The sequence below is a fragment of the Butyrivibrio sp. LB2008 genome, assembly GCF_000621565.1.
Lineage (GTDB): Bacteria > Bacillota > Clostridia > Lachnospirales > Lachnospiraceae > Butyrivibrio.
The window spans coordinates 1-57671 of sequence record NZ_JHXZ01000021.1; the positions used below are offsets into that span (position 1 = coordinate 1).

Here is a 57671-nt window from a genome sequence, read left to right on the forward strand (position 1 = left end):
CTTATTATCCCAGTGTTAATGGACAAAAGCCCTACAATTTGTTGCATTTAAATGCACTCTATAATCTAGAAAATCATTTATATACTGATGTAGTACTTCAAGGAAAGCATGATGCAAATGAGCACTCTGCATTGCAAGAGATGGTAGATAGATCGCCTATTCCCAAAGCATTAGTAATTGCTGATAGAGGATACGAATCTTATCACAGTATGGCACATATCCAAGAAAAAGGTTGGTATTATCTCATAAGGATTAAGGATGGTACACGAGGAATTAAGAATGGATTAGACCTACCTGATGAAGAAGAATTTGATGTAAATATTGATTTAAAACTTACGCGTAAACAAACAAAGGAAATGAAGGAATTATTTTTGAAGGACAAGAATCACTACAAATTGATTGCACATTCACATCCGTTTGATTATCTCCCAACAAAGCTAAGGAAAAAGGATTCAGTAGCCTTTTATGAGCTTAAATTTAGAATCGTACGATTCAAGATTACTGAAGACACATATGAAACCGTAATTACTAACTTGGACGCTAAGGAATATACGCCAACAAATTTAAAAAAGTTATATGCAGCCAGATGGGGGATAGAAACTTCATTTAGAGATTTAAAATATACTATTGGAATGCTAGATTTTCATTCAAAAAAGGTGATGTGTATTCAGCAAGAAATATACGCACATCTGATAATGTATAACTTTGCGGAAATGATTACCTCGCACGTAGTCATTGAAAAAAAGCAAAGAAAATATACATACAAAGCGAACTTTACCGTTGCTGCTCATGTCTGCAGACTATTCTTGCGTGAAAAAACGACATCACCTAATTTAGAAACTATAATAGCTAGAAATATAATTCCAGTTAGACCTAATAGGCATCGTAAACGAATACTGACAGGAAAAGTATTTCATAGTTTCTTATATAGAGTAGCATAAATAATCAAAATAAAACATGATTAGTAGGTGGATTTTAGATCCGCCTGTTTGTTATGCCTAAAAAGGAAGAAACGGGGCTGTCGCACTAAGTAATTAGTGCTCAGCTCCCTTTTTATGCCCAAAACACAAAAACCAGGCTTCGAAAAGCCTGGTTTTTGCTGTAAAATATGTTTATGCGACTAAACCAAATCTTACAAGGAGATTATACAGTATCTTCCTTGTATCATCAAATCAAACTTCCGCTAGACATAGAAATATCTATTCCATCTGATGATCCGGTACGCCTGGTTAGTGCATTTGTGGAGGAGATGAATCTTTCTGATCTTTATGAGACTTATGACAGAATCAGAAAGAGTCAGGCCTCACCGCGTCAGATGCTTAAGATTGTTATCTATGCAGCAATGAACAGAATCTATTCCAGTCGTGATATTGAATCATCCTGCAAAAGAGATATCAATTTCATGTATCTTCTTGATGGTGCACCTGCACCTGATCATTCCACAGTAGCAAGATTTATTTCCATCCATCTCTCGCAGTGTGCAAAGTCAATAATGGCACAGGTAGGAACCATACTGCTTGATCTTGGTGAAATATCCGGAGAAAACATTTTTATTGACGGAACAAAGATTGAGTCCGTTGCTAATAAATATACTTTTGTATGGAAAAAAGCCGTGACCAAGAACATGGCTAAACTTGCAGAGAAAATCTGTATGTTCTGTGCGGAATGCGAAGAACTCTATGATTTTAAGGTTGTATATAAAGACCAGATATCACTTCGCACTTTGAAACGATTAAGAAAGAAGCTTTACAAGATCAAAAAAGATGAGGCTATCGAGTTTGTACATGGCATTGGTAAAAGGAAAACAATGCTTCAACGCTCAATCGAAAAACTTGAAGAATATACAGAAAAGCTTAAAGAATACACAAACAAGCTTTATAAATGTGGTAATCGAAATAGCTACTCTAAAACGGATATCGATGCGACTTTCATGAGAATGAAAGAAGACGCTATGCTTAATGGTCAGCTTAAGCCTGCATACAACCTGCAGCATGGTGTTGATGCAGAATATGTAACCTGGCTCGGCATTTACCCGAATCCAACAGATACTCTTACTCTGATACCTTTCCTAAAAGATATGGAAGAACATCTTCCCTTCAAATATAAAAACATAGTTGCTGATGCCGGTTATGAAAGTGAAGAGAATTATGTTTTCATTGAAAACAACGATCAGACCGGATATATAAAACCACAGAATTATGAACTGTCAAAAACAAGAAAGTTCAAAAAAGATATCAGTAAACGAGAAAACATGGACTATGATTCTGAAACTGACAGTTATACTTGCAAGAATGGAAAAAAGCTCTTAGCTGTATCCAAAAGAAAACAAAAGACAGCGACCGGTTACCAACGTGAAGTAACAATATATGAGTGTGAAAGTTGCCATGAATGCCCATTCAAGAAAGATTGCATAAAAGGCAATAACTGTAAAACTCCATTTGAAGATAGGAAAAAGGTTCTTTCTGTATCAAGAAAAATGGAAGAAAAACGTGCAGAATGTCTTGAACGAATAACTAGTGATTATGGAACACAGCTACGAATGAACCGTAGCATACAAGCAGAAGGTTCGTTTGCAAACGTGAAAGAAGATATGAATTTCAGACGATACCTTTATAAAGGAAGTGAGAATGTTCTGGCACAGAGTACACTTTTGGCAATAGCTTTTGACATCAACAAACTCCACCATAAGATTATGTCTGAGCGAACCGGAACACATCTATTTGAACTGAAAAAAGTGTCATAAATTTTGAATTTTAAAATAAAAAATTTGTATCAGCGTCGATAATTCAATCGGCTTATTAAAGTACGCCCAATGATAGAGTATATAAAAAATATATAGTAAAAAAGCCGTTTTTAAGGCATGAAAAGGGGCCTCGCCCAGATGATCAAATCATCTAGTGCGACAGCCCCGTTTCTCTCATCCAAAGCATTATCCCAATGTTAACTTAATGACATTGTCATTATTAAACGGCTGTCTTATTTTTTGTATTATATGAATCAGGCACATGTTTTACATAGCTTCTTTTCCAAAAAAAGCTTTAAGCTTTGAAATGTTACTCGCGCATATATCATAGTTTTCCATAACTGCCCCTTTTTCCAGATGAACCACTCTGTCGCAACAAGACAGTATCAGCTCCAAATCGTGAGTTACAACAAAAACTGTTTTGCCTAATTTCCGCAGCTTGATCAATTCGTCTGATACCTGTTTCATGTGAGAAAGATCAAGTCCGCTTGTTGGCTCATCGAATATCATGACCCCTTTTTCGGAGGCTAAACCGGAAGCGATAGCCACTCTTTGCTTCTCCCCTCCGGAAAGAGCCATAGGATGAATGTCAGCATATTCATACAAATCAAGCTGAGACAAAATATCAAGTGCTTTTTTTTCTTTTTCTTCCTCACTAAGAGAGGCGTCTGTTATGCTAAGCACCGCTTCATCTTTTACGCTTTCTGTAAATAACTGATGATTTACATCTTGCATAATCATATAGCAGTTATGCAACCTCTCTTTATTTTTCATAGTCTTCTTGCCATATCGCATTACGCCTTTGAACTTCTTTTCAAGGCCACAAATATTTCTTACGAGGGTGCTCTTTCCCGCGCCATTATGCCCAATGACTGCAATAACACTATTGGAAGGCACCTCTAATTTAGGTATGTCTATACCGTGTTCACCATCACTATATGAAAAGCAAAAATTCTCAAGAGTTATTGTTATATCTGATTGCTCTCTATGCTGGAAATCTGTCTGCAGATCGTCCAGCCTCAATGGTCTGATTCCAAGCTTTTCAGTCTCAGCACTGCTAATGGTAGAAATCCTTTCTTTATTCAGTTCATGGATAATTTCTCCATTTTGCATTATCAGCAATCTGTCAGCCAACTCTCTCAAGAAGAAAAGTCTATGCTCGGCAACAATAATCGTTTTGCCCTGAGCCTTCCAGTCCTGCAGAATTTCCTTTAGCCTTTCTATGGCATAAAAATCCAAATTAGAAGAGGGCTCATCAAGAACAACTATATCCGGTGATAGCACGTTAATCCCTGCACAAGCAATTATTTGCTTTTCGCCTCCGGAAAGCTCAAATATATTTCTGTTTAACAATCTTTCTATAGACATTGAAGATGCAGTTTCTCTTATTGAGCTTTTTATCTCCAACGGAACTCTCCTCTGATTTTCTGATGCAAAAGCAATCTCATCAGTGGTATTTACATTAAAGAACTGGGATCGTGGATTCTGAAATACACTGCCGACATTTTTTGCTATTTCATATATCGGCGTTTCAGAGATATCCTTGCCATCTAGTTCTACCGTTCCGTCCATAGTACCTTTGTAGTATTGGGGAATAAGTCCGTTTATCATTCTTGTTATTGTTGTCTTGCCGCATCCCGAACCACCGGTTAAAACAACAAACTCTCCATCTGCTATGGTAAGGTTTATATTGGAAACTCCACCTTTATCAACAGCATTGCCATCTGCATCAACTACATTGTACGAGTACGAAACATTTTTGAATTCTATCATCTTCTCACCTAATAAACTAAAAATAAAACAAACATCGTTATAGAGCCAATGATAGCCACTATGTCAATCGGTCCTATACCTATTTCGCAGATATGCGTGCGTTTTCCTCCTGCACTAAGACCTTTAGACAATGAAGCCGCTGATAATTCGTCTGCTATTCTGACCGTAGACATCATAAGTGGCACTAATATGTATTCAACATAAGTCAAAGGCTGCTTTAATGGGTGCCCCAACTCTCGCATCCTTTTCGCGTCATTTATTGATTTGTATTCTTCTGATAAAGTTGGAAAATAGCGAAACATAACTGATATAGGAATGCTTATGAATGAAGGACAATGCATGTGCTCCATAGCCGTTATAAATTCACTTACAGATGTGGATTTAACTGTGTACCACCCCATCATATAACCGGCAACAAATCTGGTAATCAAACCGCAAATCATCATGAGGATAATATTACACATCCCATGAGTATAGGGCGCCACTTGCTTTTCACAAAATAGTGCCGTTCCTAAAAGCAGTAAATATATGGTTGCCGCCTTGTATTGCCTTATACTTAGTAGCAACAAGCAAGGGATTGCCGCACAAATAATACGCAGCACCCCCTCTATCCCTACTGTGGTTCCGCCTATCATAATAATAGATATCGCCATAAGAAGGAGCAGTTTGCTTCGCGGATCCAACCTTATAAAAGCTTTGGACTTATCGCTACATACTCCAAATTCCATTACGCCATACCCGCCTTACGAAAATGCTTTTTAAGTACCTTAGCTCCCAAGAGTCCACCGATTGTACCACCAACAAGACACATAATAATCATTGCAAAGAATACCCATGTAGGAGTGTAACTCTTCATAGCTTCAACATATTCCTGTCCATATCCGTCAACAATGCTGGCAAAATAAGCTTCACGGAAACTAAAGAAAAATGCTATAACCATGCCAAGGAACCACAAGCTGAAAACAGCCGAACCTGCCACACAATGCTTAATGCTCTGATAGTTCCCCATCTTTAAAATAACTTCTGTTAAAAGACCTGCACCTATACAGAAAAGAAGGATTGGATAAGGATGTCCGATAACGAACATGATAATTCCAATTAATGTACCGGTGATAGTTATCATTCCAAAATGCTTAATTTTTGAAAAATAAAGCATAAGCGGAATTCCTGCCACAAGCGGGCAAAGAAGCGGCGTGAAAACCATAAGAATGGGAATAAAGCCAAAACAAGCTACCGCAAACATGACTACAAAGTAAAGAGCCGAAAATACTCCTACTGTAATAAGATCTTTGATTTCAAATTTTTTTTCCATACATTTTACTCCTCCTTCAGTTAGCAAAGGCTAACTATCGTTTTATATCACTTGCCAAGCTCCTTGTCAATAAAACTATGAGGATTATTTCCCTACTTGATAAAAAAAGCCATTTAGCGTTTAAACTTATAACAAAGTCTGCATGATAGCCACAGCGTAATACACAATAAAAATGAAATTAGTATACCCTCCGCATATGACCATATGAAGTCCCTTGGGGAGTTTCCTTGATAATGGCTTTAAAAGAAAAAGAACTCCGGGAGATATCAGTGCCATCCACTGCGGGAACACTGTCTTTCCTAAAGCTATCAGAACTATCAAAATCAGAAGTCCCAAGCCTTCACCTGCATACAATATAAGTGCAAGCTTCTGAAAATACTTCATGGCTATATCTAAACCGTCTCGATGCTCATCTGCTCCAAGAAGTCCAAGATAAGCACAGTGACTGTGATATGCACCTCCTGCAATAATACCGAAACAACTTAGCAAAAATGCCGCAAACGCAGCATTATGAAATGCCTCATCCGTAATCAGTACAATGTGATAAAAGCCTATACAATAAAGAAACGCCGCTACAGGCCCTATCAAGCCGCCAAGCATAACACGCTTTGGAGGAAGCTTTTTCATAATATCAATAATAGGATTTATTGTTCCGTCTTGCACATAATCATCCTTATCAAAGTATAAGGTCATGTCTCCACAGAACATAAGAAGCGCTCCTATAAGGCCTACTGTAATTACTGTTGTCATACCTGCTCCTTTTTATATTTATATTTTATGCAAAATACTTCTTCGCAAGCATCTGCAAATTCCCCTTATTCACATCAAGCATCTTCTCTGCATCCAGATCAAACATCCTTGTGCATGTGTGCGTAATAAACTCAAAGTCATGCGATACCAGAAAAATAATCGCTCCGCCGCCTGAAAGCTCTTTTATAAGTTCACTTACCCTTATCATAGAATCATAGTCAAGTCCGCTTGTCGGTTCATCAAAATAAAGCACTTCACTGTTTTTTATAAGAGATGCGCCGATAGTAACACGCTGTTTCTGCCCTCCCGAAAGAGCTGCCGGATGTTTATCTTTATATTCTGAAAGCGCAAGCTTATCAAGCGTACCTGAAACAAGGTCACTGTCAACATCTGATATTCCAAGCGTAAGCTATCGTTCATATCAGAATATACTGAATTCATGTATTTACTGTTATTAACCATTGATTTTTCCTCAAACTATATAACAGGTTACTTTTTATTTATCAAAAAGAACTCTTGAATTCTATTAAGTCCTACCACATCAAGCTCATACTGCTCTTTCAGTCCGCCGTTTTCTATATGAACTACTGCATCGCAACATGACAATATAAATTCATAATCATGCGTAACCACAAAAATATAAACATCATCATTACTTATGCTCTTTAGAAGCTCTGAGACCTTGATCATATGATAAAAATCAAGTCCGCTTGTGGGTTCATCAAAAAACAGATACCTCTTATTACTGTATCTGGCTGATGCTATGATAACTCGCTGCTTCTGCCCTCCCGACAGAGTCATTGGGTGTCTTTCCTCCAAGCCTGCAAGATCAAGCTCGGAAAGAAGATTTGAAAGAGCCCCGTCATCGATATCTCTTTTCCCCGTTGTGATCTCATCAAGGACTGAATCCATGAAAAGCTGATGATTAACTTCCTGCATTACGATGTAGCCGTTTTTAAGCCTTTTTCTTCTGCCCAATACATCGTTATTCTCCAAAACAAAGCCTTCTGTCTTCTTCATTACTCCGGAGAACGCGGAAAGGAATGTGGATTTTCCTGCTCCGTTATTACCGATAACAGCATATATTTTCCCCGTTTCAAATCTTGCATGGGCTATCTCAAGATACTTTTTCTTTCCGTAGAAGCCACTGAAATACGTAAGGAAACACTCACCTTCATTATTTCTTTTGTGTCCTCCTGTATAATTCATTTCTGAAAGCTCAAGCATACGTATTCCGGTCTTTTCATGCTCTTCGTAAGACATCTTATCAAGATTGGAAACACTGTACTCACGTATTATCCGCCCATCTTCCAGGTACAATGCCCTGTCAAGAATATCTCGCAGATAATAAATCCTATGTTCAGCGATTATAATGGTCTTTCCCTTCTCTTTAAGAAGCTTAAGGATCTTGCGCACCTTCTCAATTGCTGTGAAATCCAGGTTAGCAGAGGGTTCATCCAAAAGATATACATCTGGATTCATTGCGTATACGGATGCAAAAGCAATGATCTGCTTTTCACCTCCAGATAGTTCGAAGATGCTCCTATCCATGAGATATTCAATCTCAAGTTCTTTTGCAGTCTCAGCCACTCTTCTTAGGATTTCTTCTCTCGCAACGCCCATATTCTCCAGGCCGAATGCAATCTCACTTGTGGTATTAACAGTATAGAACTGAGTCCTCGGATTCTGGAATACAGTTCCGAATTTCCTTGCGATCTTGTATAGCGGCATGTTGATCAGTTCTTCGCCGTTACAGCTTACGGAACCTCCCAATTCTCCTTCATGAAAATTCGGTATCATCCCATTAAAAAGGCGAATGATCGAACTTTTTCCGCATCCGCTCTTTCCGCAAAAAAGCACGCACTCTCCCGGAGCAATCTTGAGATTTATATCATTTAAAGAACCGATATCCGATCCACTGTATTTAAAATTTACATTCTTTATCTCTATCATTTCAGATGATACCCATTCCTTTAAGTATGAAAGCAGCTATTGTGATGCTTACAAATAGTGCAAGAAACAAATAGTCAATATATGACATTTTGATTTCTACCAATGAAGTGTGTTCTCCCGGCGCATCCAAGCCTCTGCAAAGCGCTGCCGCCGACAATTCTTCGCTGACGTTTACAGCAGAAAAGATTAGCGGAACAAATACATGCTCCACAGAAAAGCTTATACCTCTGATTTTCATTGCTGCTCTTATGGATTCCCATTCCTCTTTTATTGTCGGAAAATACCTAAATACAACAGATAACGGAATAATAACCGTCAAAGGAAGCTTTATCTTCCACATGGTCGCCACAAAATCGGAAACCGCCGTCGTATCCAATATCCACTTACCCAGAATCAAGCAGGGCATAAAACGTCTCAGTGCATATACAATGAAATTAATGATGGTAAAATAAAACCCGGTAAAGCATCCGCTAAGAAAGCGGTCTATAAATAACATCAACAAGAATGCAATCAAATATATGACTGCATTCTTGTACCTTTTATCAACCAACAATATGAATATGCAAAACAAGAAAAGCGCCAACTCCAAAAAGAGTGAACGACTGAGTAAAAGAAGCATGTTCACTCCCAAAAGGAGTATAAACTTGGTTCTGGGATCAAATCTGATCCCGTTTTTCATATTAAGCTATACCTGCCTTCTTAAAGTGCTTGGCAAACATCTTGTTTCCAATCTGAATTCCGATAAAGCCGCAGATTACCGTAGCAACAATTATCGCAATAAGAACCCAGCCGGGAGTGATTGCTCTGAGTTTATCCACGAAGTCCTGACTCATTCCTCTGTCGAGCGTACTCTTGAAGTATTCTTCACGCATAACCCAGATAGGAAGAAATCCTCCCAAGAGGTTCAGTGAAAAAACAAAATAACTGATCATATTTGATGACGCGCTCTTAAACTCGCCCATCCCCGCAATGATTTCGGCAAAAACTCCCGCAATGATTCCTGTCAGAACTACGATCCATATATTGCCCATCATGAGAAGGAACAAACATGGAAGCATAGCTGCGATAAAGATAGGCCCATGCATAGGTGCTTTCGTGATAAGCATCTGATAAACAGGTGATGCAAACAATGCAATCAATGGAAGCATACAAAGATATAAAGGCGGAATAGGCATGCATATCGTTCCGACTATCACAAACACAACAAAGTAAAGAGCAATGAATACTCCCGCTGATACCAGGTTTCTTGATTTTTTAACGTTTTCCTTGTTACTACTCATTTTCTTTTTCCTCCAACATTAAGCAATCTGCCACTTTTTACTATCTTCCTGCAAGTTATAAAGCTTTGCATAAAGGCCGTTCTTATTCATAAGCTCATCATGTGTGCCCTGTTCCTCGACGGTTCCGTTATTTAGAACAAGGATATTGTCAACATCCTCTATAGTACTGAGCTTGTGTGCTATGACAATAACCGTCTTATTCTCTGTCATTCTTGTTATAGCTTCCTGTACCTGAATCTCATTTTCAGGATCAAGAGAAGCTGTAGCTTCATCAAGAAGTATGATCGGTGCATCCTTAAGTATTGCTCTGGCGATAGAAATCCTCTGACGCTCACCTCCGGAAAGAGTGCTGCCATTTTCTCCAAGAACCGTGTTGTAACCATCCGGCATCCTGTTAATGAATTCATCGCACTGAGCCGCCTTGGCTGCTGCCATTACCATCTCATCCGTGGCGTCCATATTTCCAATCCTGATATTGTTCATGACCGTATCGTTAAACAGTGTCACATCCTGGAATACAATGGAGAACATACTCATAAGGCTTTCGGGTTCAACCGAAGATACGTCAATTCCTCCAATAGTAATCTTTCCGGAATCGACATCCCAGAATCTGGTCATTAGTTTGGCCATGGTACTCTTTCCGCTTCCGGAAGGTCCCACAAGAGCTGTAACCTTGTTCATGGGAATAACTGCGTTCATACCGTTTATTACCTTTTCATCTTCGTAGCCGAATGATACATTCTCAAATCTTATCTCGCAGTTATCAGTACTTATCTCATCTCCTTCCATCACCTTTATGGATAAAAGATTCTTGATACGTTTGGTGGATATAAGTGTATGCTCCAGCATAGGAAGCAGAGTAAGTATAGAAAGAATAGGTCCGTAAACTCTGCAAACAACCGCAAGCGAAAGAAGCAAAGGAAGAAGCCTGATATCACCTTTTGTGAACAGCATTGTTCCTACATAAACCGCTATTCCTGTTCCTGCCTGAAGCACAAACTGTGCAACAGAAATAATAACTCCCGTCTTCATCTCAAGTGCAATCGATGAATCCTTGAGATCTCTGAGTGCTTTTTCCAGTTCAACGGACTTGGTACCACCGAGATTACATGCCTTTATCACCTTGATTCCTTCGAGATATTCCTGGATTTTCTCAGAAGCTTTCAATTTGTCTTCGAGCTGCCTTTTGGATACTTTTCTCTGAAGCTTCTTACTTCCAAGTATTATAAGGAATGAAAGAGGAAGCGTGCAGAAAATAGAAAGAGCCATTCTCCAGTCAAAGAAAAGGATGCAAATACAAACTATCGTCGCTGAGATAATATCCGCAATAAGTGGCGGAACAATGTGGCTCAAGGTATGCTCTATGCTCGCGCAATCCCCCATCATATTTGTGGTTATTTCCGCAAGAGATTTGGAATTAAACACACTCATGGGAAACTTTCTTACCGTCTCCGCAATCTTGATACGGCTGTCTTTTGCCGCCGTATAGCACGATACATATGTCTTTCTGTAATCATTTTTGGATGCAAAGAACAAGAGCACCGCAAGCACAATACCGACGCCCAACATGATCCACATGAATGAAAAAGAAATCTCTTTTCCCTCAAGAGGATTGATAAGCTGCGTAAAGAGATTTACAACCACCACAACAGAGAGAAGTGTCACGAGATTTGTGATGGTTACGGCTATGATTCCCGATTTAAGATTTTGGGTAGCGTCATCGGATAATTGAAATAATTCTTTTAATGTCTTCATCATTAACCCCTTCCCTTCAGTTTCCATACATTGGCAGTTGTATAGTTCTTCCACAATTCCTCGAAGCGTCCTTTTGCATTCAAAAGATCTTCAAACTTACCCTGTTCGGCAATCTTACCCTCTTCCATAACGATGATGTTATCTGCATCCTTAATGGTAGAAAGTCTATGCGCAATCATGATTACTGTCTTATTCTTCATCAGCTCACTAAGTGCCTGCTGAATAAGATACTCATTTTCGGCATCGGAAAAAGAAGTTGCTTCATCAAGAATAAGTACCGGTGAATTCTTGACAATGGCTCTGGCTATAGCTATTCTCTGAATCTGGCCGCCGGACAGATTCACTCCCGCACTTCCGTATATGGTGTCATACCCTGATGGAAGCTTTTCTATAAACTCATCACATCTTGCCGCTTTGGCTGCAGCCTTGACTTCATCTATAGATGCATCTTTTCTTCCCATTCTGATATTTTTAAGAATGGATACTCCAAACAGGAAATTGTCCTGGAAAACAAAGCTCACTTCATTCATAAGCTCTTTTATTTCCATATCTCTTATGTCAACTCCGCCAATCTTTACAGCGCCTTCATTGACATCATAGAAACGGGGTATCAAAGAAGCTATTGTACTCTTTCCGCCTCCGGAAGAACCCACGATAGCTGTCGTCTTTCCTTCCGCAGCTTTAAAGCTTACGGTATCAAGCGCCTTTACTTCGCCGTCATAAGAAAAACTTACATTTTCAAATTCAATATCGTGGCCAGATGGTACAAGATTCTTTCCGTTTTCAGGTATCACTTTTTCTCTTAAGATATTGTCCATATGATCTACACTTCCCGCGATATTGGAAGCATTGGCCATGGCATATATGATCTTCATAAGAATATTTCCGATGGCGGGAACAAATATCAGATAGAAAATAAATGTGGCAACATAACCTCTGTAATCCGACGTGCGGCTTCCTATAAATACTCCGACAGGGATAAGAACTAGGTACATAGATGCAAACATCGTTGTAAGCATGGCAGTCATGTTCTCCTGACTGAGCGAATACGGAATGACCGTAGCCATGTATCTCTTAATGGAATCATTTAGACGGTTAAAGGAAAAAGCTGTCTGCTTAAATGCTTTGACTACCGATATACCTCTTATATACTCAGTCGCAGCATTTCCCATATCTTCAAGGGCAACCTGATAGTTGTCCATAAGTTTTTTGACAGTATCACCACCGGATGTCATACCATAGCCCACAAAGGCAAGGATGATACCCACAAAGGAGGCAATACCAAAACGCCAATCCACCACAAAGATCACTACCAGCATCAGGAACGGCGCCGTCATGGCGGATACCATATTGGTAAGATCATGAGCTATAAAGCCTTCGATACTCTCAATGTTGTTATCCATGATCTCACGAAGCTTACCGCTTCCTGTGTTATAAAAGAATCCCAGGGGCAGCTTGGTAATATGATTAACAAAGTCGATCTTAAGCTGGTACAAAGTTCCATATGCGGCTATATGTGCAAATGCAACAGATAAGGTATAAAAGATAAGATTGATAAGCACACACGCAACTGCTGAAACAGCATATAAACTCATCTTGCCGGCATTCAGATTGCCTATTTCGGGATATACCAGAATAATCTCTTTTATTACCAGGTAAATAGCAACATATGGAATAAATGAAGCAACGGTCGATAACACGGACATGATTATTGCCGCTATCATCACACCCTTCTTCATCATTGCAAGTTCCATTAAACGTGACATACCTTTTTTATCGTTCTCCATTTTTACCCTCTTTTCGCCTCCACAAGCTTTGCTATGTTGATTGGCTTCTCAAAATCCTCAAGATTCAGCTCATCAAGCTCAATATTGATTGAGAAAATCTTTTCCAGTTTTTCCAGAATCATAACCACTTCGTATGAATCCATGTAACCTGAAGCTATAAGTGATGTATCTTCTTTAAGATCAACATCCTCAAGCTCCACTACATTTTCTTTCAGCAGTTTAAAAACCTCTTCAAGCATTGGTATAACCTCCCATTATGTCTTCATATTTTAGTCCAAGCTTATCAAGTGAATCCCGTACAGCCGATTCATAGATCGGACTTTCGGAAATTTCCAGCGCTCTTTCTCTTGTCATTTCACCGGCCCTTACCAGTTCGCTGAGCTCAACCTCATGCTGGGCATAGCCGAAGTCTTTTTCTACCATGTACTGTGCAACATGATTAAAAAGACAGTTCGAAGAATTGATAGGCCAGCTCATTGCAGACCTCTTAAACTTAAGCTCGGTAGTCAGTATTCTTAGGATCTCATCCTCGTTCCATTCGATGTATTTAAACGGCGAGATCTGAGCTATTGTCGGAAAGTGCTTTCTAAAGTATCCTGTCTGATTCTTATAAAGCTCCAACACATAGTCATATTTGGGATGATCTTTTAAGACATCAACCGTATTTTTGTCAGATTCCTCATATATCCAAAACAGTTCCGACTTCTGGATATACTGCTGCCCTTTTGTATATCCGCCCAAGATAAGATTGACACCGTATCTTTTGGCTATGTCATGTATTTTCAGATCGAGCAGCGCGTGACACAATCTGCAATAATAGATTCTTTTCCCCGACTGAAGAAACAGCCTGAATATATCCTTTATGTCAAACATTTTAAAAATGATACTGTCTATCCCAAGAATATCCGTTGCATTGGCAAGATTCTCGGGCATTTCTTTCAAAGCAAAGCCGCTGTCTATCATAACAGCAAGTGGATTTAGTCCAAGTATCTTCTTGGCTATATACAGCGTCATGATACTGTCTTTACCACCCGAAACGCTGCAGACACAGTCATACTGCCCGCCTGTCTTGAATCTATCAACCTTCTTTTGCAGTATTGAAAGCTTTTTTTGAGGATCAAGCTTATCAAAGGTATCCTCAGATTTTTCTACTGTCCCAACACCGCGCTCCTTACATATGTTACATATGCCATCATCTCCGATTTCTATAAATCCCGGGGTTTCCGGCATGACACAGCATTTGCATTTCCTTCTCTTTGGTCTTATAACTATTCTTTCCGTTTCCATTTCAACCTTCTTTATAAATCCACATATTTAGATATTTCATCGAAAGTTGATGCATCCCACTTTGAAATATCAAGTCCCTTTTGTGATAACAATGCATAAGCAAGTCTCTCGATACCGAAGGCAAAGCACGCTGTATAACAGAGCTCATCGTTCTCATTCTTTATAGCGTATGGCTTTGAAAAATGTGTTCTGTGGAAATTGATGGAACCGCACGAAATATATGTATCATGTCCCGGAATATTCCATTTAAACTCTCTCTTCGAATCGCCGATAACCTGGAAGAACTGGAGCTTCTTGTAATTGGATGCAAAGAAAGAATCATTGGCAGTATCAAGTTTGGTATTGGCCTTAAACACCTTCTGCCAATAGCTCCAAAGCTCTTTGGCTTTTTCTATAAGTTCCTTGCACTGATCCGGAGTTCCGACGAACACGTACTCTTTCATGAAAAACTCATTGAGTCTTGATAACTCAAAAGTATTCTTACCTTCATTCCTAAAGCACGTTCCGGATACGAGGAATTTCTCGGGATTGTCTTTGCTTATGGTTTTACCCTCAAGCATTTCATAAACCGGAACACAGGCTGCATGGCGCAGCACAAGAGAAGGCGCTTTCATCTCTTCAAGAATGGATTCATCATTAAGTCCGTTCTTCGAAAAACGCTCAAGTATCTCAAGGTCGTTTTTCATTGAAGTTCCGAACATGATGTAATGAGGGAAGTTCTCAAAGTATCCGCCCTTCTCATATCTTTTGATTGGGTGCAGGACAGGAAACTTATACTCTCTTATCCCGTCAAAAGTTTCTTTTCCGTACGCTTCAATCTTGTTGTTAAAGTACTGAAATACCTTTAGGAAAAGATTGCTGTAGGAATAAACTCCGGGAGAAACCTCTACCACATCACCGTCTTCACACAGCTTTTCATAGATGTTCTCCTTATTTACGGGAACTTCATCAGTGTGATCTTCAAGTGTTGTAATGGGCACTTCCTTCCCTGATATCGAACCGGATTCGATCATCTTATAAAGAGACTCAACCTTCTCCTCAATGAATTCTTTGTCTGCCTCGTTTATATCAAGTATGATATCTTCACCGTTTCTCTTAACGTCCTGTATCTTTGGAGATACGTAGCTCAGCATGTCTACAAAGAATTGCTCGTTTTCTTTTCCGACTCTTTTTTCATCAAATCTGATAACCATGTTTTTCCTCCTTTAAACACCCTCAAGCAGTCTTTCCCAGTGGTCTATCCAAGGAAGTGACAGAACCTGAAAATCAGACAGTCCTATAAGTTTACTGAATTCATGGAGATTGCTTTCATTTCCTCCCATTTCAGTAAAACTCATGTCATCTGTAATCTTCTCGTTGCCAAAAAACTCCCTGCATATTGTAAGAAGGCTCTTTGAATGGTTTTCTATTTCATTTATTTTTTCTTTTATGATAGGAATCCAATCAGCAATTGCGGGACTTCCCAAAATATCATAGATATCAATCTCAACATGAAACTTGTGATAAAGCTTGGAGATAAGCTGCATTGCACTTACGGAATCTCCTCCGAGATAATAGAAATTATCCTCGATGGAAGCTGCTCCGATTCCCAATATTTCTTTTAAGAACGTCAGAACCGCTCCCTCTAGAGAAGAATCGTCATCAGCTACTTTGTTTTCCGCAAACTTGTATTTCTTTAAAAGCTTTCTGTCTGCCTTCCCATTGTGATTAAGAGGTATCTTATCCAGCTTAACCATATGTGAAGGAAGCATATATGAAACAAGCTTTTCTTCCAGCTGCTTGCGTACATAATCCTCAGTCGCAGTTCCCTCATAAAAAAGAGAAATCCTCTTATTACTGTCATTAAGGACGCAGCAGTTGAGTGATACTCCATCTATCTCATTTGCTTTTCTTTCAATTCCGCCAAGCTCTATTCTTTTCCCGTTGATCTTGACCTGATTGTCCTCACGGCCAAGGAACTTAATGCTTCCGTCCTCAAGTCGGACACCTTTATCCCCCGATCTGAACATCTTCCTGTCATCAACCGTAAGATAGTGCTCTGCGTTTTCATCATCAGCTTTGGCATAACCTTCGGTAACGCCTATTCCTTCAACATACATTGTTCCGGGAATTCCCACCGGACATTCGCGTTCATATTTATCAAAAATATGGTAACCGGTATTAGCAAGTGGCTTTCCGTATGGAATAAAACCACCTGTCAGATCCATATCCGTCACCTTATGATATATATTCCATATGGTCGTCTCCGTAGGCCCGCCTACGCTGAATACCAAAGCATCCTCGGAATAGCCTTTTATGTTTTGGACCGTATTACATCTAACCCAGTCTCCGCCAAGAACAACTCTCTTTAAGAATCCGATATTGTAAAGTAGTTCTTTGTTATCAACAAGAAGGAGCATCTCTATTATTGCGGGAACACTGTTCCAGAAATTAACTCCATAACGTCCTATCAGTTCAAGCAGATACTTAGGGTCTTTGACCATGGAATCCTCGGGAATGACCACGCTTCCGCCAAGATGCAGAACTCCCAGATAGTCGTACAAAGCCATATCGTGGCAAAAATTGGTAACGGCAATAGCCCTAAGACTTTTCCCGTCTGTTATTTCAAATCTATTGGGAGAATCCACAATGCAGTTTACAAGTCCCTTTTCCTTTATAAGAACGCTCTTCGGTCTTCCTGTTGTTCCGGAAGTGTTTATGATTATGGCAATATCATCCTTGTAGCAGGATTCGGAACAGCTGGGTTCCATGCATAAGCTGTCTCTTTTTAATTCATCAAAAGAAACAACGGCACAACCTAAATCTTTTACATTTTCGCAAAGAGCCTCGGATGCTATGATGAGCTTTATGTCCGATTTTTCAATGCACCAGCTTATATCTTCCAATGGAAGTGTTGTTTCAAGCGGCATGTATGTTACTTTTGCATACACGGCTGCAAGCGCTGTAATGATCTGTTCAGGGCTCTTTTCCATAAAGATTGCGATTCTGTCTGTACCCTGTTTTTTCCTTGCGGATAGAACATTTGCAAGCCTTGTTACTTCGCTGTCCAGTTCCTTGTAGGTATAAGTGACATTATCGGCTATGATTGCTGTCGCACCGGGGTTTTTATCTATTCCCTTTTTAATTGCCTCCGATAATGACAGCCCTTCATACACATTCAATTCATCAGTTGAATTTGCTGATTGAATTGCCTCTTCGTCAGCACTGTAAAGCGGTATGTATGCCTCTGTCAGCTTTAGCTTTTCACAGGCAATATCATCCAATAGTTCAACATAATGCTTTATGATTTTTGAACCGATACGGACATTTACCTCTCCGGGACGAATAACAAATATGAGTTCCGTCCCCTCTTCTGAATCCATCAGAAGCATTTCCGCATCAGCTGTTCCCGTTTCAACTTTGGAACCTTTACGTTCAAAAAGTGTTGAATTGACTTCAGCTTCGGATACAAGCGTGAACGTCCACTTAAGACTCATCTGTATTTGGAGATTGGCCTGCAATATGCGAAGTGCATCAACACCACTTGATTCACCAAGGTCAAATATCTGCCACAGATAATCCTGGACATAGGATGCGGTATCCAGTAACGTATCGCCTTCCCCTATATTTGCGATCATCGGAATGAAATCCGTCAGCATACCTATAGTGTTCTCTATTCCGTCATGCTCATAATCACGTATGGATCTTGGCGTAGATATGGCAAAACTCTTTTGATCCGTATATCTGTCAAGCACTCTTAAATAAAGCGAAAGAAGCAGCGAATAAAAAGAAATATGATTATCCCCCGCAAGCTTATTAAGCCTGTCTGTTGTTTCTTTCGGAAGATACTCACGAAGCGTTATGATATCTGAAGTACCTTCCTCTTCTTCACAGGATGGTCTGTACCCTTCAGGCTTACTCAACGCTTTTTCATTCCAAAAGACTTTTGCCGCCTCTTCATTGGAGGTGAGCCTTTCAACATAATCCTTGGCAAAATCAGAGAAATCATATTCGGGAGAAATATCTTTTCCCTCATACAGGTCAATCAGATCGCGGATCATTATCTCCTGACTCTCGCCGTCAATCCCTATACCGTCGGTAAGAGTCAGGATTGTTGCGGAACCATCCTGATATAACACGGCAACAACCTTTTCCAAAATACGATTGGCTGAAAGCGCATTGTTAAAGAGTTCATCCTTTATGCTTTCAAGCTCCGCTCCGGCTTCTACATATCTCCGATCCGGCTCAATATAATCCGGCTTGATGTCCTCTCCGAAATCGATTATCTGAAAGCCCTCATGGATATCAGTCTTGGCAAGCAACATAGGATGAGCGGTGCAAAGCTTTTTAAGCGCTTTCTCAAAAACCTCTTTATCAAACTTCCTGCAGTAGATCTCATACATTTCTTTATCCTGAGATGCACCTTCACCGTTTGTTCTTGCTACCGAATATGCTTTTTGTATAGGAAGAAATTCGACCCTGTGTTCCATTGTCTATTCTCCTAGCCTATCTGTTCGCATATGTATTCGCTTATGGCATTTACAGATCCAAGGGAATACAAGGTTCTGAAATCCATCTTTATGCCGAACTGTTTTTTCAATTCGATCTGCAGCTTCATAACGTCAATGGATTTTGCTCCAAGCTCGGTAAAATGCATCTCTTCAGATGGTTTTTCAAGCTTGAATATCTTTTCAAACAATCCTAAAACCGTGTTTTTAGTTTCCATCTTCCAAACTCTCCTTTATAAGATCAATATATCTGTCAAACCATTCCTTTATCTTCTTTACTCCCTCAAGTTCCTTGGGATAAACAAAGCTGATAAGAATGCCGTCAAGCATATTAAAAAGCTGAACATCAAGACATACATTTGGCGTCTGCGATATCATAAATGTCATCTTTCCGATGCTGTTTATAAAATCATCATTAAGGAATACTCCGTTCTGATTGTAGGAATAGACGACAGGCACGATACCGTCAGCCTTCTTATAGGCCCTGTCTTCCTGTGAAAGCTTTGTTTCTATCCTCTTTTGAAGCTCATCAAGTCTAAGATTCTCTTTCTCGACATTCATCCAAAAAATCTTAGTATTGTCGCTCACCGGATCTTCACTTAACAAAGACTTTTTGAAATACGGCACATTCACACAAAGCTTTTGATCTGCACATGTCTTGGACAAAAGAAAAAGCATTCCGGAAAAAAGATCTCCCTCTTTTTCTTTAAACATTTCTCCAAGTTTCTCTACTTCTTTGGTAGTGAGCTTATGGTCAAAGGAATCATAATTGCATCCGCTTAGTTCTCCGGCGTTTTGACCATATGAACTGCTCCCGCATTCTTCCACGATTTCCTGCTTCCTGACTGTAACTTCACAGCTTCGGGACGCAAATTCTTCAAGAGTAAAACTATGACCTTGATATCTTGTTCCGAGCTCATTCAAAAGTTCCTGAATCCCGTTAACGTCACACACCGCAAGGTCAATATCAAAGCAAAAGCGATGTTTGTTTCCGGGTAAAAGAAACAGCTCTCCACCTACACCCTGTCCTCTTGAAAGTTCCATCTTTCGGTGGGAAAGGTTTTTACGACAATCTTTTAATGACGTATCAATTGAAGATTTATCCTCTTTTGAAAGATCAAAGATAAACAGTCTCTTGGGAAGCTTCTCATCGGAAAGATAAGCCTTGCCGTCTTCTTTTATCTTGGCACTGGTCATAAAATGGCTCTTTAAAGTTGCTTTCCAAGCCTTCTTGAAAGTATCAACATCAAGTTCCTCGCCTTCAAACTCAAAGTACGCATGGCAAGCAACGCCTCCCAGATTACTCTTCATCTTTCGGCCTACCAGATATGATCTTTGCAATTCGGAAATATTGATGCTTTTAATCTCATTCATCTGAAATCATTTCCCTTAATCTGTTTTTATCTGTTTTTCCAACAGGGGTCAGCGGAAGATCCATAACTCTGATTATCCGGTCGGGAATACAACAATCCTCTATCTGTTTTTCTCTAAAAAGCTTGGATACCTCCGAAGTTGTATACTCATCATCGCCCTCGTAGAAAACGCATATCGCCTCTCCCAAAAGTTCATCCTTTATTCCGAGTGCCGCGCAGTTCTTGACACCGCAAAGGTCGGCAAAAAACTTCTCCACCTCTGAGGGCATTATCTTTTCTCCGGCTCTGTTTATCATCTCTTTGGATCTTCCGGTTACGATAATATTCCCCGTCTTATCCTTGATCCCTTTATCTCCGGGTCTGTAATAACCATCCTTAAAGCTGCTTTGGGCGGATTTAGATGCTCTGTAGTATTCATGTATGGTGTAAGGTCCCTTTACTACAATCTCGCCTTCGGTTCCGTCAGGAACAGGGTTGAAATCTTCATCCACTATCTTGAATTCATCCTCCCCGGCACATGGCTTTCCTTGTGTGTTAAATCTCACATAGTCATCGGCTTTGGTATCGGTGAGAAATGTCATTCCCTCAGACATTCCGTAAACTTGGATCAGTATTCCTCCGAGAATCTCTTCACACTTCTTTGCCATCTCGGAAGTGAACATCGCTCCACCCACGAGAATGTATTTGATCGATGAAAGATCATAACTTTCATCAATCTCGCGATATTGTATGCATAGGCTAACAACAGAGGGCACAAAACTCATCATTGTTACCTTGTGAGTTTCTATCATGTCAAATATTTCCAACGGACTTGGATACTCGCACATCACGTTGAGCCCTCCGCAGTAAACCGTACCTATCATTCCGGGCGTTCCGAATGCAAAATTGTGTGCCGCCGGTATTGCTGTAAGATTCACCGTAGACTCATCCATCTTGCAATGCCCGGCAGTGCAGATCGCATTGTAGCAATACTCACCGTTATATCTTGGTATGAGCTTGGGAATACCGGTTGTTCCTCCGGATAAGGAAAGAAAAGCGAGATTCCTTGGTGATACAGGTTCTGTATCTGCTCTTTCTACATTCTCTTTTTCAATAATCTCTTCAAGTTCCGAAACTGTCAGAATATGTTTGATAAAGCTATATTTATCCTTTAGCTTTATCGCTGCCTTTCTGTAATCCGTTCCGTAGAAATCTTCCATTGTGATATATGCAACAGGCTCAGCTCTTTGGCATATTGCATCCACCACATGTTCTTTATGAGCAGGGAGTATGAGTATCGGAACCGCCCCGATCTTAAAAAGTGAAAAGATCACTATCTCAAACATGGCCGAATTGGCTATCTGAACGATCACTCTATCTTTTTTCCTGAATCCGAGATAGTACAGATAATCCGAAAGCTTACATACCTTTTCCAATAACTGCTCATATGTATATTCATGATTTGAATCGACTACCGCAAGTCTCTCTCCGTGCTTTTTTACTGTATCTTCCAACAACCCAAATAAAGTCTTTTCTTCCCACGGTTTCATTCTCAGCTTGCCCTTTCTTCGAGCTTTTTACATATAAGATCTGTCAGTATATTCACCGATACAGGCTCCATAAGATTAAGCTCATCCGCAAGAAGAACATCGAATTTTTCCTGACATGTCAAAAATGCCTGAACGATAACAATACTGTCCGCACCAAGATCCTCATAGAAAAGATCGTCATCGTTTATTACAAGATCATTTTTGTTCATCATATCTTTAAGTGTTTTTTTGATAGTATCTTTAATTTCCTGTCTGTCCATTTCGTATATACCTCTCTGAATTTTATGATCAACTGACTTTTTTGCCTATCTGACGTAAGTTATATTTTCTTACACTGTCCGCGTCCTCACTCATACGAAGAGAAATGGTTTCTTCCAGTGCTTTCCTGTCCACCTCGTTTTTGGAAGTAACAGGGAGTTTTGCCGATAAAACATACGCATTTTCAATTCTCTTGTAGTGCGGAAGCGTCTTGTTTACTTTGGCAATTTTCTCGACGAGCTTCTCTTCATCATCGTCATGTCCGTAAAGGACCAGAATAGGTCTGTTATTTACTCCGACCGCTGCGTATTGTTTGGTTTCTTCTTTGAGGAATGCAAAGTCTTCTTCAAGCTCCTCAACGTAGATATTTTCACCGGCGTCATTGATGATCATGTTGTCAGCTCTTCCTATACAATAGAAATCAACTCCATCTATAAGGAACATGTCTCCTGTATGCTGAAGCTCGCCATACTCTTCTTCTCTGCTGATGAACTGTCCGCCCCTCAATATTCCGTCGTAGATATCAAGTCCTTTTACGGCAAGTTCACCTTTTCCGTTGGGAACCCATTCACCCTCACTGTTGATTATTCCTGCCCTGTGGCCATTAAAGAGCTGTCCGGAATATCCGGGTATTCCGTTCATTGACTTCTCTTCAGTGAGGTATCCAAGGCTTATCGCTCCGCCTGTTTCAGTCTGCCCATAAGTGTTGGCCATCTGGAAGCCCACGGACTTAAGGAAAGGCTTGAGATCTTCGTCAATCTTGGCTCCACCGATCAGACCGTTCTTAAATTGCTTTCCGAAGAATTCTTCAAAAGTCTCCTGATTGATATCTGATGTACGGCTCTTATACACGTTGAAGATAGCCTTCCAAAGTGCCGGAACACCGTAAGTACTCCATATACCGTCTTCTTTGATAACTCTTACAAGTTCAAGTACTCCCTGATTCTTAGGGAAAACGAATGTGCAACCAAATCCCCAATAGATTGAAGGAACTTCAAATCCAAAGATATGTCTCATGGGGAGCGTTGCAAGGACCTTCATCTTATCAATATCCAGATCATAACAGCTCTCCAGATTATAAGGATGACCCAAAAGAGTCGCTCTCAAAACTCTGTGTATTCTTGTGATGGTTTTTGCTTTGAATACTACTGTCTTAGCTATTCCTGTAGTTCCGGATGTGCAAAGGCATATCATCTCTCCCCACTTTTTGTTCTCGGGTTCTCCTTCGCTTGCTGAAACTATCTCATCAAAATCAAGGCAAAGAACCTCTTTGCTGTCATCTTTCTTTCCAATAATCGCGCCTAGATTACCCATATCAATGCAATTATGAAGAATGATATCGTTGGCGTTTTCATCCAAAAACATCACGTTGTAGCCGCACATTCCAAGTCCGTAAAGAACGCAGAACCAAAAAGGATGTGTCTCATGCTTGATTCCTATAAACCTTCCTTTTTCGATTCCGGCAAGCTTTTTCTCAAGAAGAGCCGCTACCGCTTTTGTCTTTTTCTGAAAATCTTTCCTGTAATAAATCTTCTTTTCATCGCCCTCGTAAAACTCCATAAAAGGATAATCCGATGAAAACCCTCCAACAACGTCCTGATATAAACTTTCCAGTGTTATCATCACATCACTACAGACATAACTCCCATATTGGCGCCTACCGCTCCGCCAAGGATCAATGTCTTGCTCCTTTCCTTTAATATGCCCATTCTTCTTGCTTCGCATGCCATGATCGGTATATTTGCTGCCCCGATATTGCCCATTGTTTCTACTATTTCAGGCATTATCTCCTTCTCTACACCGATGATATTTCTGATATTTTTTGTGATCCATTTTGCGACCTGACTTACAAGAACACAGTCAATATCCTGCTTGTCCCAGCCGCTCTTTTTCATTACAGGGGGAATATAATTCCTTGATACATCCTGATGCATATCTATAAGCGCTTTGGTGGTTCCGGGAATATAAAGAAGGCTCGCATCCTTGGGATAAACTACACCGCCGCCCCAGATTACATTGTTGTTCCATACTTCGGGCATGGTGTGGAAGCGTGAATTAACTATGCCTCTTCCCTCTTCATTTTCGGTCGCTTTACTTACAACAAAAGCTCCTCCTCCGTCACCTACGCTAAGAGCAGCAGGTGCTCTTTGAAGGAGTTCGTCTCTGTCGTCATAATCAAACTTGGTCCATCTTGAAAGAGCTTCTCCGGACACCACAAGTACGTTCTCCGCTTTACCTGATTTTATAAGGGAATCCGCTACATCCAATCCACTTATAAAGGCGTTACAAGCATTCTTTATATCAAAAGAATATGCGTTTCTGATATCAAGCTTGTCCATTACAACGTTGACAGTTGCAGGCTCTGCAAAATCCTGTGTTATGGAGCAGAATAAAACCGCATCAATGTCTGAAGGCTCTATTCCTGCATCTTCCAGTGCATTTCTTCCTGCATTCGCAGCAAGATCTGAACTGTGTTCCCCGTCTTTTACGTAATGTCTGCTTTCGCAACCTGTAAGCATCTTTACAAGCCCCTTTTTAATTCCGAATTTGTCATATCCGGCTCTTTCTTCTATCTCTATGCTTGTATATGTTGTCTCGGGCACATACATGCCCATTCCTCTTATATAGCTTCTGTCCATCACTTACTCTCTTTCTGTCATTGTGCTTTTAGTAGTTCCCGGTTCATAAAATTTATCAGTTCGTCTTTTTTCTCGTTGAGATAAAAATGATTTCCGTGAACAACATGTATTTCCGGCTCTGTATCAAAGTATTCTTTCCAATCATCAAGCTCTTCAACTGCCACCTCCGCGTCATCATCGCCGCAGATAACGCTTCCCTTCTTGGGGCGGTTATCCGCCGTAGCCTCATGCGGGACATAGCTTTGAAGAACTCTCAGATCTTTCATGCAGATATCCATGAAAAAATCCGCTACTTCTTTGTTGTTCTGAATTACTTCCGGAACTCCGCCGAGCTTTTTGAGAAAATCAAATACGCGCTCTTCGCAGTTTCTGTAATGCTCTGGTATAACCCTTACCGGGGGCTTCTGCCCCGATATAAATACGTGATACGGATAAAGATTGTATTCTTTTTGAAGTCTGCAGGCCGTCTCGTAGGCGACAAACGCTCCCATGCTGTGACCAAAGAGAATGAAATCATTGCTCTTCACACCTGATGCAGCTATCTGCTCACAGGCATCGGAAATACACTCCGCAAAGCTTTTATACCCCTGCTTCTTACAATTCCTGCCTCTACCCGGATATTCAAATAAAACCACTTCATCTACATACGCCAGCTCTGCTTTTTTTAGGAACGAATAATATCCTGCAAGCCCTCCGGCGTGGCAAAAACAAAACATTTTCATCTTTTTATTTCAGCCAGCTTTCTCATATTTTTGTACAATTTCATTGATGATTGGGAGGCAGTTCTGATATCCGTCGATCAGAATCAGATGGCCTCCGTCAATTACTTCAAGGTCAAATACACCTCCGGCAACTCGTTCCCAACCTTTTACGGCATCCAGAGTCGTCATGGTATCCCTGTTTCCGGCAAATACAGTAACATCAGACTTGATCTTGAAATAATCATTATCACCGTTTTGATAGTGCTGAACTATCTTTTGGTCTATATCAAGAAGATCCATGGTGTGATTGGCAAACTCAAGTGCCTTACACCTGTCGTAATACTCCTCTTTATGCTCTTCGTAATCCTCGAACAATTCAGTCGGTTCAACAGGGATTACCTTTCCAAGCGCTTCATAGTTTCTGTAACACAGACTCGTATACTTACAAACGAAATCATTTAGTTCCTCGTTATTTCTAAAAAGCGCAGGGTGAAAATATCTCTTAAGCGTTTCCTGTAGTTCCTCCTCACGGTTTCGATCCGTGAATATGGATGTCTTATAAGTATTTCCATCCGGTGGATCACTGGCGCAGAAGAACACCCTGAATGGCAATTTCATACCTGATGAAAGGATCCTACGATATAGCTCATATCCTGCTACCGCTCCAAAGCAGTATCCAAGGATCATATAGTCATCATCTTCTTTTAACTGGCTTTTGAGATTTTCAAAAAGATCATCTGCCACCGCATCCATGGTTTCCAGAGATTTTTCGTTTCTCCTAAGTCCCCTCCCCGGAACCTCCAAAAGGCACAGCCTTATACTCCTGTCGAGGACCTTGGTCCAGGGAAGATACGCTGTAGCCGATGCGGCGCCTCCCGGTATACAAAACAATTTGATCATTATCCCTTCTTTCCTCCTATAAAAAGCTTGAAACAGACATCCCTCCGTCAACAGCGAGACACTGTCCCGTAATATATGAACTGTTTTTACTTACAAGGAACATTATCGCGTCCACAACCTCTTCAAGGTGTCCCGCTCTTCCTATGGGAACCTGCTTGTTGAATGTCGCCATCACAAACTTGTTTGCAAAAATCTCTTCCGTCATCTCGGATTCAAACAATCCCGGACATATTGCATTGACGGTGATTCCGCTTCCTGCATATGTTGAAGACAGTCCTCTCGTAAGTCCGCATACTCCCGCTTTTGAAGCATTGTATGCATGTCTTTCAAGAGTCTTTGACGTAATAAAAGCATTAACAGAAGCAATATTAACTATTCTTCCATAACCGGCTTCTTTCATCTGCTCTAAAACCCCTGCACACATATACGCTGTTCCATTTAGGTTTATATCTATCTGAGTTTTCCATGCATCGGACATTGCTTTGGTGACCGAAAGCGGTGTGCTCACTCCGGCAGCGTTTATCAAAATGTCTGTATTGCCAAAGCATTCCGCCATACCTTTATAAACTCTTTTTACATCTTCTTTGCTTGAAATATCTGCAGATATATAACTTGCATTTCCGCCTTCACTACAGATAAAATCGCATACTTCAGCCAGTTTTTTATCTCTCCTACCAACAAGAAACACATTGGCACCGTTTTTTGCCATACGAATTGCCGTCTGTCTTCCTATACCGGTTCCCGCTCCGGTAATGATCGCATTACTGTCGGTAAAATCAAATTTAATATTCACTTCTTATGCTGTCCCTCGCCTTACATTTTTCATCATAATTTTTTCATTGACTCTTTTTCTGAATAATCCCGGTACCTCCCCCACGCAAACATATCCGCATTTTTCATACATCTTGATTGCAATATTGTTATTGCTGTTCACCAAAAGAAAAGCCTTTGTTGCCAAAAGCCTGTTTCCATCTGTACTGCTAAGGCAAATATCTTCAAAAAGGTCCATGGCCGTACGTCCATACCCCTGCCCCTGACAGTTTTCTTTAATTGCGATCACGTGTAAAAATGGGAATGAATGGAAAGCTCCTCGTCTATTGATCCAAAGTCCCCCTACAAGTTCCTTCGAATCACCATCCGTGAGCAATAACATTTCATCATCATCCGACGCTTTTTCAATCTCCTTCTTTAAAAAAGCATCGCTTGGATAGTAAGTTCTTCCAAGCTCGGTAGACATGATGATATCGATGAACAATTGCAGATTTGATTGATTTACCCTAGTGGAAGTAAGTTTCATCATTCAGCCTTCTTGTTAGCAAACACTAACCCTCTTAGTCACGGCTAACAGAATAGCATCGCCTCATCTATGTGTCAATTGCCAAACAATATTTGATAATTAACCATCTTGGAATTTTTCAGTTATTTCAAGCCCTACGAAAATCTTTGATAATTTTTCTCGCTAAATCTCGATAAAACTTTTATGGCTTTTTTGTCTCTTACATATCTATCATAAAACATAAGTGCACTTTTCCCTTTTAGATACGACATATTAAATAAGGAGCCTTTCGGCTCCTTTAACTGTCTAACATTATTTCAACCAAGCCCTACATCAAGAGCCATCATCAAAATGAATCCTGCCGCAAAACAGATTGTCCCAATATTTGAGTGCTCTCCTTCCGACATCTCGGGAATAAGTTCTTCCACTACAACATAGATCATCGCTCCTGCCGCAAAACTGAGAAGATACGGCATCATAGGTATAAGTACCCCCGATGCAACGATAACAAGAACAGCTCCGATTGGCTCAACTATTCCGGACAGTACACCGTACAAAAAAGTCCTTCCCTTCGGCACTCCCTCGCCAAGAAGCGGCATTGAAACTATCGCACCCTCAGGAAAGTTCTGTATCGCAATACCAAGTGCCAAAGCAAGTGCTCCTGCATAAGTAATAGCACTGTTTCCATACATCCATCCCGCACAAACTATTCCAACCGCCATTCCTTCGGGAATATTGTGCAGAGTTACGGCAAGAACAAGCTTTGTAGTTCTCTTAAGTCCGCTTCTCGGGCCTTCCTCAAGTTTATCAAGATGCATATGCGGTGTTACAACATCAAGTACAAGAAGGAACAACATTCCTATGCCAAAACCTATAGATACGGGAACAAATCCCATTTTTCCCATATCTGTCGTTTGATCAAGCGCCGGCAATAACAAACTAAAAAAAGAAGCCGCAACCATCACACCTGATGCAAATCCGGTAAGAGCACGCTGCATCTTTTCTCCTATTGCTTTTTTAAAAAAGAATACTGTCGCAGCTCCGAGCGCAGTTCCCAAAAACGGAATCAAAATAATCTGAAACATAGAACCTTCTTTCTTAAATCTCTCCAAATTCGTAGGCTGTTACATTTTCTTTCTTACAGATAATGGCAGAAGTACCATTATCAATATTAATTATATCATCTATTTGAAGTTAAGTTTTTTCATCATCCCAGTCATGCAAAACTCTGGAAATGACAAATATATCTCCCGTAACCTGCATACGGAAAAGCTACAAGCACTTTCTTGTCACTTGTAACCTTTTCCAAACCTTTTATCAGCTTTGTATCTTCCATATAAATTTCTCCCCTACACTTAAAAATTCTGCTTTAGGCATATTCTGTATTCTGAATGCACCTAAAGCAAAAAATGCTAACTAATCCAGTTTAAAAAAAGATTGAACAAACCGAATGTTTTCCTTATTCCATGAGCCGGAAAGCTCTATTTTTCCATCGACCATATAGATAAAATAGTTACAGCACTCCTGAACCAATTCAGGATCATGTGTGATGATAAACTGCGTCTTTCCCATATCGTTCAATTTTTTGATACTCTCCGACACTTCTTTCATGTGCCTGTAGTCCAAACCGGATGTAGGCTCATCATAAAAGATCACATCTTTATTGCAGGCCAACGCACCAGCAATGGCAACTCGCTGCTTCTGCCCTCCCGAAAGAGACATAGGATGTGCCTCTTTATATTTGCTTATATCCATCTCTTCCAATATCTTAGAGAGTTTTTGCTCTTTTTCTTCCTCAGACAGATCCGTAACGCCAAGCATTACTTCTTCTTCAACGCTACTTGTAAACAATTGATGATTTACGTCCTGCATAACCATGTAGCTCTTTTTTATACGCTCTTTGGGCGTTATTTTTCTGCCCGAAACTTTGACCGTACCTTCCGCTTTTTTCTCCAATCCGCAAAGGCACCTTGCAAATGTGGACTTTCCCGCGCCGCAATTTCCTACTATTGCAACTACCGATCCTTTGGGAATCTCTAAATTGTCAACATCCAAAATGGTTTCTTTATTTTTGGTAAGCTTCATCTTAGAAATGCTTATGCTCTCCGCATCATCTTGAACCCGGCTATACTTTGGCTCAAATTTTTCCGGAGCTCTAAGACCGAATTCATGCATTTTTTCCACAGGATAATCAAAGAATTCTTTGGCGGTCGTATCAAATTTTATTTTTCCGTCCTCAAAGCATATAACTCTGTCAGCAACATCTTTTAGCCAATTCAACCTGTGCTCCGCTATGAGAATGGTTTTGCCGTTCTTTTTCCATATTTCTATAATGTCTCTTAATTCGTGAATAGACTTTATATCAAGATTTGATGAAGGTTCGTCCAAAACAAATACCTTTGGCATAAGTGCACCCACCGATGCACACGCTACCTTTTGCTTTTCTCCACCGGAAAGGTTATAAAGATTTTTTCCAAGGAGATCTTCTATTTTGAACGCTTTGACCACCTTGTCGAATCTCTTTAAGATGTCATCATGCTTAAATCCCATATTCTCGCAACCAAACACAATCTCAGTATCAGTCATCAGTGTATAAAACTGCGATTTCGGATTTTGAAAAACAGATCCGACATCCCGGGCCAGCTCATACAAATGAACTTTGCTGATATCCTTTCCGGATACCATAATCTCTCCGCCCATATTGCCTTCGTAATAATGAGAAAGTAGACCGTTTATAGCTTTAATATAGGTAGTTTTTCCACTGCCGGATTCACCGCACAAAAGTACTACCTGGCCTTCTGCTATATCTGTTGTTACGCCCGTAAGCGCCGCTCCTTCTATAGTGTTTTCATACGTGTAATTGACATTGTGTGTTGTTATCAATTTCTTTCACCTTCCTATATACCAAAAGCCATAGATAAGGCCGCCAATATCAGTATTACTACCGAAACAGCGATAGCTATGTAATCTTGCACATTAAATCCGATTGCGCACATATTGCTTCTTTTATTTGGTGCATCCAAGCCTCTTGTAAGTGCCGATATCGAAAGATCATTTCCTATTGCAGTCAACGAGATCATAAGCGGCACCAGTCTATACTCAAGCATATCCACAGGATTCCTGAAACTTCCGACATTTCTCAACCTCATCGCATCAGTTATTCCGTGATACTCCTCAACAATCGTAGGAAAGAACCTGAACATAACAGAAACAGGTACCGTCATCACCTTGGGAATATGCATTCTCTCCATGGCTGCTATAAACTCGCTCACAGAAGTTGTTGCTATCAAAAAATAGAACATTGACATTCCGGGTATCAAACGTGTCATAGTTGCCAGTACACCTGTAAACAATAGATTGACTGCCTGCGGCAGATACGCGACTATCATCTTTGGAACAAAGAATGCCACCAAATAGAGAATGCCATAATATACCGCCGTCATAGGACTCTTTATTATTGCAAGAAATATAAGCGGAACAATCGTCATTACAGGAATTATGTAGACAAATATTCCGGTATTATCCATTGCCAGCATTACAGTAGAAACTGTAATGCATAGCAGGATCTTTGTTCTCGGATCAAGATATAACTGTCTTGAACTTGCTTTTGTATTTCTTAAAATAGTATCCATTTAAATCAATCCACTCTTAACAAAATGCTTTTTAAGCACGGTCTTTCCGAAAAATCCACCAATAAGACCGGCAACAACAGTAACAACACATAATATAGGAAATACCCATCCGGCCGAAAATGCTCCCGATACTCCTTCAACAAAAGCATCACCGTAATTTGATCTCTGGCCTTCGAGCCACTCTTCACTGGCATATAACCAATGGATGTAATTTGTTACAGCAATAAGACCAAATACCGCATAAGCAAGTATTGCTTTGAAAGCACTCTTGTACTTGCCCCAGTACATGATAAGTTCACACAAAAGTCCTATGAAGAATCCGTATCTGAGCGCATCAGGCCCCATTCCGGTAAGAATCATTATGACTCCGTTTATAACTACAGTTATAAGTATCATTCCAAACTTCTTAACACGGATAAAATAAAGCATCATGGGAATTCCGAGAATAATTGCTTCTACGACAGAGATGAGAAGGAATCCCATCGGAAAAACTCCGAGCACACATGCCACAATTATTTCTATAACCAAAAAAACCGCCGTAAAAATACCTACATTCATTAAATCCTTACCGTTTAATCTGTTGCTTGTTTCTTTTGAACTCATTTTTTTACTCTCTTTCTTTAATTATTTTCATATTCCCCTTTCGTTAGCATTAGCTAACCCTTGTGTATTAATAAAGTGCTTCGCATTGAAGCACTTATTTACCAAACAACCAAGTCGTTAGACAGAACTAACAGTATTCAAGATACACTCTCACGTCCCAAATATCAACAGAAAAATTTTTTCATCTTTTTTTCGCAATAAAAAAAGATCTTCAAACCGTAACTTGGTGTGAAGATCTTTTTATTAAAATTTAAACTTTTATACCGATTGCCTTCTGCCAGTTAAACAAGTCTCCGACTACCTTACAGTGATGTTCAATCTCTTTATCAGACATACCATGAACAATCGGTTCCGTGTACAACTTCCACAATGCCGAGACAAGCACGTGAAGCTCCTTGCGAGAAATTTTCTTATCTGCAAGATTCCTTTCCTGCAAGGCTTTTAAATAGTCATAGTCTATATCTGACATTTTTTCAAGCCACTGTTCGTGGTAGCGACTGTACTTTGATCCTTCCGAACACTTAAGAAGCAGTTCCAGTCCGTCTTTCATATCCATGAGACGTTCATTCCAAAGTCTTGTATTCTCCTCGGTATTAACCCAAACTCCTATAAGTTCATCATCCGAAAGCTTATATGGATCAACATTCTTTGCTTCCTCCAAGATTCCGTTCATACTTTCTACCGTATCTTTTACAACGGCTTCAAACAGTTCTTCTTTTCCTTTATATCTATTATAAATTGCTCCTGTGGTAATTCCTGCATCCTTACAAATATCTGAAAGCTGCGCGCCCAAAAAACCTTTTTCCCGAAATTGCTTCCTTGCACTTTCAAGTAATCTAGGATCTATGCTTGTATCTCTAACTGCCATAATCAGCCAATCTTTCTTTTGCACCATCCGGAATCGGAATTCTTGATCTGTACGAAGTTCTTATAGATTCCGTCTTTTTCCATAAGTGCATCATGTTTTCCTTTTTCAACAATCTTACCATTGTTTACAACAAGGATGCAATCAGAGTCCTTAATGGTCTTAAGTCTGTGTGCGATTATAATGAGCGTCTTACCATTGCAGAGTTCTGAAATTGCCTGCTGGATAGCAGCTTCATTATCGGCATCGATGCTTGCTGTCGCTTCATCAAGGATAACGATGGGCGAATCCTTAAGAATACATCTTGCAATTGATATTCTCTGTTTTTCACCACCTGAAAGTGATGCTCCGCCTTCACCTACCATTGTTTCAAAACCATCGGGAAGGCTCATGATAAAGTCGTAACATCTTGCCTTCTTGGCTGCCTCGATAACCTCTTCTCTTGTAGCATCAGGTCTTCCCATGATGATATTGTTGTAAATGGTATCTTTGAAAAGATATACATTCTGAAATACCATACTGATCTGTTCAAGAAGGTTCTTAAGCGGTACATCTTTTATACTGGTTCCGTTTACCAAAATATCACCCTCATCAATATCCCAGAATCTCGCCATAAGATTTGCAAGTGTACTCTTTCCGCTTCCGGAAGGGCCCACAAGCGCTATTGTTTCGCCCTCATTAACCTTGAACGAAACATTGCTGATCGTCTCTTTTGCATCATATGAGAATCTTACATTCTTAAACTCAACGGCAGGCACGCCTTCTTTTGCAGTTGTTATCTTCTTATTTCCCGAATCAGAGAGTTCCTGCTCATTCATAACTTCTTCGATTCTGTCAAGGCACTTATCCATGATTGTAAGCTTCTCAGATTCCATATATGCAACTCTCAAAGGAATAAATACATTAAGCATGAAAAGAGTTACTCCAAGAAATGCCGTTATATCTATCGTTCCGTTTAAAAATAGGATTGAAGCCACAAAACCAAGCGCTACAGAACAGATCTCAAAAATGATATTTATGGCAATTCCCAAAGGAATCATCTTACCTTCAAATCGTAAACTTTCTTCACATGACTTCTCGAAATTATCACTCATTTCTTTTGACTTATCTCCGAGAAGATTGTAAGTCTTGGTGATTCCGATTCCTTCTATGTAATCAAGAACTGCTTTTGTAAGTCTTTCGCTCTGCTCCTGTCTTTCACCCGAAAGAGTTATGCCTCTTCTGTATTTCACTTCACCGGCCAAGACCAAAACCAATGATCCTATAAGTGCAACTGCGCCGAGCGCCGGATTAAAAACAAGCATGAATACTGTAAAGATTGCAGCTGAGAAAAGATAGCTCATTGTATCCGCAAGTGTCATCATTGAGTTTTCCTCAATAAATACCATATCTGTTGAAAGAACCGAGCTGATCTTACCGATGTTTCCAGCTGTAAAATATCCCATCGGAAGCTTTCTTAAATGCTCACCAAGCTTTATTCTCATATCAGCCATGAGCATAAATCCCGCAGCTGACTGAAGTCTGTCTGAGGCGTGGATGAAGATTGCCTGCGCAATAACACATCCAAGCAGCATAAATCCATATTTTACAAAACTTCCCGCTACAAGCGTTCCCTTAAAGAACTCGTCAACCATAAGAACCGTCAATATGATTACCGCATTCTGAAGAACTGATTTCAAAAAGGAAAAAATAAAAGCAATCTGTATCCTTCCTTTATATTTTCCCGAACAGTCTATAATTCTTTTTATTGCCCCGATCATGCAAATGCCTCCTTCATTGTTACCTTACTGCCTTTACCTGCAGCAGACCACTCCTTTGCGCCTTCAGACAATTCCCAAAGGTTTTTGTACATTTCAGAAGTCTTAAGAAGTTCATCATGAGTTCCCTGCGCCTGAATCTTGCCGTTTTTCATAACTACGATCTTGTCTGAATTCTTGATTGAATACAATCTGTGAGCTATTACTATTACAGTCTTGTTTGAAATAAGCTCTGCTATCGCATTGTTCATCTTCTCTTCATTTTCGGGATCCATAAATGCAGTAGCTTCATCAAGAACAATAATCGGTGCATCTTTTAATATAGCTCTTGCAAGCGCGATTCTCTGTCTCTCACCACCTGATAACATCTTTCCTGCAGCACCTGACGTTGAATATATTCCATTCTCAAGTCTCTTGAGGAATTCTCCGCACTGCGCTTTGTTTGCAGCTTCAATTACTTCCGCATCGGAAGCTCCGGGCTTTCCAAGTCTGATATTCTCAAGGATACTCATGTTAAAAAGGAACTGTTCCTGTGATACATAAGATATCTCGCGGTTCAGAGCTTCCAACGTCATACCTGTGATATCCTGTCCGCCAATCTTTACACTTCCTCCGGTAACATCATAGAAATGTACCAGAATCTTTGCCAAAGTTGACTTTCCGCTTCCTGACTCACCTACAAGTGCCGTTACGGTATTTTCCGGAATTGTAAGGCTTACATCTTCTATTACATCCACTTTTTTGTCATAAGAGAATTTTACATTCTTAAATTCAATCGAATGATCTTTTCCCTCAAAAGACTTAGTTCCCTGCTTAAGAGGCTCTGCCGAAAGAATATTTTCCAAAGCAGTGATCTTAAAGTTAAGCTGAGGAAGAACACTCATAAATGTGAGCGCTCTTAAAATAGTAGGTCCTATTGAGAAAGTCATGCACATAACAAGCAGGAAATTTGAAAGAGTTGAACTTCCCGTATATACAAAATATCCTCCGATAGGAAGTGTCAAAAGAGCTACACAAGGAAGGAAACTTCCGTATAAAGCCATCCATGGCCAACAGATCTTGTACCATGCAAGAGTGAAATCCCTGTAACTCATGACATCCCCTGAAAATCTCTTGTAGCTGTCACCGTCACGTCCAAAGATCTTTACAACTTCCATGCCGTTTACATACTCAACGATGGTATCATTCATTTTCTGAGCAGAAGCATAATAATCACCCATCTTGCTTGTTCCCGCACCATACATGGCAAACATTGCCACCATTCCGATGGGAAGAGACGCAAGTGAAAGAAGCGCAAGCTTCCAGTCAATAAAGAACATACTGACAATTACAAGAACCGGAACCACAATATTGGAAAAACCTTCCGGAAGTGCATGTGCGATAAGAAGTTCCATATTATCGATATCATCAATAAATACTTTCTTAAGCGATCCCACGCCAAGCTCCTGAATAACTCCAAGCGGAAGATTCTCCATCTTTTTCTGGAGAGATATTCTCAGGTTCTTAAGTGTCTGATAAGCACTGAAATGTGATCTATCCAATCCGTAAATATATAATGCAACGTATATAAAACCACAGATCAACATTATAACTGCCCATTTAGCATAGAAAGAAATACTCGTCTCTCCTCCCGTCGCACCATCTATCATTTTATAGATAGCCACGAACTGCAAAACATTAAATGCCAGTCCTACAACCAGCATGAACATTGCCAGAAAAGTATATTTCTTATACTTCCCCGTGTACTCCAAAACCTTTTTAAACATTGCTCCCTCCTGTTTTTATCGTTAGGCATTGCTAACAGAATAATAAAAAATCGTAGATGATAATAATCAAATTATTAATAATTCAATTATTATCATCTACGATTTTTAATACTACCTCATATAACTGTAAAGTCAATACAGTTCAGATTTTGGTATTGATAAGTTTTCTCAGCAGACAACAGTAAGTTGCTCCAAAGGTACTCCGTTTCTGTGCGCTGTGCTGTAGATTTCTGTAACCTTCTTGTATTTATCAAATGTCTCAAGCGCTGACTTGGTGTCGCCGTAAACTTTCCAGAAGCCTGTGTATTTCACGCCCTCATCAGGGCTTTTCATGAATCCCAAAACATCTGCCACGGGATATCCGAGAAAAAGACCTATCTCATGCGGAAACTTTGCATCCTGTCTCAAATGCTTCGCAAGTTCCGCAACGCACAGATCTGCGTTAGTGTATGAGTAGCCTTTTTCTTTGAGGACTTTGCATACTTCTTTATTCGCAAAATCTCTTTTTAAAAAATCAGGTCTGTAAACATAGATAAGGACTCGCTTTTCGTAATACTTTACGGGTATCATTCGCAGTCCTTTCTTCGCAAACCTGTAATTAAAGTCTCTCACTTCTTTGTTAAAACTCTCCCTGTCATCGATATCGACAGTAAAAAGATTTCCTGTTTTGAGCCCCGCCAAAGTCGGTGAACAAAGGCTTATAAGTAATTGATCTCCCATTACTCCTCCAAATCATTTTTTCTAATTTGATAATTGGCATCATACGTTGTGTTAGCTGCACCTAACGCATATGCAGAATACTCTCTTTTCCTGCATGTTTATGGCACTTTCTCAATCAGTAAAATATTGAAAAATATTATCATGTTTTTTTATTGATATTTATGTTAGCATTTGCTAACGTATTTTTCAAGAGCATGACTCGCGAAATTGCTCAGAAAGGATGATCATTTTTATGAGTAAAGTTAAAGTAGTTTTTTGGAGTGGAACAGGAAATACTCAGGCAATGGCCGATGCAGTGGCAAACGGAATCACAAGTGCAGGCGGCGAAGCTGAGGTAACAACATTTGACGCTATCAGCGCAGCTGATGCAGCAAAAGATACTGTTATCGCATTCGGTTGCCCCGCTATGGGAGCAGAAGTACTCGAAGAGACAACAGTTGAGCCTTTCATGGCTGATTATGAAGGTTTTGCAAGTGGCAAGAAGATTGCGCTCTTTGGTTCATACGGCTGGGGAGACGGCCAGTGGATGCGTGACTGGCAGGACAGACTTACATCTGCAGGCGCAACTATCGTTGGCGGCGAAGGAGTGATGGCTAATGGAGCACCCGATGCAGATGCCATTTCAGCCCTTGAAGACCTCGGAAGACAGCTTGCGCAGGCATAAGCAATTTGTGTAACTGCCTTTCCTTACGCCCAGCCGCAAGGTATATATTCGGAAATGCGTTGTGTACGTCTTCGTTGTGTTTTTCTAAGATTCATAAATGAAGCGAGCTCTCCTCTCAGCGTTGTTCGAAGCAGTCGAGCTCGCTTCATTTATGAATCTTGAAAAACATCGCCTCGTACGAATACAACGCATTTCCGAATATATACCTTTGCGGCCGGGCTGTCTATGAAAAGGGCAGCAAATACAAAAAACGAGCTTTTCAAAGCTCGGCGTTTTTCTCTATATAGAGAAAGACGTGAGCGATAGATATGCTTCACGTCTTCTAAATCTTTATGCCACTGTCTTATTCTCCACTTTGAATACGGCATCGGCATTTTTTATTGTGTTGAGTCTGTGTGCGATCACGAGTAGCGTCTTTCCAAGGCACAGCTCATCAATTGCCTCCTGGATATATGCTTCGTTGTCGGCATCGACGCTGGCTGTAGCTTCATCGAGGATTACTATGGGCGAATCTTTGAGAATACAGCGGGCGATGGAGATTCTCTGTGCCTCGCCGCCGGATAGACTCGCACCGCCTTCACCGATGACGGTATCGATTCCGTACGGGAGCTTATCGATAAAGTCCATGCATCTTGCTTTCCTTGCGCACTCGATGATTTCCTCGCGGGTGGCGTCGGGTCTTCCCATTCTTATGTTGTTATAGATGGAATCCTTGAAAAGATAAACCTTTTGGAACACCACGCTTATGTTATCCATAAGATTTTCCAGAGGCACATTCCTTATATCGACACCTCGTATCATTATCTTTCCGCCGTTTACATCCCAAAATCTTGTAAGAAGGCTCGCAACGGTACTTTTTCCGCCACCCGAAGGTCCGACAAGCGCAGCCATGGTATTCTTTTCTACCTTGAAGGAAACGTTTTCCAGCACGCTCTCTTTTTCATAGGAAAAAGATACTTCTCTAAATTCAATCTCCGGAACACCAACGGGAGCTTTTTCGGGGATTGTCGCAATATCTTTTTCATCCAAAACTTCAAGATCAAAAATCTCTTCCATTCGGTTAAGGCTGCTGTTCATAACAGCGAACCTTGTAACCTGAAGATACACTTCCTTGATCGGTCTGAAAACACCGAAAGAAAACATGCAAACGGCAATCGCTCTGAATCTTTCTATCTCGCCGATACCAAACAGTCTTATACACAAAGAAATAAGCAAAAGAACTCCGACAGCGTTTGCAAACTCCATGATCCTAAGGCTCGGAGTGACCTTTTTTTCAAATGCTATGCATTCATCCTTCATCTTCTCAAATGCATTCTCGATATCGGTAGATTCACGATCAATCATGTTGTAGGACTTTATCACGCCCATTCCCTCAATGTATTCAAGAACGTGACTTGATAGTTCCTCGTTAAGTGCCTGTTTTCCGTCTGCCTCCGCTTGCTCATATCTCATGGAAATATTACCTATAAGCACGATCACAAGACTCATTAAAAGAGTAAACGCCCCAAGTAAAGGATGAAGAAAAGTCATAAACGATATGACCAAAATTTCAGAACAGATATCACCAACAAACGAGGAAATCGTGTTCATGCAATTTGTCTCGATAAAGCCCATGTCCACCGCAAGAACGGTACTGATCTTTCCGATATTTCCGTCGGTAAAAAATCCCATCGGCATGTGACGGAGCTTTTCTCCCAAGCTTATCCTAAGGTCGGAAAAAAGCAGATATCCGGCAGTAGACTGAAGTCTGTCCGACATGTACGAAAAGAGAACTTGTCCGACAAACAACGCTGCCATAACAGCGATCAACATTCCGACTTTTTCCATAGTCATCTTGTTTTCATACAAAAGCTTTATTATGTATACCGAGAGTGAATATGGGCCGTATGTACATATTGCGCGAAGTAAGGAAAAAAGATATGCAAGCCTTATCCTTGTCTTATATTTTCCCGCAAGGCGTATGATTCTTCTTATCTGCTTTATCATATTGCTTCTTCCTCCTTAACTTCTCCCGAGTTGTTGACCATCCAATCTTCCGCATCCTTGGAAAGTTTATAGAGTTGTTTGAAGTACTCATTCTTCATGATCTCGGCTTTATTGCCCTCGGCTACAACTTTTCCGTTTTTGATAAGCACGAATTTATCGACATTTCTCATCGCACTAAGTTTATGTGCTATGACGATGACTGTTTTTCCTTTTATGATCTCATCTATCGCCTTGTTGATCTTATCTTCGTTTTCAATATCAACAGAAGAAGTTGCCTCATCAAGTATTACGATCGGTGCATCTTTAAGGATTGCTCTGGCAAGCGCTATTCTCTGCCTCTCACCTCCTGAGAGCCTTTTTCCTGCATCACCTGCTTTGGAATTATATCCTTCGGGAAGCTTTTTTATGAACTCATCGCACGCAGCTTTCCCCGCAGCTTCAAAGACCATCTCATCCGTGGCTTCGGGATTTCCGATCCTTATGTTTTCCATAATACTTCTGTTAAAAAGAAATACATCCTGTGACACAAAAGATATCTTGGAATTAAGTTCCGATAAGCTTAGATCGGTAATCTTTTTCCCGCCAAAGGTTATACTTCCGCCGTCGGTATCATACTGATGCGCAAGAAGTCTTGCTATAGTCGACTTTCCGCTTCCTGACTCTCCGACAACCGCTGTCATTTCTCCCGCTTTTGCAACAAAACTAATATCCTTAAGAACCTCATTGTCCTTGTATGAAAAATGGACATTCTTAAGCTCAATATCAAGCTTTTCATCTCCCGAAAAACTCTCGCAGCCTTCACACAATTCCGTTCTGTCAAGCACTCTTTCAAGCGCCTGGATCTTGTAATTAATCTGAGTCACATATGATGCAAAAGAAAGAGCTCTTAAGAGATTCGGTCCGATTGCAAGTGACAGACAAATGATAAGAATAAAATCGTTAAGCGTCGCGCCGCCTGACATTACCATGATTGTTCCTGCGGGAAGCGCGAACAAGAGCATATTGGGAAGAAGGCTCATGTATAGCGCAATCCATGGCCAACATACTTTATACCAGGTAAGGCTTAAGTTCCGATAATTAAGTACGCTCGATTCATAGCTCTTGTAAGATTCACTCTGGTAATTAAATACCTTGATAACTTCCATTCCGTTGATGTACTCGACAATGGAATTGTTCATTCGCTTTGCAGCGGCAAAATATCCGCCCATTCTACGGGCGCCGTCATCATACATCCGCTTCATGCAAAGAAGTCCCAACGGCACTACGATAAATGCCACAAGAGCAAGCTGGAAGTTTACTCTGAACATGAAAACAATGATTCCAAGAGAAACCAAAAGATTGGATATTCCTTCAGGAATTGCATGTGCAAGAATTACCTCTATTTCTTCAATGTCATCGGTAAATACCTTTTTAAGAGCGCCTGTGCCGATCTGTCTTATTGTTCCGAGAGACTGTTTATTTAGTTTATCCTTTAGCTTTATCCTTATTGCCTTGAGCGTATTAAATGCCGCTATATGTGACAATGACAGGCCTTGGGTATAGAGGAGCATATTAAGGACATTCCCCAAAAAGATAACGATTATAGGAATGCAGACGTCCTTAAAGGTAAAAATGTCTTTTGAAAGAAATCTGTCCGTTATCTTATAAAGCATTGCATAAGGAACTATACCTGCCGCAACACCAAGTATCATGCAGACTATGGCGCCGTAAAAATGTTTTTTGTATGCTCCCATTCTGTTTATGATCCTACTCATCGCAGAGCCTGATTCTCTTTTGCTTGTATGAGCCTCTTCACTTTCTGTCGTGAAGTAGTATCTGACTTTATTGATACCTGCTTCGTCCAAAGGATAAACCGACACGAGTCTTCCTTGTTCCATGTGAACCACATGAGTACAACAGTTTAAAATAAGCTCAAGATCATGAGTGATTATTATCGATGTTTCAACATCGGACTCCGTATCTCTTACAAGCTTCGAAAAGCTCTCCATTCCTACATAATCAAGACCACTTGTGGGTTCATCATAAAATATGATCTTCTTGCCGGAACAGAGTGCAGAAGCTATTGCAACTCTTTGCTTTTGTCCTCCCGACAGTGAAGAAGGATGCCTGTCCTTAAGGGCGTCTATTCCAAGTTTTTTAAGAACAGAAAGTGCACTCTCATCGCTGACATCACTGTTAAGCTTAAGTTCTTCCATTACAGATTCGCAAAAGAGCTGTCTGTTTACATCCTGCATGACCATGAAACAGGACTTCGCTCTTTGCTTGTCATCCAAAACCTTGCCATCTATACTCACGGTTCCCATTGAACCAAGAACTCCGCAGAGAGCCTCAGCAAGTGTACTTTTTCCTGTTCCGTTGTCTCCTATGAAAGCCACAACACTTTTAGACGGAAGCTTAAGATCATCCACATCGAGGATGTTGGAATTATCTCTCTGACACGAAAGATCGCTTATCGTTATTACAGGCTTTGAAGCCTTCACCTCAAGCGGTCTTCCCGTAACGGTAGAAAGATCTGTTGTTCTAAGTCCCATTTCGGACAGCGCTCTATTTGACAGCTTTTTAAATTCATCTGCCGTGAATTCACCTTCTACTCTTCCTTCGTTTATATAGATAAATCTGTCCGCAAGATCCGTTAAGAAATACAAACGATGTTCGGACACCACAATTGTCTTTCCTTCGGACTTTAGTTTGGAAAGTATCTGATGAAGCCTGTTAATCGCCTTTCTGTCGAGGTTGGATGTAGGTTCATCCATGACAAATACCTCGGGATCCGAAGCATATACAGAGCCACAGGCTATCTGCTGTTTTTCTCCGCCCGACAGTTCAAAGATATTTCTGTTAAGAAGCGGTCTTATCTTAAGAACATCCGCAGTTTCACTGAGACGCTCTTCCATCAGCTCTTTTGACATATTGTGATTCTCACATCCAAACAAGAGCTCTCCCGTTGTATCTACATGAAAAAACTGGCTCTTCGGATTTTGAAAAACTGAACCGACAAGCGTGGAGATATCGGAAAGTGGCTGCCTGGTCACATTTGCACCATCTATATATGCGCATCCTTCCATCTCGCCCTCATAGAAATGCGGTATCAGTCCGTTTATCACTCTCGTAAGCGTTGTCTTACCGCATCCGCTCTTTCCGCAAAGAACTACGAATTCGCCTTTTTTAATCGTAAGATTTATATTTTTGATTCCATTTCCGCCTTTACTTTCGCCGGCGTATCTAAATGAAACGTCTTCTATCTTAATCATTTTCACCTCTTACTCATTGCTGGTAAATGAAAAACATATATGCCAGGAAGCCTGCAAAGATCAGGATTATCGCGTAGTCGGTAACCCTAAGCCTTGCTTCGACATATGAGCTTCTTTTCCTGTTACTGTCGAGTCCTCTTGCCATGGCCGACGATGCGAGTTCATCCATAAGTTCGACCGAACAAAAAAGAAGCGGAACCATGGTATACTCGATTATCTGCGCGGGCTTGGTAATAAAGCTCTTTAGCTTAAATTCTATTCCTCTAAAGAGCATGGCTTTCTTTATTCCGTCCCACTCATCAAATATGGTCGGAATAAATCTGATAAGAACTACGAAAGGAATAACAAAGACCATCGGAAGATGCATCTTTTGAAAAGATGAAATTAGGTGCGACATGTCGGTCGTCTTTGTGAACAGCAAAAGTGCCATTGTTATCGGGCAAAAGAATCTGATAAGTACCATGACGGACATGCAGATCATATTAAGAACCGAGCCAAAGCCTCCTTTTACAGCACCTGCATACAGACACATTATTATAATTGATATGCAAAAACATATTACGGATAAATATTTTTCGCCTTCCAAAAACAACATCACACAAAGAAGCGCCGCAAAAACAAGCGACGGAAATACCGTCACGCACTTAAGCGGTATGATCATAGAAATAACAAGTATCAACAGTTTTGTTCTTGGATCTGCTTTTATTATTGAAGTATTGTTCCCGGTAAACATTGATTATCCCCTTAGACAATTCCTGCTTTTTCAAAATGTTTTTTTACAATCTTCGATCCGAAAAGTCCGCCTATAATTCCTCCGACAACCGCAAATCCAACAATCATGATCCACGCCCACCAGGGTGTTACGAGCCTGCTCATTCCGTCCGCAAAGTCATCTCCGATCATAGAACGAACACCTGCTATATATGCATCTTTGGCAACAAGAATTCTGAAAAAGTTAGACGCAGTTATAAAGTTGAAAAAGACGTATGAGATCACATACATTTTCTTTGACTTGTACTTTCCGAGAGCCATGCATATCTCAGCTATCAGTGCGCTTACAATGCAGACAGAAAATGCGATTGGATCAAAGCCTGTTGCGATACATGCAAACAATACAGCCATCAGAAGTGCAGCTCCGAATTTTCTTACTTTAAGAACGCTCAAAAGATAAATGGTACCGCAAAAAATACCGAGCAATAAAGGACACGCGATGTAAATAACCGGAATTGTTCCAACCAGCATCATTACTATCAAAACCGCAACAACATAAAGTGCTGCGAATGCTCCTGCGTAGATCATATCTTTTGTCTTTAATTTCATAAACTTACTCCTCCAACTTCTCAGAACTTTTTACATAAATAGTCTCATGATAGCCCGAATCATCTGCCACCATGAGACTTTTTTTGATATATTTTATTATTTAGAAATTACTTCTTTACGTGGAAAGCATCCATCTGAGGATATACGGCGCTTTCACCGAGCTGCTCTTCGATACGAAGGAGCTGGTTGTACTTGGCAACACGCTCTGAACGGCTGGGTGCACCTGTCTTGATCTGACATGTATTGAGCGCTACAGCAAGGTCTGCGATTGTTGTATCTGCAGTCTCACCTGAACGGTGTGATGAAATTGCAGTGTAGCCTGCGTTGTGAGCCATCTTAATTGCTTCAAGTGTCTCAGATACAGAACCAATCTGATTGAGCTTGATAAGGATTGAGTTACCTGCTCCGAGAGAGATACCCTTTGAAAGTCGCTCTGTGTTTGTAACAAAGAGATCGTCACCTACAAGCTGAACCTTGTTACCGATCTTAGCTGTCATCTTCTGCCAGCCTTCCCAGTCTTCTTCATCAAGTCCGTCTTCGATTGAGATGATAGGATACTTATCTACGAGGCTCTCCCAGTGAGCGATAAGCTCATCCGATGTGAACTCTTTACCTGACTTGGGCTGCTTGTAGAAGCCTTTTCCTTTTTCACTCTTCCACTCTGATGAAGCGGCGTCCATAGCGATCATGAAGTCTTTTCCGGGCTCAAAGCCTGCTGCCTTGATAGCCTCAAGAATCTTCTCGATAGCATCCTCGTCGCTCTTAAGCTGATTGGGAGCAAAACCACCCTCATCACCTACTGCTGTTACATCGCCCATATCTTTGATGAGTTTCTTGAGGCTGTGGAATACCTCTGCGCACCAGCGAAGAGCTTCTTTGAATGAAGGAGCACCTACAGGCATGATCATGAATTCCTGTGTATCAACGGCGCTGTCAGCGTGAGCTCCGCCGTTAAGGATGTTCATCATAGGTACGGGAAGTCTGTTTCCTGATACACCGCCAAGGAATCTGTAAAGTGGAATATCAAGTGACTTAGCTGCTGCTCTTGCAGTTGCGATTGATACCGCAAGGATTGCATTTGCACCAAGCTTAGACTTATCCTTTGTTCCGTCAGCTTTGATCATTGCCGCATCTACAGCATATGTATCAGAAGCATCGATACCTTTAACCGCATCGTTGATCACATTATTTATATTATCTACAGCCTTTGTAACTCCTTTTCCGAGATAACGTGACTTATCTCCGTCTCTGAGTTCAAGTGCCTCAAATTCACCTGTTGATGCACCACTCGGAGCAGTTCCGGTTGCCACTGTTCCGTCTGCAAGAGTAACCTCTGCCTCTACTGTAGGATTTCCTCTTGAATCCAAAATTTCTCTTCCGATTACTTTTTCAATTGCAAGCTTTCCCATTGTTTTGCTTACTCCTTTCAGATTTTAAACACAGAATTCCCCTTCTTATAGCCGATTCATAGGTTCAGCTATTCAAAAGAGGAATTCACATGATTTACTCAAGCGTTAGCAGGTGCTAACACCACATATTTTATTATAGCGTTTTTTGCATGTCAACGAATCAGACGTGTTTTAGGGGTTAATGAGAAATAGTATCATTTTAGAGAGTCATAGTACTCCACTCAAAACTTCCTTAAGTGTATCCGCCGATGCCTTTAGCGCTTTCTTTTCCTCATCGCTGAGTCTGATGGGGACTGCACCCTCAACTCCGCTTCTTCCAACAATTGCCGGCATACTGAGCGCAACATCGTCTATTCCGAACTCGCCATGCTGAATACTTGATACGGGAAGGATTGACTTTTCATCTCTTACAATGGCTTCACATATACGTCTTACACTCATTGCAATTCCGTAGTATGTTGCGCCCTTTTTCTCGATGATCTTATATGCACTGTTCTTTACATTCTCGGCAATCTCTTTCATTGATTTCTCATGTTCGAAATGACCTCTCATCTCACAGAAATCATTGAGCGGGATTCCCGATACGTTCGCACTGCTCCAAGCCGCGATCTCGCTGTCTCCGTGCTCGCCTATAATGCAGGCATGAACAGATCTGCTGTCAATCTTAAGATGTTCTCCGAGAAGATATTTAAGCCTTGCGGTATCAAGAACGGTACCTGAACCGAATACTCTGTTTTCGGGGAATCCACTAAGTTTTGCCGCCGCATATGTAAGTATGTCTACAGGATTAGCAACAATAAGAAGGATTCCTTCCGTGTTATATTTTGCAATCTCGGGAATGATGGATTTAAAGATTCCGACATTCTTTTTTACCAGATCAAGTCTTGTCTCACCCGGCTTCTGCCCCGCTCCCGCAGTTACAACAACTACTGCCGCATCACCTGCATCCCTATAATCACCTGCATATATCTGCACAGGCTTTGCAAAAGGAAGTCCGTGACTTATATCAAGAGCTTCACCCTCTGCCTTTTCTTTGTTCACATCTATCAGCACCATCTCAGAAAACAAGCCGCTTTCCATAAGTGCAAATGCTGATGCGGAACCAACAAAACCACAACCTACTACCGCTACTTTTCTTTCATTTAATGCCATGATGCGCCTCCTTTTTATATAGCTTTATTCAACTGTATTTACCAATTCACCGATATCTTCAATAACGCACTTTATAACATCACCTGATTTTAGGAACTTAGGAGGATTAAATCCCATGCCTACTCCTCCCGGGGTTCCTGTTGCAATTATAGTTCCCGCCTTTAATGTCATCCCCTGAGACAATTCGGAAACAGCTTCTTCAACGGTTGTTATCATACACGCTGTGTTACCGCCATGTTCTTTTCTGACAATACTGCAACTTTTTCTTTTCCGTTGATTTCAATCGTACAAAATTTCATAAGTCTCCTCTCAAACTGACATTTTCATAAATTCATCTATAGCTTCAAGAACAGGTTCTGCATACTTTTTCTCTCCAAACAGCCACTGTTCATGTTGCATATCAAACTCTCTGATATCCGGATTGCGAAAATGCTTCTTATAACGTTTTAAGTATTTTTCCCCCATCTTGTTCGCATAAATAAAATGAGCCCTTGTGTGTTCCACATATATATCATCCTCAAGATGCGTAAGTAAATCCGTATAGTACTCATTCTTTATAGACTCCGGATTGAACTTCGCGAAACAATTCATGAATTTCTCCGCAGTTTCATCACTCATGAGAAAAAAATCTTTCAATTTTTCCTTAGTTTTGTTTCTCTTTTTCTCACCTTTTGTAAAGCTTGTAAGAATCGGAACAACCAATAATGATTGCAATTTAGCTGCTATTTTCCCGCTCTGATCAAGATCCGGACTTCCAAAAATCGCATGATCGATATGTACTTTTTTTCTCATTACAAGCTGTCCGACAAAACTTGATCCAAGTGAAGATCCTATAGCTCCGTCTACTCTGCCGTCATGCTTATCAATTATGTATTTTTCAATCTTTTCTGTCACAGTGATCATATCGGGAAAGATTTTATCGCTACCGTCAAACCCGTCATAATTAACACATATAAGATGATACTTCTCAGATAAATTTTGTATTACACTCCCAAAATTTGTCTGCCAATCACAACACGTTTCCGGTAGTAACACCAGTGTTTTTCCGGACATATTTCCCATTTCTTCAAATTGCATTTCTTTTCCCGCCTTTATTAAGCAATCTCAGGTTCTCTGACAAGATCGTACATATGGAAGTTTTCTCAGAAGTTGTATAAAGAATACCGCTTCTGTAGGCAGCCCTGATAATGCCACCAATATATGTATACATACTATCTCTGTTAGGAATGAACTTTATAAGTCCTTGGTCTTCTTTATTATATTCATAATCGTAAAATGCGTCAGCTATCTGCTTTGCGATAACATCAACTTCCGAATCGGACAGTCCTGTAAGTTTGATCATCTTGTCCTCCTGTTACTTTTTGCCTATTAAAAGAGTAGAACCTGAAAGCCCCATCCATGATGCTTCCCACTTGCTCATGAACATTCCGTTTGTCGTATCAACAAGTCTGACCTGTTCATAGCCCATATCCTTGAGCTTATTTGCAAAGCTTTCCATATCTCCGTATTTACCTTTAGACATAATGTCATGGATTGCAAATGTCCCGCCTTTTTTAAGAGTCCTCAAAGTTTCAAGTAAGATAGCCTGTCTGTTCTTGCTTGGAACGTTGTGATATACATAATTGCTGGTAACAGCGTCAAATGTTTCATCGTCAAAATCAAGTTTTACAGCATCCCCCTGCTGAAAGGTAGTATTTGAAACACCTTCGGCATCCAGTTTTTATAATTCGCTTTCATACTCTTCCTCCATACAAAATATCATCTATGGATTTCATGATATCACTTTTTGTTAGCTATTGCTAACATTTCTCAAAAAAACAAAGAGCTGCTTTGCAACTCTTTGCTCGCTGATACGTAAAAGTATTATGCTGATCACAAACATGCTGCTTTCCATGTTTCCTCTTTAAATCCCGGAATCACTTCAGTATCTGTAACAAGAAGCGGTCTCTTTACCAGCATTCCGTCAGATGACAAAACATCCAGCATCTCATCATCACTCATATTCGGAATCTTTTTTGATAATTCCATCTCCCTATATAGAATTCCACTTGTATTAAAGAACTTCTTTAGCGGAAGACCGCTCTTTTCGTTAAGCTCTTTTAGAGTAGTTTTATCAGGATGCTGTTCTTTTATATCAAGGCTCTCATACTTAATCCCATTATCATCCAACCACTTTAAAGCCTTCTTACATGTTGAACATTTTGAATAGCAATACACTTTTATCATTACTTTTCCTCCGTAATCTCCGCAACAACTCTGCGTTTTCTGTACAAGACATATGCTTGATAAATTATTAATACATACAGTGCCGATTTCACTATATAATCACCAAAATCAAGATGATAATAGGCATTATGCCCCATATGTTCCAGAATATTCTGCCATAAATCAATAATTATATCTCCAAAAAAACCAAGCACCGAAATTATCCAAAGTATCACGCCCCATCTTTCAGTATTACTCTTTTTAATAAAAAAGAATAAACTTGCGATCACACCGATTAAATTGAGCAAACAATCAATAAAAGTTATTGCTGCAAGCTGCAAATTCTTTTCTCCTGAAAAAACACCGATAAAATTACTGCAATGGATCACAAAATTACTTGTAAAAAATATTCCCCAGCCGGCACCGATTATTTTGGGCACAAGGCTTGCTCTGATAGCATTTATCAAACAATACAAAAAACCTGCCACCTGGATGACGGATCCTACTCTACCAATGTAAAAATATAATTCCTGTTTACCACCAAACAAAAAATCAAAAACAGATTGTGTATTGATTCCCATAAATCGTTCATACGGCATGAATATCAATTCCACAATCACGATCGTATACAATACTATCATCAGGCTATTTATCATTTTATTCTCTATAACAGGATTTCTTTCCGCTACCTTAGTCATATCTTTTTCGGACAAAAGATCTTCAATACTAATTTCCAAAATCTGCGATATTTTCTCGGTCGTAACAAGATCCGGATAGCGATCTCCGCATTCCCAATGCGATATAGTCTGCCTTGCTACAGATAATTGTTCAGCCAGTGATTGCTGCGTTATCCCTTTTTTCTCCCGTGCTCTTCTGAGCTGTTCACCAAATTCAACCATATTACAAAAGCTCGCTCCTTTCTCTATTCTTTTGCCTGTATAAAACCATGACCTGATAGCCGAGCACTATATACAACGGCAAACTTAATATCAACAGAATAAGCATTTGCAACGGCCCAAGTACATGGAAACCGTCACAAGGCATGATTCGTGACAATTTTATATTGTGCCAAAAGAAAAGAATTACATCACCAAAGAACCCGATTGCCGGAACACCTCCAAGCACAATCGCCCATACTTTGCTTCTCTTCCCTTTGATAAAAAAGAAAATACTTCCTACCGCTCCTATTACATTAAGCAAAATATCCGAGGTTGAAATCGCTGCAACCTGCCATGTAAAGCAATCATAAAACACACTTAAAAAATTGCAGGAATGAACCAAAATATTAATTATAAAAATCGTCAGCCATCCTATTCCCATTCTCTTAGGCGTAAGCGTTCCCCTAATCGCAAAGATTATGAAACACAAAAAAACAGCCCTTCTAAGCAGATCAGCCACAAATTTTATATAAATAAACAAGGAAAACATTTTAGCTTCTTGAATAAACCTGATTGGCTCCGCGAAAAAACCCATAAAATGGGAAATAGGTATATTCCAGAGCAAAAGTACCAAAACCGTATAAAGCATTAACATTACATTGTATGCATTTTCACTCCAAACTGCAGAATCTCTTTTAAGTTCCTTCGTCATCTCTTTTTCGGATAAAAGGTCGTCAAGGCTCACTTCCAGAATCTGTGATATTCTCTTGGTTGTAATAAGATCGGGATATCTCTTGTCGCATTCCCAATTTGATACAGTCTGTCTCGTCACAAATAATTTTTCGGCCAGAGTTTGCTGCGTTATTCCTTTTTCTTCTCTCGCCTTTCTGAGTTTGTTGCCAAATTCGACCATGAAAATCAAATCCGCTCCTTTCAATCATTTTCATCTGCAGATGTGATTTTAGTATCTCGTATGAGGCAAAAAAACTCAAGCAACACCCAAAAATATCATGTCAACGCTACGGCGCATCGCAGTAACTACGCGAAAAAATAAGCCTAAGGGATTTCAAATGAAAATAATCCATCATCCATATCCCCAGGCTCAAAAATTCAAACTTCTTCGCAAATATATATTTTTTTATTCTTAATCCAGTCAAGTGCCTCTTTCTCATCCGCAAATAATTTTCCCACCGCAGAATTAAATGCATCAAGATTCGTGATCTTAGCCATTATCACGGGATTGTCCGGAAGCACCTCTCCCATATCAAGCTTTCTAAGTTCGTCTTCCTTGTTCATTCTCCTTAAATAGTCATCATCTCTGACACAGTAGATATCATATTTTTTCTGAATTTCATCATAACTTGGGATTCTGTCTTTAGAAAAATCACAGATCTTTTCAAAGCCCATCCAGGAATATATGGACTCATCGACAGGTAAAAGGAATATAAAAGGAATCTTCTCTTTCTTAAGAAGATCAAAAGTCTTATCAAACACGCGCGTCATCTGCCCTCTGCGGCGCATATTCTTCTTGGTTGCAACTGCAACAACGTAATAACTTGGAACGACCGTCCCGCACAGATTTACAGAAAACGGATTAAGATGAAGCATTGATACCACTTCTCCGCCTTCAAAGCTCACTATCATCCTGTTATCCAGACACTTATCCGAATAATAATAGTCAACAAATTCCTTGGGATCGTCAAACGCCTCTTCGTACAGTTTTCTCGTATTTTCTTTTTCCGTATATTCCAGTATCATATGTTCCTCTCGCAAACTCTGTATTTTCTGGCATACCCGATAGGATTGTAACTTTCCTTGGCCTGCCGCAGTCCTTCAAGTCCCATATCGTCTTCCCTGTTTACAAGTTCCGCATCCTCATATGAGTGTAAAAGAAATTGCTGATTGATCATCTGATATATCCCGGGTATCGCGAAGTTGCCTTTCTCCACGCTGATAACCGCCATCTTCTCTCTGCTGTTGTAAGATCCGACAGTAAATGCCTCAAGAATTTCATCGATAAAAATACCGCCGACTCTGAAAGTAACTTTATCGCAATTTCTGAGAATATCTATAAGTCCGTCTTTTTCATAAATAAGAGTATCTTTACTTTCCGTGCCCTCTGTAAGCCTTGCATCAACCCATTTTTTCATAAACTCTTCAAGGAAATACTCATCAACACAGCACATGGTCTTATACTCCCATCTGCCCTCATATTCCTTCATGAATTTATTTACAAGATTTCTCTTCTTCTGGAATTTCTTTCCCTCAAGCTTCCTAAGTTCATCAGCGCTATACAGGTAATCCTTAAGTTTACTCTCTTCTATCGTAAAACGCGGATCGCACAACACTCCCAAAGCTCTGAGTGCATCTTCATCCGCAAGTTCGATCCTAAGCGGACATTTTAACACATTATTGAAGTAGTCCTTTAACAGCTCAAAGTATTTGGATAGTTCCTCCTCTCTGCAATATGGCATGGCAGCAAAATATCCCTTTTCATCCTGCATAAGTATTAGCGCCGCCCTGTCTTCAAAGTAAATTTGCGTATTGTACAAATCTTTCCAAAGATACGTATCCAGAACCGTACTGTCACATGTTCTGTTATCCCTCAGTGCATAAATCTTCGAAAGTTTTGCAGCCTCTTCAAATAGAGGCTTATGAAAAACAAGGTTCTTTTCCATGTACTTCTCCACAATATTAAAATGTCACTTCAATTTTTTCTTATACCAAAGATAGCGCATCCATGCCGTAATCCCGCTCATAGACCACACTATACCAACAGACCACCATATACCCCAAAGTCCGATAAATGCAATTTGTGTCAAAAGAATCGGAACAATAAATCTTCCTATAACCTCTACTATACCATTGAGCAGGGCAAAAAAGGAATCTCCGAGTCCGTTAAGCACACCTCTTACCACATAGATAAGTCCAAGCATCACATAGAAAATGCTTGAGATTCGAAGCGCCATAGCGCCCATTGTGATAACCTCTTTATCTTCCACAAATATCTTTATTATCGCTTCTCCAAAAAACTGCATTACAGGAAGCATCGCCAAAGAAAATCCTGCCATGAGCATAAGGCTTTTCTTATAACCGGTTTTAATCCTATCAATTTTGTGTGCACCGTAATTCTGACCGGTGAAAGTTGAAAGAGCCGCTCCAAGAGTCTGATACGGCTGATGGATTATCTGTTCTATCCTGCTGGTCGCAGTGAATGCCGCAACCGCAACTTTTCCAAAAGAATTGACCACTTTCTGAAGCGCCATACATGAAATCGCTATAAGTGAAAACTGCAGTGAAAGCGGCACTCCGAGCCTTATAACTTTATGAGATATATCCCTGTCATACTTAAGATCGTCTCTTTTAAATCTGAAATATTCATTTTTTTGCATAGCATAAATAAGGCAGCTTATGCCGGAAACAAGTTGAGAAATAGCTGTTGCAACGCCTGCTCCGACTACACTCATATGAAAAACATATACAAAAAGAATATCAAGTCCTGTATTCAGCACACATGAAAAGATAAGAAAATAAAGCGGTGTTTTGGAATCTCCAAGTGCCCTAAGCATAGAAGAAGCGTAATTGTACAGCGAAACAAAAACTATTCCGACGCACATGATCCTAATATATGCGACCGCATCCGCCATTATCTCGCTCGGTGTATCGAGCATGATCAAAATATGGCGTGACAAAATAAAAGCTATGATACCGACAATAAGCGGAAAAATCATCATAATATATCCTGTATTTACAATACAGCTCTTTACTTTGGCCGTATCACCGTTCCCAAAAAACTGAGACGTCACAATTCCGCCTCCACTTCCTATTCCGTTACACAGGGCAAAAAACAAGAATGTCACAGAACCCGTTGCACCTATTGCGGCAAGAGCATCTGCGCCGACAAATTGGCCTACGATAACTGAATCAACCAGATTATATAGCTGTTGAAAAAGATTTCCAATGAGCATCGGTACAGAAAACTGAACGATCAAAGAAACCGGACTTCCTTCTGTCATATTAATTACAGTCGATCTATGTGTTTTCATTTTGGCAAAAACTTCCTTGTAATAGTAATAGTAATAGTACGGTGCCGAGAGGTTTACTCTGTGGACACGGCGGCAATATGCACATATTTTGCTCCGATTGTGCCGAGCACTCCAATGAGCCCGCAGGTCTCATTGGAGTGGCACAAAATCGCAAAATATTGTGTATATTTGCCTTTGTGTCCACCGAGTAAACCTCTCGGCACCTGACTTCTCAAGTATAACAAGTTAAAATTATATGCCTGCGATTTTGCACTTGCTTCTTATTTTCTGTTATGTAAACCTCTTATTTTTTGTCTTTTCTTTTGTAAATCTCTTAGTCTTCTTGAATGCAAATAGAAATGAGGTGCACCAGTTTGGTGCACCCCGGTAAGTATCCACTTTATAGACTTCAATCAGTAATGCTGAATCTCATTATGTTGTAGCCTCAGCGATCTCTTTTTCACCACTCAGATCAAAAGCATTTCTTCTTTTTCTGTACAATGTAATTACCTGATAAATGATCAAAATGCATAATGCAATATCAAGAATAGCCTGTGCCACTGATTCTTTAATTACAAAGTCCACAACAAAATACTCGACATTACTGCTGTTTGCAACTTCAAATTTCTGATTCGCTATACTTATAACAAATAAATATATTGAATCAATTATTTTTATTGAGGCTGCGATTATAATCATATTCACCCACAATTTACGCATTCCTTTGCGGATAAAATGGAAAAACGAAGCAACTATTCCAAGAATATATGGCAAAAAGACAGTCAACACACCTCTCAATTGGAACCCTAAAAAGCTTTTTATAAGGTATTGTTTGTCAGCTCCCCTTGAATATTCTTTTATCTCCGTAATGCTCCTTCCAATATTGGACAAATAAAAACCACCATGAATAATTAACTCAATAGCAAAATATGTGATCAGGATAACTCCTATATGCTTTGGTGTTAATGTATCTCTTACTGCATGATACAAACCATATGAAAAAACAATCACAAGAATCATCGGCCCCAGTGCTACCGACCACTCCGAAAAGAAACTTGAATCTTTATCAACATACCAGAACATAGCTCTCCATGCTATTTCCCAAAAATACGAAAGTGCAATAAGCGCTAACAGCGCAATTGTAAGATTATTTATTGTTTTATTCTCAACTACCGGATTTCTTTCCACCACTTTTATCATCTCCTTTCCCGATAAAAGGTCGTCAAGGCTCACATCCAGAACCTGAGATATTTTCTTTGCCGTAACAAGATCAGGATAACGATCGCCGCATTCCCAATGGGAAACCGATTGTCTACTAACATATAATTGTTCAGCCAGCGATTGCTGAGTCATTCCTTTTTCCTCTCTGGCTTTTCTGAGCTGTTCACCAAATTCGACCATATTTAAACCAATTCCTTTCAAAACTTAAATCTATTTTTTCATCTGCGCATGATGTTATCGTAAGTATCACTTACCCCTATAAAAATTACAAGCTCCACGCTGTTGCACCCGCATAGATACTGGGTTTGAGTATTTTATTCCCACTTACTAAAAAGTATGAATAACACATGCTATTTTTCTTTCATGCTCGCAAGAATATCCCCTCTCATATCATAAATATCCCCGCCGATCACGACTACAAATAATACAAAAAGTAATAACACAATCCCTATTAATATATAATGTACACCTATGTTGTTTCCAAACAAACATATTGAAAATACTGATAACATACTGACGTTCCTCCCATATATTCCTCTCAATTTTTTTCAGGTTCAAAGAAGTTATCTTCAGTATCATTTTCAGTCCAAAATATTACAAGCAACACATTGGAAAAGGGGCGCGCCAATATGGAGCACCCCAGTAAATATCTGTGTTTCAGTTATATGATTAATAAATCCAAAAATTCATCTAAATAAATAATACATAGCAATGTGGCAGTATTACTTTCGCACCTGACACCCCATTCCTATTGGCTAATACCTTGATATTACAGCATTTTCCTAGTCTTCGTCATTATCAATGCATAAAATCGGTGGTGCTATTTTTCTTTCAGATTCATAGCTGTTATTCTCTTTCTATACAAGGTATGCGTCTGATAAATAATCAGAACAAATACCGCAATTCCAAGCACAAAGTCTGCCGCCGTCTCTCTGGCAGTTGTTGTGATCATAGATGCTCCGGTAAAAAGAATTCTCGCTTTGCTGATATCATGTTGTATAAATAATAAATTCCCAATTATCCCTATGATTGATGCAACTGTAATCATATTTACACACGCTTTATGGTTTTTCCCACGTATAAAAAAGAAATATGAGGCGACTGCTCCTATCCCTCCTGGGACGGTAGCTTGCATAAATTCAACCACTGTTTTTCGAAACCACGCCATAGTATTGGCATTACCTATAAATCCATCACTAACCGCGAAACTATAAAAGTTCATAAAATAATAGGCAAAACGATAGAACTTGATGAAGAAGCTTTAAAAGTTTTGGATGGAAAATACCCATTACCCAAACCAGTAGAAGTAATTGAGGATATTGAAACTATAAAAGAATTAGCTGCAACAAGAAAAGAACTGGCAGATACAAGAAAAATACTCATAGAAAAAGAAGAGAAAATATCCGAGTTGCAGGAACAGTTATTAGTTGCTTCAAGGCAGATTGTTCAGGCGGAAGCAATGCAACTTTTAGTGGAAGATAAAAAAGAGCAGATACAAAAAGAAATGGAAAAATCTGCTAAGCTGCAAGAAGAATTAAATCAGGAAAAAGCAAAAACTTGGATTCAAAAGTTTTTTGGGAAATGACGCAAAAATAATATATAATAATTGCTGTAGAGAATATTTTTTAATGCTGTATTGTTAGTATGCTGGAGGGAGGGGGTTACTTGAGAATAAGTATTGATAAAAAGAAAAGATTCCAAATAATAGCAATCATAATATCAATTGGATTTGTTTTAGCTGGAATCTTCGGTAAGCGTTATTTTGAAGTTAAGGTAGATTATGAACAACGTTTAGCAGCAATAAAACCAGATATTAATAAACACAATAAAATCCTGTACATACCTTTGTCTATAGATGCGATTGTGGTTCCATAGGAAGTGGTAATCATACATTTGTCGTAAGAGTAAGATCTCTTAATCGTCCATGGAATACATTAACTCAAAATGCAATTATTGAGGTATAAATTCATGATAAAAATTAATAATAACAATATACATAATCAATATCCGAAACAAAATATAAATACTAATCATTCTGCTACTGTTTACATCCCGCCTCCACCGCCCCAAAATGGTGCAATAATCCAAAGTTATGATGTTCAACGTAATATTTATATAAATATTGCTCCTGAAAGTGATGGAAATATGTCTGTAGATGTAATATCTCCAAAGGATAATAAAATATTAGAGCATCATTGTATAAATCCTATGGAAGTACAGCCGTCTAATGCGTCATATCTTGAAATGCTTGCTTTAGAACAACATTTATTTCTGCAAGGTAAGTGTGAACAAGGTATATTATCCGGAGTAATTGGGACTTTATATGAAAATGAAGAATTAAATACAAAAGCAAATTATTTAGAAGAATTAAAATACTCAGTAGATAACTTATTAAAATATACTAAGTTTGAAGA

The 57671-nt window shown here is 39.9% G+C and carries 55 protein-coding genes and 1 pseudogene (1 of these 56 running past the window's edge); 6 read left to right on the forward strand and 50 right to left on the reverse strand.

The annotated features are described in order from the left end of the window. Both T356_RS0108110 and T356_RS0108115 read left to right on the forward strand, forming a co-directional pair. Positions 1 to 941, forward strand: a 941-nt coding sequence (locus T356_RS0108110; protein ID WP_026514066.1) for an IS4 family transposase, incomplete at its 5' end; no start/stop codon positions are given. Between the two features lie 173 nt (positions 942 to 1114). Further along, the gene (locus T356_RS0108115) at positions 1115 to 2743 is read left to right on the forward strand and encodes an IS1182 family transposase (RefSeq protein ID WP_026514067.1); all 1629 of its coding nucleotides are present in this window, start codon (positions 1115 to 1117) and stop codon (positions 2741 to 2743) included. 267 nt (positions 2744 to 3010) lie between these two features. On the opposite strand, the gene T356_RS0108120 is transcribed toward T356_RS0108115, so the two are convergent. The 32 genes from T356_RS0108120 to T356_RS0108280 form a co-directional block, all read right to left on the reverse strand. Beyond that, entirely contained in the window at positions 3011 to 4516 is a 1506-nt protein-coding gene (locus T356_RS0108120; RefSeq protein WP_026514068.1) for an ABC transporter ATP-binding protein, read from the reverse strand. A gap of 8 nt (positions 4517 to 4524) precedes the next feature. After that, the gene (locus T356_RS0108125) at positions 4525 to 5244 is read right to left on the reverse strand and encodes an energy-coupling factor transporter transmembrane component T (protein WP_026514069.1); all 720 of its coding nucleotides are present in this window, start codon (positions 5242 to 5244) and stop codon (positions 4525 to 4527) included. Further along, complete coding sequence (locus tag T356_RS0108130; RefSeq protein WP_026514070.1) at positions 5244 to 5828, reverse strand: MptD family putative ECF transporter S component; 585 nt, start codon at positions 5826 to 5828, stop codon at positions 5244 to 5246. Before T356_RS0108130 ends, T356_RS0108125 begins: the two co-directional genes overlap by 1 nt. 126 nt (positions 5829 to 5954) lie before the next feature. Continuing rightward, positions 5955 to 6578, reverse strand: coding sequence for a DUF6796 family protein (locus T356_RS0108135; RefSeq protein ID WP_026514071.1), 624 nt, complete (start codon positions 6576 to 6578; stop codon positions 5955 to 5957). Positions 6579 to 6603: 25 nt separating this feature from the next. Continuing rightward, positions 6604 to 6975, reverse strand: a complete 372-nt coding sequence (locus T356_RS21620) for an ATP-binding cassette domain-containing protein (protein ID WP_081777784.1) — start codon at positions 6973 to 6975, stop codon at positions 6604 to 6606. Positions 6976 to 7067: 92 nt separating this feature from the next. Next, entirely contained in the window at positions 7068 to 8531 is a 1464-nt protein-coding gene (locus T356_RS0108145) for an energy-coupling factor ABC transporter ATP-binding protein (protein WP_026514073.1), read from the reverse strand. A 1-nt stretch (position 8532) separates the two neighbouring features. Further along, positions 8533 to 9210, reverse strand: a complete 678-nt coding sequence (locus T356_RS0108150) for an energy-coupling factor transporter transmembrane component T (RefSeq protein WP_026514074.1) — start codon at positions 9208 to 9210, stop codon at positions 8533 to 8535. 1 nt (position 9211) lies between these two features. Beyond that, positions 9212 to 9811, reverse strand: coding sequence for an MptD family putative ECF transporter S component (locus T356_RS0108155; protein WP_026514075.1), 600 nt, complete (start codon positions 9809 to 9811; stop codon positions 9212 to 9214). Between the two features lie 18 nt (positions 9812 to 9829). Next, the gene (locus T356_RS0108160; RefSeq protein WP_026514076.1) at positions 9830 to 11566 is read right to left on the reverse strand and encodes an ABC transporter ATP-binding protein; all 1737 of its coding nucleotides are present in this window, start codon (positions 11564 to 11566) and stop codon (positions 9830 to 9832) included. Positions 11567 to 11568: 2 nt separating this feature from the next. Next, the gene (locus T356_RS0108165; protein ID WP_026514077.1) at positions 11569 to 13353 is read right to left on the reverse strand and encodes an ABC transporter ATP-binding protein; all 1785 of its coding nucleotides are present in this window, start codon (positions 13351 to 13353) and stop codon (positions 11569 to 11571) included. A gap of 2 nt (positions 13354 to 13355) precedes the next feature. Continuing rightward, positions 13356 to 13592, reverse strand: a complete 237-nt coding sequence (locus T356_RS0108170) for a phosphopantetheine-binding protein (protein WP_026514078.1) — start codon at positions 13590 to 13592, stop codon at positions 13356 to 13358. Next, the gene (locus tag T356_RS0108175) at positions 13585 to 14640 is read right to left on the reverse strand and encodes an FAD synthetase (RefSeq protein ID WP_051563276.1); all 1056 of its coding nucleotides are present in this window, start codon (positions 14638 to 14640) and stop codon (positions 13585 to 13587) included. Before T356_RS0108175 ends, T356_RS0108170 begins: the two co-directional genes overlap by 8 nt. Before the next feature lie 11 nt (positions 14641 to 14651). Then, positions 14652 to 15833, reverse strand: a complete 1182-nt coding sequence (locus T356_RS0108180; protein WP_026514080.1) for an aminoacyl--tRNA ligase-related protein — start codon at positions 15831 to 15833, stop codon at positions 14652 to 14654. A gap of 12 nt (positions 15834 to 15845) precedes the next feature. After that, on the reverse strand, positions 15846 to 19109 hold the full coding sequence (locus T356_RS0108185; protein ID WP_026514081.1) for a non-ribosomal peptide synthetase: 3264 nt from the start codon (positions 19107 to 19109) through the stop codon (positions 15846 to 15848). An 11-nt stretch (positions 19110 to 19120) separates the two neighbouring features. Next, positions 19121 to 19345 carry an acyl carrier protein gene (locus T356_RS0108190; protein ID WP_026514082.1) on the reverse strand — a complete coding sequence of 75 codons (225 nt, stop codon included), beginning with the start codon at positions 19343 to 19345 and terminating at the stop codon, positions 19121 to 19123. After that, positions 19335 to 20501: a hypothetical protein gene (locus T356_RS0108195; RefSeq protein ID WP_026514083.1), complete on the reverse strand. Its 1167-nt coding sequence runs from the start codon at positions 20499 to 20501 to the stop codon at positions 19335 to 19337. Before T356_RS0108195 ends, T356_RS0108190 begins: the two co-directional genes overlap by 11 nt. Further along, the gene (locus T356_RS18835; protein WP_051563277.1) at positions 20494 to 22029 is read right to left on the reverse strand and encodes an AMP-binding protein; all 1536 of its coding nucleotides are present in this window, start codon (positions 22027 to 22029) and stop codon (positions 20494 to 20496) included. Before T356_RS18835 ends, T356_RS0108195 begins: the two co-directional genes overlap by 8 nt. Before the next feature lie 2 nt (positions 22030 to 22031). Further along, on the reverse strand, positions 22032 to 22289 hold the full coding sequence (locus T356_RS0108205) for an acyl carrier protein (protein ID WP_026514084.1): 258 nt from the start codon (positions 22287 to 22289) through the stop codon (positions 22032 to 22034). A gap of 28 nt (positions 22290 to 22317) precedes the next feature. Next, positions 22318 to 23910 carry an AMP-binding protein gene (locus T356_RS0108210; protein ID WP_026514085.1) on the reverse strand — a complete coding sequence of 531 codons (1593 nt, stop codon included), beginning with the start codon at positions 23908 to 23910 and terminating at the stop codon, positions 22318 to 22320. Next, positions 23910 to 24926 carry a 3-oxoacyl-ACP synthase III family protein gene (locus T356_RS0108215; RefSeq protein WP_035780764.1) on the reverse strand — a complete coding sequence of 339 codons (1017 nt, stop codon included), beginning with the start codon at positions 24924 to 24926 and terminating at the stop codon, positions 23910 to 23912. The genes T356_RS0108210 and T356_RS0108215 overlap by 1 nt, the downstream gene beginning before the upstream one ends. A gap of 17 nt (positions 24927 to 24943) precedes the next feature. Then, on the reverse strand, positions 24944 to 25648 hold the full coding sequence (locus T356_RS20305) for a thioesterase II family protein (RefSeq protein ID WP_081777786.1): 705 nt from the start codon (positions 25646 to 25648) through the stop codon (positions 24944 to 24946). 9 nt (positions 25649 to 25657) lie between these two features. After that, complete coding sequence (locus T356_RS0108225; RefSeq protein WP_026514088.1) at positions 25658 to 26527, reverse strand: thioesterase II family protein; 870 nt, start codon at positions 26525 to 26527, stop codon at positions 25658 to 25660. A 16-nt stretch (positions 26528 to 26543) separates the two neighbouring features. After that, on the reverse strand, positions 26544 to 27320 hold the full coding sequence (locus T356_RS0108230; protein WP_026514089.1) for an SDR family NAD(P)-dependent oxidoreductase: 777 nt from the start codon (positions 27318 to 27320) through the stop codon (positions 26544 to 26546). Positions 27321 to 27323: 3 nt separating this feature from the next. Continuing rightward, complete coding sequence (locus tag T356_RS0108235) at positions 27324 to 27827, reverse strand: GNAT family N-acetyltransferase (protein ID WP_081777787.1); 504 nt, start codon at positions 27825 to 27827, stop codon at positions 27324 to 27326. A 293-nt stretch (positions 27828 to 28120) separates the two neighbouring features. Further along, positions 28121 to 28888, reverse strand: coding sequence for a ZIP family metal transporter (locus tag T356_RS0108240; RefSeq protein ID WP_026514091.1), 768 nt, complete (start codon positions 28886 to 28888; stop codon positions 28121 to 28123). A gap of 331 nt (positions 28889 to 29219) precedes the next feature. Beyond that, positions 29220 to 30686, reverse strand: coding sequence for an ABC transporter ATP-binding protein (locus T356_RS0108250; RefSeq protein WP_026514092.1), 1467 nt, complete (start codon positions 30684 to 30686; stop codon positions 29220 to 29222). Between the two features lie 14 nt (positions 30687 to 30700). After that, positions 30701 to 31435, reverse strand: coding sequence for an energy-coupling factor transporter transmembrane component T family protein (locus T356_RS0108255; RefSeq protein WP_026514093.1), 735 nt, complete (start codon positions 31433 to 31435; stop codon positions 30701 to 30703). After that, positions 31436 to 32038, reverse strand: coding sequence for an MptD family putative ECF transporter S component (locus T356_RS0108260; protein ID WP_026514094.1), 603 nt, complete (start codon positions 32036 to 32038; stop codon positions 31436 to 31438). Positions 32039 to 32288: 250 nt separating this feature from the next. Then, a complete protein-coding gene (locus T356_RS0108265; RefSeq protein WP_026514095.1) occupies positions 32289 to 32906 on the reverse strand; it encodes a TetR/AcrR family transcriptional regulator in 618 nt (205 codons plus the stop codon). A 2-nt stretch (positions 32907 to 32908) separates the two neighbouring features. Then, the gene (locus T356_RS0108270) at positions 32909 to 34663 is read right to left on the reverse strand and encodes an ABC transporter ATP-binding protein (protein ID WP_026514096.1); all 1755 of its coding nucleotides are present in this window, start codon (positions 34661 to 34663) and stop codon (positions 32909 to 32911) included. Next, a complete protein-coding gene (locus T356_RS0108275; protein ID WP_026514097.1) occupies positions 34660 to 36426 on the reverse strand; it encodes an ABC transporter ATP-binding protein in 1767 nt (588 codons plus the stop codon). The genes T356_RS0108270 and T356_RS0108275 overlap by 4 nt, the downstream gene beginning before the upstream one ends. A 168-nt stretch (positions 36427 to 36594) precedes the next feature. Continuing rightward, positions 36595 to 37146, reverse strand: coding sequence for a DUF3793 family protein (locus T356_RS0108280; protein WP_026514098.1), 552 nt, complete (start codon positions 37144 to 37146; stop codon positions 36595 to 36597). Positions 37147 to 37378: 232 nt separating this feature from the next. Between T356_RS0108280 and T356_RS0108285 the strand changes: the two genes are divergently transcribed. Then, positions 37379 to 37810 (forward strand): flavodoxin, encoded by a 432-nt coding sequence (locus T356_RS0108285; RefSeq protein WP_026514099.1) that lies wholly within the window; start codon positions 37379 to 37381, stop codon positions 37808 to 37810. A gap of 330 nt (positions 37811 to 38140) precedes the next feature. Here the strand turns inward: T356_RS0108285 and T356_RS18845 are convergent, their stop codons facing one another. The 18 genes and pseudogenes from T356_RS18845 to T356_RS21625 form a co-directional block, all read right to left on the reverse strand. Then, complete coding sequence (locus tag T356_RS18845) at positions 38141 to 39796, reverse strand: ABC transporter ATP-binding protein (RefSeq protein ID WP_035780776.1); 1656 nt, start codon at positions 39794 to 39796, stop codon at positions 38141 to 38143. Beyond that, on the reverse strand, positions 39793 to 43047 hold the full coding sequence (locus T356_RS18850) for an energy-coupling factor transporter ATPase (RefSeq protein WP_051563279.1): 3255 nt from the start codon (positions 43045 to 43047) through the stop codon (positions 39793 to 39795). The genes T356_RS18845 and T356_RS18850 overlap by 4 nt, the downstream gene beginning before the upstream one ends. A 13-nt stretch (positions 43048 to 43060) precedes the next feature. Next, positions 43061 to 43780, reverse strand: coding sequence for an energy-coupling factor transporter transmembrane component T family protein (locus T356_RS0108300; RefSeq protein WP_026514101.1), 720 nt, complete (start codon positions 43778 to 43780; stop codon positions 43061 to 43063). An 11-nt stretch (positions 43781 to 43791) separates the two neighbouring features. Continuing rightward, positions 43792 to 44367, reverse strand: a complete 576-nt coding sequence (locus T356_RS0108305; RefSeq protein WP_035780768.1) for an MptD family putative ECF transporter S component — start codon at positions 44365 to 44367, stop codon at positions 43792 to 43794. Positions 44368 to 44474: 107 nt separating this feature from the next. Next, positions 44475 to 45776: a phosphopyruvate hydratase gene (eno, locus tag T356_RS0108310; RefSeq protein ID WP_026514103.1), complete on the reverse strand. Its 1302-nt coding sequence runs from the start codon at positions 45774 to 45776 to the stop codon at positions 44475 to 44477. Between the two features lie 207 nt (positions 45777 to 45983). Next, on the reverse strand, positions 45984 to 46928 hold the full coding sequence (locus T356_RS0108315) for an L-lactate dehydrogenase (protein WP_026514104.1): 945 nt from the start codon (positions 46926 to 46928) through the stop codon (positions 45984 to 45986). Between the two features lie 24 nt (positions 46929 to 46952). Next, positions 46953 to 47156: pseudogene (locus T356_RS0108320) on the reverse strand (fumarylacetoacetate hydrolase family protein); the annotation flags it as partial. Between the two features lie 81 nt (positions 47157 to 47237). Next, a complete protein-coding gene (locus T356_RS0108330) occupies positions 47238 to 48005 on the reverse strand; it encodes a hypothetical protein (RefSeq protein ID WP_026514106.1) in 768 nt (255 codons plus the stop codon). Further along, positions 47995 to 48270 carry a hypothetical protein gene (locus T356_RS18855; RefSeq protein ID WP_026514107.1) on the reverse strand — a complete coding sequence of 92 codons (276 nt, stop codon included), beginning with the start codon at positions 48268 to 48270 and terminating at the stop codon, positions 47995 to 47997. Before T356_RS18855 ends, T356_RS0108330 begins: the two co-directional genes overlap by 11 nt. Before the next feature lie 12 nt (positions 48271 to 48282). Then, a complete protein-coding gene (locus tag T356_RS18860) occupies positions 48283 to 48645 on the reverse strand; it encodes a class I SAM-dependent methyltransferase (RefSeq protein ID WP_242846579.1) in 363 nt (120 codons plus the stop codon). Between the two features lie 155 nt (positions 48646 to 48800). Then, a complete protein-coding gene (locus T356_RS0108345) occupies positions 48801 to 49154 on the reverse strand; it encodes an arsenate reductase family protein (protein WP_026514108.1) in 354 nt (117 codons plus the stop codon). Then, complete coding sequence (locus tag T356_RS20820) at positions 49154 to 50032, reverse strand: helix-turn-helix domain-containing protein (RefSeq protein ID WP_081777789.1); 879 nt, start codon at positions 50030 to 50032, stop codon at positions 49154 to 49156. Before T356_RS20820 ends, T356_RS0108345 begins: the two co-directional genes overlap by 1 nt. Position 50033: 1 nt before the next feature. Next, on the reverse strand, positions 50034 to 50924 hold the full coding sequence (locus tag T356_RS20310; RefSeq protein ID WP_051563281.1) for a helix-turn-helix transcriptional regulator: 891 nt from the start codon (positions 50922 to 50924) through the stop codon (positions 50034 to 50036). Positions 50925 to 51121: 197 nt separating this feature from the next. Continuing rightward, positions 51122 to 51769, reverse strand: coding sequence for a GNAT family N-acetyltransferase (locus tag T356_RS20315; RefSeq protein WP_051563283.1), 648 nt, complete (start codon positions 51767 to 51769; stop codon positions 51122 to 51124). After that, positions 51766 to 52689 (reverse strand): DUF2156 domain-containing protein, encoded by a 924-nt coding sequence (locus T356_RS0108365; protein WP_026514109.1) that lies wholly within the window; start codon positions 52687 to 52689, stop codon positions 51766 to 51768. The genes T356_RS20315 and T356_RS0108365 overlap by 4 nt, the downstream gene beginning before the upstream one ends. 24 nt (positions 52690 to 52713) lie before the next feature. Continuing rightward, positions 52714 to 54057, reverse strand: a complete 1344-nt coding sequence (locus T356_RS0108370; RefSeq protein ID WP_026514110.1) for an MATE family efflux transporter — start codon at positions 54055 to 54057, stop codon at positions 52714 to 52716. Positions 54058 to 54468: 411 nt separating this feature from the next. Next, a complete protein-coding gene (locus T356_RS20320; protein WP_051563286.1) occupies positions 54469 to 55437 on the reverse strand; it encodes a helix-turn-helix domain-containing protein in 969 nt (322 codons plus the stop codon). Between the two features lie 640 nt (positions 55438 to 56077). Beyond that, on the reverse strand, positions 56078 to 56209 hold the full coding sequence (locus T356_RS21625) for a hypothetical protein (protein ID WP_255346953.1): 132 nt from the start codon (positions 56207 to 56209) through the stop codon (positions 56078 to 56080). Positions 56210 to 56386: 177 nt separating this feature from the next. Here T356_RS21625 and T356_RS0108390 point away from each other — a divergent pair, with 177 nt between their 5' ends. The 3 genes from T356_RS0108390 to T356_RS0108400 form a co-directional block, all read left to right on the forward strand. Then, positions 56387 to 56842 (forward strand): hypothetical protein, encoded by a 456-nt coding sequence (locus tag T356_RS0108390; RefSeq protein ID WP_026514112.1) that lies wholly within the window; start codon positions 56387 to 56389, stop codon positions 56840 to 56842. Positions 56843 to 56922: 80 nt separating this feature from the next. Beyond that, positions 56923 to 57132 (forward strand): hypothetical protein, encoded by a 210-nt coding sequence (locus tag T356_RS0108395; protein WP_026514113.1) that lies wholly within the window; start codon positions 56923 to 56925, stop codon positions 57130 to 57132. A gap of 93 nt (positions 57133 to 57225) precedes the next feature. Then, positions 57226 to 57671, forward strand: partial view of a hypothetical protein gene (locus T356_RS0108400; protein ID WP_026514114.1) — the 5' portion only. The gene runs 67 nt beyond the window's last position; the window shows 446 of its 513 coding nt (coding positions 1-446); the start codon lies at positions 57226 to 57228; its stop codon lies beyond the right edge, outside the window.

Bases quoted from the DNA above. Each gene is read 5' to 3' on its own strand.
- T356_RS0108195 (WP_026514083.1), bottom strand. From the start codon at position 20,501: ATGAATGAGATTAAAAGCATCAATATTTCCGAATTGCAAAGATCATAT.
- T356_RS18835 (WP_051563277.1), bottom strand. From the start codon at position 22,029: ATGAAACCGTGGGAAGAAAAGACTTTATTTGGGTTGTTGGAAGATACA.
- T356_RS0108135 (WP_026514071.1), bottom strand. From the start codon at position 6,578: ATGACAACAGTAATTACAGTAGGCCTTATAGGAGCGCTTCTTATGTTC.
- T356_RS18855 (WP_026514107.1), bottom strand. From the start codon at position 48,270: ATGATCAAACTTACAGGACTGTCCGATTCGGAAGTTGATGTTATCGCA.
- T356_RS20310 (WP_051563281.1), bottom strand. From the start codon at position 50,924: ATGGTCGAATTTGGCAACAAACTCAGAAAGGCGAGAGAAGAAAAAGGA.
- T356_RS0108215 (WP_035780764.1), bottom strand. From the start codon at position 24,926: ATGGACAGAAGCTATATAAGAGGAATGGGCATGTATGTGCCCGAGACA.
- T356_RS20320 (WP_051563286.1), bottom strand. From the start codon at position 55,437: ATGGTCGAATTTGGTGAACAGCTCAGAAAAGCCAGAGAGGAAAAAGGA.
- T356_RS0108155 (WP_026514075.1), bottom strand. From the start codon at position 9,811: ATGAGTAGTAACAAGGAAAACGTTAAAAAATCAAGAAACCTGGTATCA.
- T356_RS0108190 (WP_026514082.1), bottom strand. From the start codon at position 19,345: ATGGAAACTAAAAACACGGTTTTAGGATTGTTTGAAAAGATATTCAAG.
- T356_RS18850 (WP_051563279.1), bottom strand. From the start codon at position 43,047: ATGATTAAGATAGAAGACGTTTCATTTAGATACGCCGGCGAAAGTAAA.
- T356_RS0108125 (WP_026514069.1), bottom strand. From the start codon at position 5,244: ATGGAATTTGGAGTATGTAGCGATAAGTCCAAAGCTTTTATAAGGTTG.
- T356_RS0108275 (WP_026514097.1), bottom strand. From the start codon at position 36,426: ATGTTTAAAAAGGTTTTGGAGTACACGGGGAAGTATAAGAAATATACT.
- T356_RS0108305 (WP_035780768.1), bottom strand. From the start codon at position 44,367: ATGAAATTAAAGACAAAAGATATGATCTACGCAGGAGCATTCGCAGCA.
- T356_RS0108165 (WP_026514077.1), bottom strand. From the start codon at position 13,353: ATGGAGAACGATAAAAAAGGTATGTCACGTTTAATGGAACTTGCAATG.
- T356_RS0108115 (WP_026514067.1), top strand. From the start codon at position 1,115: ATGCGACTAAACCAAATCTTACAAGGAGATTATACAGTATCTTCCTTG.
- T356_RS0108235 (WP_081777787.1), bottom strand. From the start codon at position 27,827: ATGATGAAACTTACTTCCACTAGGGTAAATCAATCAAATCTGCAATTG.
- T356_RS20305 (WP_081777786.1), bottom strand. From the start codon at position 25,648: ATGAAAATGTTTTGTTTTTGCCACGCCGGAGGGCTTGCAGGATATTAT.
- T356_RS0108150 (WP_026514074.1), bottom strand. From the start codon at position 9,210: ATGAAAAACGGGATCAGATTTGATCCCAGAACCAAGTTTATACTCCTT.
- T356_RS0108365 (WP_026514109.1), bottom strand. From the start codon at position 52,689: ATGGAAAAGAACCTTGTTTTTCATAAGCCTCTATTTGAAGAGGCTGCA.
- T356_RS0108170 (WP_026514078.1), bottom strand. From the start codon at position 13,592: ATGCTTGAAGAGGTTTTTAAACTGCTGAAAGAAAATGTAGTGGAGCTT.
- T356_RS20820 (WP_081777789.1), bottom strand. From the start codon at position 50,032: ATGGTTGAATTTGGTGAACAGCTCAGAAGAGCACGGGAGAAAAAAGGG.
- T356_RS0108300 (WP_026514101.1), bottom strand. From the start codon at position 43,780: ATGTTTACCGGGAACAATACTTCAATAATAAAAGCAGATCCAAGAACA.
- T356_RS0108330 (WP_026514106.1), bottom strand. From the start codon at position 48,005: ATGCAATTTGAAGAAATGGGAAATATGTCCGGAAAAACACTGGTGTTA.
- T356_RS0108225 (WP_026514088.1), bottom strand. From the start codon at position 26,527: ATGATCAAATTGTTTTGTATACCGGGAGGCGCCGCATCGGCTACAGCG.
- T356_RS0108315 (WP_026514104.1), bottom strand. From the start codon at position 46,928: ATGGCATTAAATGAAAGAAAAGTAGCGGTAGTAGGTTGTGGTTTTGTT.
- T356_RS21625 (WP_255346953.1), bottom strand. From the start codon at position 56,209: ATGATCACAACAACTGCCAGAGAGACGGCGGCAGACTTTGTGCTTGGA.
- T356_RS0108265 (WP_026514095.1), bottom strand. From the start codon at position 32,906: ATGGCAGTTAGAGATACAAGCATAGATCCTAGATTACTTGAAAGTGCA.
- T356_RS18845 (WP_035780776.1), bottom strand. From the start codon at position 39,796: ATGATAAAGCAGATAAGAAGAATCATACGCCTTGCGGGAAAATATAAG.
- T356_RS0108270 (WP_026514096.1), bottom strand. From the start codon at position 34,663: ATGATCGGGGCAATAAAAAGAATTATAGACTGTTCGGGAAAATATAAA.
- T356_RS0108160 (WP_026514076.1), bottom strand. From the start codon at position 11,566: ATGAAGACATTAAAAGAATTATTTCAATTATCCGATGACGCTACCCAA.
- T356_RS0108280 (WP_026514098.1), bottom strand. From the start codon at position 37,146: ATGGGAGATCAATTACTTATAAGCCTTTGTTCACCGACTTTGGCGGGG.
- T356_RS0108180 (WP_026514080.1), bottom strand. From the start codon at position 15,833: ATGGTTATCAGATTTGATGAAAAAAGAGTCGGAAAAGAAAACGAGCAA.
- T356_RS0108185 (WP_026514081.1), bottom strand. From the start codon at position 19,109: ATGGAACACAGGGTCGAATTTCTTCCTATACAAAAAGCATATTCGGTA.
- T356_RS0108175 (WP_051563276.1), bottom strand. From the start codon at position 14,640: ATGGAAACGGAAAGAATAGTTATAAGACCAAAGAGAAGGAAATGCAAA.
- T356_RS0108145 (WP_026514073.1), bottom strand. From the start codon at position 8,531: ATGATAGAGATAAAGAATGTAAATTTTAAATACAGTGGATCGGATATC.
- T356_RS0108205 (WP_026514084.1), bottom strand. From the start codon at position 22,289: ATGGACAGACAGGAAATTAAAGATACTATCAAAAAAACACTTAAAGAT.
- T356_RS0108260 (WP_026514094.1), bottom strand. From the start codon at position 32,038: ATGAGTTCAAAAGAAACAAGCAACAGATTAAACGGTAAGGATTTAATG.
- T356_RS20315 (WP_051563283.1), bottom strand. From the start codon at position 51,769: ATGATACTGGAATATACGGAAAAAGAAAATACGAGAAAACTGTACGAA.
- T356_RS0108345 (WP_026514108.1), bottom strand. From the start codon at position 49,154: ATGATAAAAGTGTATTGCTATTCAAAATGTTCAACATGTAAGAAGGCT.
- T356_RS0108240 (WP_026514091.1), bottom strand. From the start codon at position 28,888: ATGTTTCAGATTATTTTGATTCCGTTTTTGGGAACTGCGCTCGGAGCT.
- T356_RS0108210 (WP_026514085.1), bottom strand. From the start codon at position 23,910: ATGATAACACTGGAAAGTTTATATCAGGACGTTGTTGGAGGGTTTTCA.
- T356_RS0108255 (WP_026514093.1), bottom strand. From the start codon at position 31,435: ATGGATACTATTTTAAGAAATACAAAAGCAAGTTCAAGACAGTTATAT.
- T356_RS0108285 (WP_026514099.1), top strand. From the start codon at position 37,379: ATGAGTAAAGTTAAAGTAGTTTTTTGGAGTGGAACAGGAAATACTCAG.
- T356_RS0108130 (WP_026514070.1), bottom strand. From the start codon at position 5,828: ATGGAAAAAAAATTTGAAATCAAAGATCTTATTACAGTAGGAGTATTT.
- T356_RS0108370 (WP_026514110.1), bottom strand. From the start codon at position 54,057: ATGAAAACACATAGATCGACTGTAATTAATATGACAGAAGGAAGTCCG.
- eno (WP_026514103.1), bottom strand. From the start codon at position 45,776: ATGGGAAAGCTTGCAATTGAAAAAGTAATCGGAAGAGAAATTTTGGAT.
- T356_RS0108120 (WP_026514068.1), bottom strand. From the start codon at position 4,516: ATGATAGAATTCAAAAATGTTTCGTACTCGTACAATGTAGTTGATGCA.